56 protein-coding genes (1 of these 56 only partly in view) are annotated in these 57,671 nt (G+C 45.5%); 36 read left to right on the forward strand and 20 right to left on the reverse strand.

Annotated features, from left to right (window positions below; all coding sequences use genetic code 11):
• The first annotated feature begins 450 nt into the window (after positions 1-450).
• Positions 451-936 (forward strand): GNAT family N-acetyltransferase, encoded by a 486-nt coding sequence (locus BSZ04_RS12000; RefSeq protein ID WP_162531090.1) that lies wholly within the window; start codon positions 451-453, stop codon positions 934-936.
• Here BSZ04_RS12000 and BSZ04_RS12005 read toward each other — a convergent pair.
• The gene (locus BSZ04_RS12005) at positions 896-1,195 is read right to left on the reverse strand and encodes a DUF3301 domain-containing protein (protein ID WP_005446190.1); all 300 of its coding nucleotides are present in this window, start codon (positions 1,193-1,195) and stop codon (positions 896-898) included. The genes BSZ04_RS12000 and BSZ04_RS12005 overlap by 41 nt on opposite strands.
• 13 nt (positions 1,196-1,208) lie before the next feature.
• Positions 1,209-2,246, reverse strand: coding sequence for a DUF3549 family protein (locus BSZ04_RS12010; protein WP_045394137.1), 1,038 nt, complete (start codon positions 2,244-2,246; stop codon positions 1,209-1,211).
• Between the two features lie 76 nt (positions 2,247-2,322).
• Here BSZ04_RS12010 and BSZ04_RS12015 point away from each other — a divergent pair, with 76 nt between their 5' ends.
• Both BSZ04_RS12015 and truC read left to right on the forward strand, forming a co-directional pair.
• Positions 2,323-2,637, forward strand: a complete 315-nt coding sequence (locus BSZ04_RS12015; protein ID WP_029561026.1) for a YqcC family protein — start codon at positions 2,323-2,325, stop codon at positions 2,635-2,637.
• Positions 2,638-2,642: 5 nt separating this feature from the next.
• Complete coding sequence (gene truC, locus BSZ04_RS12020; protein ID WP_088880472.1) at positions 2,643-3,410, forward strand: tRNA pseudouridine(65) synthase TruC; 768 nt, start codon at positions 2,643-2,645, stop codon at positions 3,408-3,410.
• Positions 3,411-3,507: 97 nt separating this feature from the next.
• Here the strand turns inward: truC and BSZ04_RS12025 are convergent, their stop codons facing one another.
• The 3 genes from BSZ04_RS12025 to map all read right to left on the reverse strand — a co-directional run bounded on the left by BSZ04_RS12025 (position 3,508) and on the right by map (position 7,647).
• On the reverse strand, positions 3,508-3,891 hold the full coding sequence (locus BSZ04_RS12025) for a DUF3461 family protein (protein ID WP_010449760.1): 384 nt from the start codon (positions 3,889-3,891) through the stop codon (positions 3,508-3,510).
• A 152-nt stretch (positions 3,892-4,043) separates the two neighbouring features.
• Positions 4,044-6,668 carry a bifunctional uridylyltransferase/uridylyl-removing protein GlnD gene (gene glnD, locus BSZ04_RS12030; protein WP_088880473.1) on the reverse strand — a complete coding sequence of 875 codons (2,625 nt, stop codon included), beginning with the start codon at positions 6,666-6,668 and terminating at the stop codon, positions 4,044-4,046.
• Between the two features lie 100 nt (positions 6,669-6,768).
• Positions 6,769-7,647 (reverse strand): type I methionyl aminopeptidase, encoded by an 879-nt coding sequence (gene map / locus BSZ04_RS12035; protein WP_005436764.1) that lies wholly within the window; start codon positions 7,645-7,647, stop codon positions 6,769-6,771.
• A 397-nt stretch (positions 7,648-8,044) separates the two neighbouring features.
• Here map and rpsB point away from each other — a divergent pair, with 397 nt between their 5' ends.
• The 21 genes from rpsB (at position 8,045) to BSZ04_RS12140 (ending at position 30,903) form a co-directional block, all read left to right on the forward strand.
• A complete protein-coding gene (gene rpsB, locus BSZ04_RS12040; protein ID WP_005529366.1) occupies positions 8,045-8,773 on the forward strand; it encodes a 30S ribosomal protein S2 in 729 nt (242 codons plus the stop codon).
• Between the two features lie 131 nt (positions 8,774-8,904).
• Positions 8,905-9,750: a translation elongation factor Ts gene (tsf, locus tag BSZ04_RS12045; RefSeq protein ID WP_038882869.1), complete on the forward strand. Its 846-nt coding sequence runs from the start codon at positions 8,905-8,907 to the stop codon at positions 9,748-9,750.
• A 153-nt stretch (positions 9,751-9,903) separates the two neighbouring features.
• Positions 9,904-10,635, forward strand: a complete 732-nt coding sequence (gene pyrH, locus BSZ04_RS12050) for a UMP kinase (RefSeq protein WP_010449750.1) — start codon at positions 9,904-9,906, stop codon at positions 10,633-10,635.
• A 97-nt stretch (positions 10,636-10,732) separates the two neighbouring features.
• Positions 10,733-11,290: a ribosome recycling factor gene (gene frr / locus BSZ04_RS12055; RefSeq protein ID WP_010449748.1), complete on the forward strand. Its 558-nt coding sequence runs from the start codon at positions 10,733-10,735 to the stop codon at positions 11,288-11,290.
• Between the two features lie 96 nt (positions 11,291-11,386).
• A complete protein-coding gene (locus BSZ04_RS12060; RefSeq protein WP_088880474.1) occupies positions 11,387-12,142 on the forward strand; it encodes an isoprenyl transferase in 756 nt (251 codons plus the stop codon).
• 12 nt (positions 12,143-12,154) lie between these two features.
• On the forward strand, positions 12,155-12,997 hold the full coding sequence (locus tag BSZ04_RS12065) for a phosphatidate cytidylyltransferase (RefSeq protein ID WP_088880475.1): 843 nt from the start codon (positions 12,155-12,157) through the stop codon (positions 12,995-12,997).
• Between the two features lie 51 nt (positions 12,998-13,048).
• Positions 13,049-14,254: a 1-deoxy-D-xylulose-5-phosphate reductoisomerase gene (gene ispC / locus BSZ04_RS12070; RefSeq protein WP_071234567.1), complete on the forward strand. Its 1,206-nt coding sequence runs from the start codon at positions 13,049-13,051 to the stop codon at positions 14,252-14,254.
• On the forward strand, positions 14,254-15,612 hold the full coding sequence (gene rseP / locus BSZ04_RS12075) for a sigma E protease regulator RseP (protein ID WP_045394151.1): 1,359 nt from the start codon (positions 14,254-14,256) through the stop codon (positions 15,610-15,612). The genes ispC and rseP overlap by 1 nt, the downstream gene beginning before the upstream one ends.
• 45 nt (positions 15,613-15,657) lie before the next feature.
• Positions 15,658-18,072, forward strand: coding sequence for an outer membrane protein assembly factor BamA (gene bamA, locus BSZ04_RS12080; RefSeq protein ID WP_038882872.1), 2,415 nt, complete (start codon positions 15,658-15,660; stop codon positions 18,070-18,072).
• 16 nt (positions 18,073-18,088) lie between these two features.
• The gene (locus BSZ04_RS12085) at positions 18,089-18,598 is read left to right on the forward strand and encodes an OmpH family outer membrane protein (RefSeq protein ID WP_010449736.1); all 510 of its coding nucleotides are present in this window, start codon (positions 18,089-18,091) and stop codon (positions 18,596-18,598) included.
• 6 nt (positions 18,599-18,604) lie between these two features.
• The gene (gene lpxD, locus BSZ04_RS12090; protein WP_010449735.1) at positions 18,605-19,636 is read left to right on the forward strand and encodes a UDP-3-O-(3-hydroxymyristoyl)glucosamine N-acyltransferase; all 1,032 of its coding nucleotides are present in this window, start codon (positions 18,605-18,607) and stop codon (positions 19,634-19,636) included.
• A 151-nt stretch (positions 19,637-19,787) separates the two neighbouring features.
• On the forward strand, positions 19,788-20,240 hold the full coding sequence (gene fabZ, locus BSZ04_RS12095; RefSeq protein ID WP_005430234.1) for a 3-hydroxyacyl-ACP dehydratase FabZ: 453 nt from the start codon (positions 19,788-19,790) through the stop codon (positions 20,238-20,240).
• Between the two features lies 1 nt (position 20,241).
• On the forward strand, positions 20,242-21,030 hold the full coding sequence (lpxA, locus tag BSZ04_RS12100) for an acyl-ACP--UDP-N-acetylglucosamine O-acyltransferase (protein WP_010449732.1): 789 nt from the start codon (positions 20,242-20,244) through the stop codon (positions 21,028-21,030).
• 151 nt (positions 21,031-21,181) lie between these two features.
• Entirely contained in the window at positions 21,182-22,321 is a 1,140-nt protein-coding gene (gene lpxB, locus BSZ04_RS12105; RefSeq protein WP_088880476.1) for a lipid-A-disaccharide synthase, read from the forward strand.
• A gap of 9 nt (positions 22,322-22,330) precedes the next feature.
• A complete protein-coding gene (gene rnhB / locus BSZ04_RS12110) occupies positions 22,331-22,969 on the forward strand; it encodes a ribonuclease HII (protein WP_010449728.1) in 639 nt (212 codons plus the stop codon).
• 92 nt (positions 22,970-23,061) lie between these two features.
• A complete protein-coding gene (gene dnaE, locus BSZ04_RS12115) occupies positions 23,062-26,541 on the forward strand; it encodes a DNA polymerase III subunit alpha (RefSeq protein ID WP_088880477.1) in 3,480 nt (1,159 codons plus the stop codon).
• A 48-nt stretch (positions 26,542-26,589) separates the two neighbouring features.
• Entirely contained in the window at positions 26,590-27,549 is a 960-nt protein-coding gene (gene accA, locus BSZ04_RS12120) for an acetyl-CoA carboxylase carboxyl transferase subunit alpha (protein WP_010449724.1), read from the forward strand.
• Positions 27,550-27,652: 103 nt separating this feature from the next.
• Entirely contained in the window at positions 27,653-28,984 is a 1,332-nt protein-coding gene (gene tilS, locus BSZ04_RS12125) for a tRNA lysidine(34) synthetase TilS (protein WP_088880478.1), read from the forward strand.
• A 128-nt stretch (positions 28,985-29,112) separates the two neighbouring features.
• On the forward strand, positions 29,113-29,427 hold the full coding sequence (locus tag BSZ04_RS12130; protein WP_010449720.1) for a c-type cytochrome: 315 nt from the start codon (positions 29,113-29,115) through the stop codon (positions 29,425-29,427).
• Positions 29,428-29,633: 206 nt separating this feature from the next.
• On the forward strand, positions 29,634-29,972 hold the full coding sequence (gene glnB / locus BSZ04_RS12135) for a nitrogen regulatory protein P-II (protein WP_005380372.1): 339 nt from the start codon (positions 29,634-29,636) through the stop codon (positions 29,970-29,972).
• Between the two features lie 85 nt (positions 29,973-30,057).
• Positions 30,058-30,903, forward strand: coding sequence for an endonuclease/exonuclease/phosphatase family protein (locus BSZ04_RS12140; protein WP_088880479.1), 846 nt, complete (start codon positions 30,058-30,060; stop codon positions 30,901-30,903).
• A gap of 8 nt (positions 30,904-30,911) precedes the next feature.
• On the opposite strand, the gene BSZ04_RS12145 is transcribed toward BSZ04_RS12140, so the two are convergent.
• From BSZ04_RS12145 to gloB, 3 genes are all read right to left on the reverse strand, one after another.
• Positions 30,912-31,598: a YIP1 family protein gene (locus tag BSZ04_RS12145; protein ID WP_010449712.1), complete on the reverse strand. Its 687-nt coding sequence runs from the start codon at positions 31,596-31,598 to the stop codon at positions 30,912-30,914.
• A complete protein-coding gene (locus BSZ04_RS12150) occupies positions 31,595-33,166 on the reverse strand; it encodes a LysM peptidoglycan-binding domain-containing protein (protein ID WP_010449711.1) in 1,572 nt (523 codons plus the stop codon). Before BSZ04_RS12150 ends, BSZ04_RS12145 begins: the two co-directional genes overlap by 4 nt.
• A gap of 237 nt (positions 33,167-33,403) precedes the next feature.
• A complete protein-coding gene (gene gloB, locus BSZ04_RS12155) occupies positions 33,404-34,162 on the reverse strand; it encodes a hydroxyacylglutathione hydrolase (protein WP_010449709.1) in 759 nt (252 codons plus the stop codon).
• A gap of 39 nt (positions 34,163-34,201) precedes the next feature.
• Between gloB and BSZ04_RS12160 the strand changes: the two genes are divergently transcribed.
• Positions 34,202-34,957, forward strand: coding sequence for a class I SAM-dependent methyltransferase (locus tag BSZ04_RS12160; protein ID WP_010449707.1), 756 nt, complete (start codon positions 34,202-34,204; stop codon positions 34,955-34,957).
• On the opposite strand, the gene rnhA is transcribed toward BSZ04_RS12160, so the two are convergent.
• Positions 34,954-35,418, reverse strand: a complete 465-nt coding sequence (gene rnhA / locus BSZ04_RS12165) for a ribonuclease HI (protein ID WP_005436823.1) — start codon at positions 35,416-35,418, stop codon at positions 34,954-34,956. The two genes, BSZ04_RS12160 and rnhA, sit on opposite strands and share 4 nt — an antisense overlap.
• Before the next feature lie 58 nt (positions 35,419-35,476).
• Here rnhA and dnaQ point away from each other — a divergent pair, with 58 nt between their 5' ends.
• Positions 35,477-36,196, forward strand: a complete 720-nt coding sequence (dnaQ, locus tag BSZ04_RS12170; RefSeq protein ID WP_038882880.1) for a DNA polymerase III subunit epsilon — start codon at positions 35,477-35,479, stop codon at positions 36,194-36,196.
• A 12-nt stretch (positions 36,197-36,208) separates the two neighbouring features.
• Positions 36,209-37,456 carry a TIGR03503 family protein gene (locus BSZ04_RS12175; RefSeq protein WP_088880480.1) on the forward strand — a complete coding sequence of 416 codons (1,248 nt, stop codon included), beginning with the start codon at positions 36,209-36,211 and terminating at the stop codon, positions 37,454-37,456.
• A gap of 640 nt (positions 37,457-38,096) precedes the next feature.
• On the opposite strand, the gene BSZ04_RS12180 is transcribed toward BSZ04_RS12175, so the two are convergent.
• The gene (locus BSZ04_RS12180; RefSeq protein ID WP_088880481.1) at positions 38,097-39,134 is read right to left on the reverse strand and encodes an IS110 family RNA-guided transposase; all 1,038 of its coding nucleotides are present in this window, start codon (positions 39,132-39,134) and stop codon (positions 38,097-38,099) included.
• Positions 39,135-39,432: 298 nt separating this feature from the next.
• Between BSZ04_RS12180 and BSZ04_RS12185 the strand changes: the two genes are divergently transcribed.
• Positions 39,433-39,696, forward strand: coding sequence for a hypothetical protein (locus tag BSZ04_RS12185; RefSeq protein ID WP_045394181.1), 264 nt, complete (start codon positions 39,433-39,435; stop codon positions 39,694-39,696).
• 105 nt (positions 39,697-39,801) lie between these two features.
• Here BSZ04_RS12185 and fadE read toward each other — a convergent pair whose 3' ends face one another.
• Positions 39,802-42,246 (reverse strand): acyl-CoA dehydrogenase FadE, encoded by a 2,445-nt coding sequence (gene fadE, locus BSZ04_RS12190; RefSeq protein ID WP_088880482.1) that lies wholly within the window; start codon positions 42,244-42,246, stop codon positions 39,802-39,804.
• Between the two features lie 358 nt (positions 42,247-42,604).
• On the opposite strand from fadE, the gene lpcA reads away from it, so the two are divergent.
• Entirely contained in the window at positions 42,605-43,180 is a 576-nt protein-coding gene (gene lpcA, locus BSZ04_RS12195; protein WP_005436835.1) for a D-sedoheptulose 7-phosphate isomerase, read from the forward strand.
• Between the two features lie 61 nt (positions 43,181-43,241).
• Complete coding sequence (locus BSZ04_RS12200; protein WP_010449688.1) at positions 43,242-44,087, forward strand: class II glutamine amidotransferase; 846 nt, start codon at positions 43,242-43,244, stop codon at positions 44,085-44,087.
• Positions 44,088-44,174: 87 nt separating this feature from the next.
• On the opposite strand, the gene purN is transcribed toward BSZ04_RS12200, so the two are convergent.
• A complete protein-coding gene (purN, locus tag BSZ04_RS12205) occupies positions 44,175-44,813 on the reverse strand; it encodes a phosphoribosylglycinamide formyltransferase (protein ID WP_088880483.1) in 639 nt (212 codons plus the stop codon).
• Between the two features lie 143 nt (positions 44,814-44,956).
• Positions 44,957-45,997 carry a phosphoribosylformylglycinamidine cyclo-ligase gene (gene purM, locus BSZ04_RS12210; protein ID WP_010449685.1) on the reverse strand — a complete coding sequence of 347 codons (1,041 nt, stop codon included), beginning with the start codon at positions 45,995-45,997 and terminating at the stop codon, positions 44,957-44,959.
• Positions 45,998-46,176: 179 nt separating this feature from the next.
• Here purM and upp point away from each other — a divergent pair, with 179 nt between their 5' ends.
• A complete protein-coding gene (gene upp, locus BSZ04_RS12215; protein WP_005445324.1) occupies positions 46,177-46,803 on the forward strand; it encodes a uracil phosphoribosyltransferase in 627 nt (208 codons plus the stop codon).
• Positions 46,804-46,956: 153 nt separating this feature from the next.
• Here upp and BSZ04_RS12220 read toward each other — a convergent pair whose 3' ends face one another.
• On the reverse strand, positions 46,957-48,210 hold the full coding sequence (locus BSZ04_RS12220; protein ID WP_038886630.1) for a uracil-xanthine permease family protein: 1,254 nt from the start codon (positions 48,208-48,210) through the stop codon (positions 46,957-46,959).
• 235 nt (positions 48,211-48,445) lie between these two features.
• Between BSZ04_RS12220 and BSZ04_RS12225 the strand changes: the two genes are divergently transcribed.
• Positions 48,446-49,723, forward strand: coding sequence for a DUF2066 domain-containing protein (locus BSZ04_RS12225; RefSeq protein ID WP_088881592.1), 1,278 nt, complete (start codon positions 48,446-48,448; stop codon positions 49,721-49,723).
• Between the two features lie 113 nt (positions 49,724-49,836).
• Here BSZ04_RS12225 and BSZ04_RS12230 read toward each other — a convergent pair whose 3' ends face one another.
• From BSZ04_RS12230 to bepA, 4 genes are read right to left on the reverse strand one after another with little or no spacing between them, the layout of a single operon-like run.
• The gene (locus BSZ04_RS12230) at positions 49,837-50,277 is read right to left on the reverse strand and encodes a DUF2069 domain-containing protein (RefSeq protein ID WP_010449678.1); all 441 of its coding nucleotides are present in this window, start codon (positions 50,275-50,277) and stop codon (positions 49,837-49,839) included.
• Positions 50,278-50,297: 20 nt separating this feature from the next.
• Positions 50,298-50,870, reverse strand: coding sequence for an NAD(P)H:quinone oxidoreductase (wrbA, locus tag BSZ04_RS12235; protein ID WP_010449676.1), 573 nt, complete (start codon positions 50,868-50,870; stop codon positions 50,298-50,300).
• Positions 50,871-51,221 carry an arsenate reductase (glutaredoxin) gene (gene arsC / locus BSZ04_RS12240; protein WP_005445333.1) on the reverse strand — a complete coding sequence of 117 codons (351 nt, stop codon included), beginning with the start codon at positions 51,219-51,221 and terminating at the stop codon, positions 50,871-50,873.
• A 16-nt stretch (positions 51,222-51,237) separates the two neighbouring features.
• Positions 51,238-52,692, reverse strand: coding sequence for a beta-barrel assembly-enhancing protease (gene bepA, locus BSZ04_RS12245; protein WP_088880484.1), 1,455 nt, complete (start codon positions 52,690-52,692; stop codon positions 51,238-51,240).
• Positions 52,693-52,961: 269 nt separating this feature from the next.
• Between bepA and BSZ04_RS12250 the strand changes: the two genes are divergently transcribed.
• Both BSZ04_RS12250 and BSZ04_RS12255 read left to right on the forward strand, forming a co-directional pair.
• Positions 52,962-53,198, forward strand: coding sequence for a sulfurtransferase TusA family protein (locus BSZ04_RS12250; RefSeq protein ID WP_010449670.1), 237 nt, complete (start codon positions 52,962-52,964; stop codon positions 53,196-53,198).
• A 1-nt stretch (position 53,199) separates the two neighbouring features.
• Entirely contained in the window at positions 53,200-54,270 is a 1,071-nt protein-coding gene (locus tag BSZ04_RS12255; RefSeq protein ID WP_088880485.1) for an AI-2E family transporter, read from the forward strand.
• A gap of 64 nt (positions 54,271-54,334) precedes the next feature.
• On the opposite strand, the gene bcp is transcribed toward BSZ04_RS12255, so the two are convergent.
• A complete protein-coding gene (gene bcp / locus BSZ04_RS12260; protein ID WP_088880486.1) occupies positions 54,335-54,805 on the reverse strand; it encodes a thioredoxin-dependent thiol peroxidase in 471 nt (156 codons plus the stop codon).
• A 19-nt stretch (positions 54,806-54,824) separates the two neighbouring features.
• A complete protein-coding gene (locus BSZ04_RS12265) occupies positions 54,825-55,367 on the reverse strand; it encodes a glycine cleavage system transcriptional repressor (protein WP_010449664.1) in 543 nt (180 codons plus the stop codon).
• Between the two features lie 406 nt (positions 55,368-55,773).
• On the opposite strand from BSZ04_RS12265, the gene dapA reads away from it, so the two are divergent.
• Entirely contained in the window at positions 55,774-56,652 is an 879-nt protein-coding gene (dapA, locus tag BSZ04_RS12270; protein WP_010449663.1) for a 4-hydroxy-tetrahydrodipicolinate synthase, read from the forward strand.
• Between the two features lie 48 nt (positions 56,653-56,700).
• Positions 56,701-57,671 carry the 5' portion of an outer membrane protein assembly factor BamC gene (bamC, locus tag BSZ04_RS12275; protein WP_045389980.1) on the forward strand. 46 nt of this gene lie beyond the right edge of the window, so the window shows 971 of its 1,017 coding nt (coding positions 1-971); the start codon lies at positions 56,701-56,703; its stop codon lies off the right edge, out of view.

Here is a 57,671-nt window from a genome sequence, read left to right on the forward strand (position 1 = left end):
AAAGGACACCGCTCAAGGAACAAGTGATGCGCGCTAACGAGGAATGTTAGCTATCAGGATGATAAGGACACCGCTAGGACGGCGACGTAAGGACTAAGCTGACGGAATCAGCCACTATTATGGATGATGCATGGAGCACTAATTAGTAGCCGGACTGCTGCGAGTAAGACTATGACCCCGATACGCTAGTGTCGGGGTCTTTCTTATTTTGGCATTTACATAACTTAAAATAATTAAAAGTGTCAATATCACATTATTTATAAATTCCTTACAACACTGAATAAAAAACAATCCAGATCAATATCCTTTCCAATCAGTTGGTTTAACTTTCGGCTTCTCTAAATGGCGTTATGTACCGCATAACAAATCGATAGCTCACGAGTTATTGTTATGTGGATAAATTAAGTTTGCTGTAATCAAGGAACAGATGTGACCATAGTAACCAGAAGAATGCTTCTTCTACCCTACAATGAGTCGTTGCAACTAGAGTTCGTGATGTTGAATTGTTGCGCTAGAAATCGCGCAGAGATGAACGGCCCTCATACGGTGTCTTCTGCTAAGCAGTTGTTTGAGAAGATTCTGGATGATGAGAATGTCTACAGCATGGCGGTGCTTGAGAGTACCAGTCGTGATTACATGGGACACGTATTCATTTCGAACCTGGATCATGAACCAGAGCTGGGATTTATCTTTGATAAAGCTTATTGGGGTAAAGGATTAGCGACAGAAGCGCTAAAGGCGTTTTTCCCGAAAGCGTGCCGTGAACTTGGGCTACACAAAGTCAAAGCGAATGTGAACAGCCATCACAAAGCATCCACGGCAGTATTGGAAAAACTTGGATTTACAAAGACTAGAGAAAGTAAAGACCTTTACGGCCCTTACTTTGAAATGGAATTTACAAACGATGTGGCGGTAGGTGAAAGTTCAGCGGCCTAAATCCGATCATCGTCAACTCTCCTTGGTAGCAATCATCACCAAGGGATGAAAACTCAAATTGATACACTGTATGCCAACGCCAGATTCCGTCTGGCGTTTTCAGTTTATGTGCACCAAAAGCGATACTCACCAATTGCAGATCCAACTGCTCACATTTACGCGTAATGGCCGCTTTTGCCAACTCCGATTGACGTCGTTGCTGCCAAAACAAAAAGCAGAAGAAGCACAGTCCTAAAATGGCTAATAGGTCACCGATCATCCCTAATCCTTTATTATCCCTTTGTTGCTTGCTGCAGTTTTACCAATGCAGTCGCTAGCTCTTCTGATGGGCTAGAGTGCAGCAGAGGCAAAAGAACCAGCCTTAGTTCTGGTAGCATCACTAGGTCAGCAAACAATTGATTAAATAGAGCCTGGTTCCCAGTTTGTGCAAGTCGCAGCAAAAATTGCTCAGCGATGTCAGCATCACCTAGTAAGTGCCACGTGCGGCCAGCAATACCGATCAACACTTCTTGGTGACTCAATCGCGGGCTTTGCAAAATCGCTTTTAAGATTGGCTGTGACACCTCGATTGGTGCGCCAGCTAGGGCACGAATCAAAGCGGAAAGCAAGAATAAGTCTGGCTCGTTACTTTCGATTTCTTGTAGCGCTTTCTCAGCAATGCGCTCTGCCAAACGCTCTTGCAGGTCAACATGTTCTAATGCGCCAAGTAGAGCGTAAAGCGGTTCATTAGGTAAATGATTTAGGGCTTTACGTAAGGTGACGGCATTTTGCTCTTTGCCTAGGCGTGCAGCCATATCGGTGATGCCTTGCAGACCAACCGTTTGCCAGTTTTCCCATCCTAAACCACCGCTAAAGTAGTGCTGGGTGTGCTCGTAATACTGGCTGGTGGGTAAGTCCAAGTTAGCGCGAACTTGGCTGTGGAAGACAGCCATCTTTTCTTCCGCAGGTTTGAAAGTGTATGGGTTGTTGGAAAGCTTTTGTTGCTGCTCTTCCGACATCTCCTCGCTTAAACGAGTGCCCATGGCTTCTACGACGTATTTAATGAAGTTACCAATATCCGCTTGCTTGAGCAGGCCACGTTCATCCAACTCGAACTTCAAGAACCAAATCCAAGGCTGCTTTTGCTCATTCCAGTATGCAATAGCTAAATGTGCTTTGCGTTGCATTGGGAATGGGTAAGGGCATTGACCTTTTTCCACATCAGCAAAGACTTGTGGCTCGATGGTCTTGATACGACGACCAAGGTCGAAGATTTGATACTCACACTGACTGTTGTTTAACAGCTGAGTGAGGGTTTGAATGTTTTCCATTAAATACGACATCCTAATGTTCTTTTCACAAGAAATGGTATCATTCTCGGCTAATTCAAGGTTCGAGACGGAATTAATGGCAACAAACATCCAATTGGTCGACTTACTTCAACAACTTGAAGCGCAATTGCAGCATCATGAGCTATGGCAACAAACCATGCCCTCGGCTGAAGCGCTACAGAGCACGGAACCTTTTGCGATTGATACGCTGCATCCCCATGAGTGGCTACAGTGGATTTTTATTGCACGTATGCGTGCGTTAGTGGAAAGTAATCAACCTTTGCCACGTGGCTTTTCTATTGAGCCGTATTTTGCAGAAGTGTGGAAGCAAGAATCCCATTATGGCGAATTGCTTGAGACTATTCGAACCATCGACGAACTATGTAAGTAACCTCAATGTCAGAACAAGAAACATTACCATCCGCTGATCCTGTTGTATTAGAGATCGTCTATCAGGACGAGTACTTTGTCGCGGTGAACAAACCTGCGGGTATGCTGGTCCATCGCAGTTGGTTGGATAAGCATGAGACCCAATTTGTGATGCAAACGCTTCGCGACCAAATTGGTCAGCATGTTTTCCCATTGCATCGTTTGGATCGTCCTACTTCTGGTGTGCTTGTGTTTGCTTTATCCAGTGAAGTGGCGTCGCAAGTGATGCCAATGTTTGCTGAACATAAGATGGAGAAAACCTATCACGCTATCGTTCGCGGCTGGATCGAAGAAGAAGGTGTGCTTGACTACGCCTTAAAAGTTGAGCTGGATAAAATCGCCGATAAGTTCGCTTCACAAGAGAAAGAAGCCCAAGAGGCCGTAACGGGGTACAAACCGTTAGCAAAAGTAGAAGTACCATATTCCACAGGTAAGTTTCCGACTACGCGTTACTGTTTGATGGAGATGAAGCCGAAGACAGGCCGTAAGCACCAGCTACGTCGTCATATGGCTCACTTACGCCATCCTATTGTTGGTGATACGACACATGGTGATGGTAAGCACAACAAGTTGTATCGCACTGAATTTGATTCTCATCGTTTATTGCTGCATGCATCAGAGCTACGTTTTGTACATCCATTTACGGATGAGGAAGTCGTGATGAAAGCCAAAATCGATGAGACTTGGCAGCAGCTATTCGCTCGATTTGAGTGGGATGAATCACTGGTAAAATAAGTGATTCGATTGATAGGCTTTCAGTTCTATTGAAGTAAATGTGAAAGGGGTTGGTACACATACCAATCCCTTTTTTAATCTTGAGGAATGAAGTGGGTTACTTGAGCTTTTCCAGATCCGCTTCGATTTCAGCGATCTTGCTAGAAACCACTTTTTCCAGATGACGAAGATCAGAGAGAATTTTTTCCTTCACATCCACTTCAGTCGTTTTTGCTGGTTTGGTGATCTTATTCAGTTCATCGATAACCAGCGTTAGATTGCGGTTGATCTCGGTGACTTCTTTGTATTTGTGACTGCCGCTATCTACCAGTACGTTTTTGACTTGGCGAGGGTATTTGAACTTTACACTCTTAGCGAAAAATTCGCCTTTCTGCTTATGGAAGTAGATCTTTAGGACGTCTTTATGTGCTTCTTGGCGCAGGGAATAACGTTCAATCTGTTTTGGATCGTGGATGCCCAAACCAGTGAGGTGTGGATACATAGGCTACCTCTGAGTATTGAATTGGAGTCAATACAACTGTAGCAGCCAATTTATGAGCTAGATAGCTGATATTTAGTCAAATTGCCTAACTTGTGGGCAAGATCGCTATCGTCCTTACCCACATTAGTTGTTGATGAAGAGTACGTTTTGACTTAGACCGAGACAGGGCCAGACAGTTTCTCTATCAGCTTATCGCGCAGTTCGGCCTGTTGCTCTTCACTTAGCCTGCCACCGGTTTCACTGGTCAGAATAAACAAGTCTTCTGCACGTTCACCAATGGTAGTAATTTTTGCTGCATGGAGATTAATGCCCAAGTCAGCAAATGTACGCCCCACTTTTGCCAACAGTCCCGGCGTATCGAGAGCGACAAACTCCATTAAAGTACGCTTTTTGCTCTTAGTAGGTAGGAAGTCGACTTTGGTTTTTACATTAAAGTGCTGCAGTTTATTTGGTGTTCGACGCGTTTTGATCTTTGTCGGGCGGCCGTCTTCTAGTACGTGAGTAATGTGTTTGGTGACTGCGCTGTGACGACCTTCTTCAATCGCTTTACCGTGTTGATCTAGCACCATAAAGGTATCAAGCACATAGCCATCTTTGCTTGTCATGATCTGCGCGTCGTGTACGTTGAAGTTGCGACGGTCGAGTTCAGCAACCACGGTAGCAAACAACGCAGGTTGGTCTGGGCTATAGACGAACACTTCGGTACCACCACGCGTGGCTTTTTTGCTGATCAGAACCAGTGGTTTGCTCGTGTCTTCCATGCGCAGTAGGTTTTCGCAGTGCCAAGCGATTTGCTTATGGGTGTGACGCAAAAAGTAATCGGCTTTAAAGCGCTGCCACAGCACTTCAATTTCCCGAGCAGAGAAGCCTTCTTTACGCAGCAGAGCCGACGCCATTTGTTGGTTGTGACGAATACGTTCGCGCACGTCAACAGGGTTCTCCAAGCCACGACGAAGCGCACGTTGGGTGGAATAGAATAATTCAGCAAGCAGGGTGCGCTTCCAACTGTTCCAAAGCTCTGGGTTGGTCGCACAGATATCAGCAACGGTTAGACAGACAAGGTACTCAAGGTATTCTTCATCACGAACTTGCTTGGCGAACTCGGTAATCACGTCTGGATCGTAAATATCACGACGTTGTGCCGTCACAGACATCAACAGGTGATGTCTTACCAACCAACTCACCAACTTCGCTTCTGGTTTAGATAAACCGTGCTCGATACAGAAATCGTATGCCTCACTTTCACCGATCACCGAATGGTCACCGCCGCGGCCTTTACCTATGTCGTGGAAAATCGCCGCCAGAATCAGTAGTTCTTTTTTCTGGATTCGAGGATAAACTTCGCAGCAAATCGGATGTTTACTGTGATTCTCGGCATAGCTGAAAGTGTTGATGTGTTTGAGTAGCCTTATGCTGTGTTCATCTACGGTGTACACATGGAAGAGGTCAAACTGCATCTGTCCTACAATTTGGCTCCATTGCGGAAGGTAGGCCGCCAAAACGCCCAGCTTATGCATAAGGCTGAACGCCTTGTGTAGTGCATTCGGGTGGCGACACAGTGCCATAAATTTCTCGCGTGCTTCTGGCATGGTGTGCAAGAACTTGTTCAAGCGGCGACGAGCGGTACGTAACTGGCGCAGAGTTGGAGGGCTTACCCCTTCAATGCTCGAATCGTTAGCGATGTGCAAGAACATATCTAAGATGGTTTCAGGCCGCGCTTGGAAGAGCGCTGGTTTACGTGCCTCGATGAGTGCGCCGCGACGTTGGAAATCTTCATCTATGATTTCTGCGTCTTCAGAAGCGCCGCCATTAATGATGGCTTGATCGAAGAGCTTGAGTAGCATCTTATTCAACTCTGCCACGCGACGAAGGGTACGGTAGAACTCCTTCATCATCATCTCGACGCCGCGGTTACCCTCTCCAACGTAGCCAAGGTGTTCAGCGACTTGTGCTTGGTGAGCAAAGGTTAGGCGGTTGTCGTAACGACGCAGCTCAATATGCAACGCAAAGCGAACACGCCATAGGAAATCCTGACACTCAACCAATTCGCGGTATTCCGCATCGGTCAGAAAACCGTAACGACTCATTTCCAGCAACGAGGTTGCACCAAAGTGTCGGCGTGCTACCCAGCTTAAAGTATGGATGTCGCGCAGGCCACCTGGCGTGGATTTGATGTCTGGCTCAAGGTTGTAAGTGGTGTCATGGTAGCGAGCATGGCGTTCACGCTGCTCCTGGATCTTCGCGCGGTAGAAGGTTTCACTCGGCCAGAAAGAGTCGGATAGCACCACTTTCTTCAACGCTTGGAAGGTATCTTCGCTACCACATAGCAAGCGAGCTTCCTGTAGGTTGGTCGCAACAGTTAAATCCGCTCGGCCGATTTCTGCACATTCATCGACAGTACGCACCGCGTGACCCACTTCGAGGCGTAAGTCCCATAACAGAGTAATGAACTCACTGATTTTGGCTTCTAGCGCGTTTGGTAGTTTGTTGTTCGACAGAATCAAAATGTCGATATCAGATAGAGGATGTAATTCGCCGCGCCCGTAACCACCGACGGCAACCAATGAAATATTATGGATCTCTTTAAAGCCGAAGTGCTGCCATAAACGATTGAGGAGTAAATCCATGTACTCAGCGCGCGACAACACGAGGTTAGTCACAGGGTGGTGATTAAGAAATTCTTCTTTTTGGTATGAACTGAATTTTTCAAGTTCTTGCTTAAGTACGCCGATGTTGATCTGCTCATCGGTAAACGTAAGAGGAGACTGAAGGGTCATATTTGCTATCCGTGCAAGCTAAAACTACTAGCAATCTAACAAATTTGCTGCAGATAAAAAATATCCCCGCATGGGCGGGGATATGGAAAGTGATATGCGATTATACGTTTTTCATCATTCGTGGAATGGTATCGTCGCTGCGAAGTGTTAGTACTTCACAACCTTCTTTGGTTACCACAATAGTGTGTTCCCACTGTGCAGAGTTTTTACCGTCGCCAGTGTAAACTGTCCAATCGTCTTGAGCGTCAACAGTACAACCAAACTTACCTGCGTTGATCATTGGCTCGATAGTAAAGCACATACCTTCTTTTAGTACACGACGGTCTTTGTTCTTGTAGTGAACCACTTGTGGCTCTTCGTGGAACTCATCACCGATACCGTGACCACAGAAGTCTTTAACAATAGAGAACTTGTTACGTGGGTTGTTCTTATTGTTTTCTTTGATGTACTTCTCGATAGCGGTACCGATGTCACCCACTGTTGCACCTGGTTTTACTTGACGCATGCCGATGTACAGTGACTCTTGAGCCACCATACACAGACGTTTATTTGCAGGTGAAACATCACCCACTAGGAACATCTTAGACGTATCACCGTGGTAGCCTTGTGGACGAACACTTAGATCTGCGTTTTCATCGTTAGGAACGATAACCGTAATATCAACGTTGATGATGTCGCCATCTTTAAGTACAGCTGGCTTCATTTGGCCGTTTGCACCTTTCTCGTCTTCAGTTGCTGGGATACCGTGACAAACGATGTGGTTGATTGACGTACAGATCGATTTAGGGAATCCATGGTAATCAAGCGGTGCAGAGTAAGCGCCTCTTTCTAGAGCGTAATCGTGACAGATTTTGTTTAACTCTTCTGTCGTCACACCGGCTTTGATGTGCGGTTCGATCATTTCTAGAGTGTCTGCGGCTAGCTTGCCCGCAATACGCATGCGTTCGATTTCTTCAGCAGTTTTAATCTTGATTGACATTGGCTTTCTCTACTTATTCGTAAGCACGCTAACGTGCGAATGCGCGCATTCTATCAGACATCTTGCGGTTAACCCAAGCCAGTTAAGAATATGAGTCATTCTTACTTGTAGTTTAGTCATGGAATTTAAGAGGGAGTAGGGGGAGGTGTGATAGGTAAATTAGAATTGTAAGAAACAATTTTTACTAGCCATCTTAGGCTAAAATATGGTATAAAGCGCGCCGGAATCGAGGACTGTTCTCTTTGCTTTTCTTTAGAATAGCAGCGAAGCAGGCTTCTTCCGATTAAACTTTTATCTTTAAATCACACACATTCCGTCACATGTTCCGGGGTGCTGAGCAGAAGCTTGGTCGGAATTATGGGGGATGTGGAGGCCTAACCCCATAGAGGATTTTAAAATGGCAACTGTATCAATGCGCGATATGCTGAAAGCTGGTGTTCACTTCGGTCACCAAACTCGTTACTGGAACCCAAAAATGAAGCCATTCATCTTTGGTGCTCGTAACCGCGTTCACATCATCAACCTAGAAAAAACTGTACCAATGTTCAACGAAGCTCTAGCTGAACTAGCTAAAGTTGGCGAGAAGAAAGGTAAAGTTCTATTCGTAGGTACTAAGCGCGCTGCATCTGAAGCTGTTAAAGAAGCTGCAATCGCAAGCAACCAATACTACGTTAACAACCGTTGGTTGGGCGGCATGCTAACGAACTACAAAACAGTTCGTCAGTCAATCAAGCGTCTAAAAGATTTCGAAGCACAAGCACAAGACGGTACTTTCGAAAAACTAACTAAGAAAGAAGCTCTAATGCGTACTCGTGAAATGGAGAAGCTAGAGAAATCTCTTGGTGGTATCAAAGATATGGGCGGCCTACCAGACGCTCTATTCGTAATCGACGCTGATCACGAGCACATTGCAATTAAAGAAGCTAACAACCTAGGTATTCCAGTATACGCTGTGGTAGATACTAACTCTAACCCAGACGGCGTTGACTACATCATCCCAGGTAACGACGACGCGATCCGCGCAGTTCAACTATACCTAAACGCTGCAGCATCTGCAGTGTCTGAAGGTCGCAACAAAGACGTTGCAGCAGTTGCTGAAAAAGACGGTTTCGTAGAAGCTGAATAATAACGGCTCTGTGTCACACTTAGTCTATGTGAAACCTTGTTGTAGCATAGACTGAGTTATAGTTAGCAATGGGGGCCGACAATGTAGGCCCCTGTTTTTTACCTTATTTCGAATCAAACGAGGAATAGAGAATGGCAACTGTAACTGCTGCTCTAGTTAAAGAACTTCGCGAGCGCACTGGCGCTGGCATGATGGAATGTAAAAAAGCGCTTGTAGAAGCAAACGCTGACATCGAACTAGCAATTGAAAACATGCGTAAGTCAGGCGCAGCGAAAGCAGCTAAAAAAGCTGGTAACGTTGCTGCTGAAGGCGCAATCATCATCAAAGAAGAAAACGGCGTTGCTGTTCTTCTAGAAGTTAACTGCCAAACTGACTTCGTTGCTAAAGATGGTAACTTCACTGCATTCGCAGAAAAAGTAGCACTTGACGCTCTAGCTTCTAAAGCTTCTGTTGAAGAGCTAGTTGCTAAGTTCGAAGAAGAGCGTGTAGCTCTAGTTGCTAAAATCGGCGAAAACATCAACATCCGTCGCGTTGCTTACGTAGAAGGTACTGCAATCGCTTCTTACCGTCACGGTGAGAAAATCGGTGTTGTTGTTGCTGGTGAAGGCGACGCAGAAACTCTTAAGCACGTTGCAATGCACGTTGCTGCTTCTAAGCCTGAGTTCGTTAACCCAGAAGACGTACCAGCTGACGTAGTTGCTAAAGAGAAAGAAGTTCAAGTTGAAATCGCTATGAACGAAGGCAAGCCACAAGAGATCGCTGAGAAGATGGTTATCGGCCGCATGAAGAAATTCACTGGCGAAATCTCTCTAACTGGTCAAGCTTTCATCATGGAACCTAAGAAATCTGTTGGCGAAATGCTAAAAGAGAAAGGTGCTTCTGTTGCTACATTCGTTCGCCTAGAAGTAGGTGAAGGTATCGAGAAAGCTCAAGAAATGAGCTTCGCTGAAGAAGTAGCTGCTGCTCAAAAAGGTTAATCCTTAGAGATGCGCACAAATTTTAGACCGTGGCCTTGGCTGCGGTCTTTTTATGAAAAGAGCCGCAAAATTTAACCGTGATGAATAGCTATAAGTAATCTTGTGTCTATTCATGACTGTTAATCGACAACTCTCTTTTGGAAGGTAAACTCCATGACTACGAACCCTAAACCAGCGTATCAACGTATTCTATTAAAACTGAGCGGTGAAGCTCTTCAAGGCGAAGAAGGTTTCGGTATTGACCCTGCGGTACTTGACCGTATGGCTCAAGAAGTTAAAGAGCTGGTTGAACTGGGTGTTCAAGTTGGTGTGGTAATCGGCGGCGGTAACCTATTCCGTGGTGCTGGTCTAGCTGAAGCGGGCATGAACCGTGTTGTGGGTGACCACATGGGTATGCTAGCAACAGTAATGAACGGTCTAGCAATGCGTGATGCACTTCATCGCGCATACGTAAACGCTCGTGTAATGTCTGCAATTCCGCTAAAAGGTGTGTGTGACGATTACAATTGGGCAGATGCTATTCGTGAACTTCGTCAAGGCCGTGTAGTGATCTTCTCTGCAGGTACAGGTAACCCATTCTTTACGACGGATTCAGCAGCTTGTCTACGTGGTATCGAAATCGAAGCTGACGTAGTTCTAAAAGCGACAAAAGTTGATGGTGTATTTACTGCTGACCCAGTAGCAAACCCAGACGCAGAGCTGTATGATAAGCTATCTTACGCTGAAATTCTGGATAAAGAATTGAAAGTAATGGACTTGGCTGCGTTCACACTTGCTCGTGACCACAAAATGCCAATCCGCGTATTCAACATGAACAAGCCAGGCGCACTACGTCGCGTGGTTATGGGCGAAGCTGAAGGTACTCTGATCTGCGCTGACGCGTAAATCTCAACACCATCCAACTAGAATATTGGATGGTGTTTCACTTTGCTCAAGCCCTTTAGGCTTTCTTCAGGAAAGATGACATTTTTAAGGTGAAACCGTGATTAACGAAATCAATAAAGACGCGCAAGAGCGCATGGACAAAAGCGTTGAAGCGCTAAAGAACAACCTTTCTAAAGTTCGTACTGGCCGCGCGCACCCAAGCCTACTATCGGGTATTTCTGTAGAATACTACGGTGCTGCTACGCCTCTTAACCAAGTAGCTAACGTTGTTGCTGAAGACGCTCGTACTCTAGCAATCACAGTTTTCGACAAAGAGCTAACTCAGAAAGTTGAAAAAGCGATCATGATGTCTGACCTTGGTCTAAACCCAATGTCTGCTGGTACAATCATTCGCGTTCCACTTCCACCGCTAACGGAAGAGCGTCGTAAAGACCTAGTTAAGATCGTTCGTGGTGAAGCAGAAGGCGCACGTGTTGCAGTACGTAACATCCGTCGTGATGCAAACAGCGACCTAAAGGGTCTTCTAAAAGATAAAGAAATCTCTGAAGACGAAGATCGCAAAGCACAAGACGAGATTCAAAAACTGACTGACGTGGCAGTTAAGAAGATCGATGATGTTCTTGCCGCGAAAGAAAAAGAGTTGATGGAAGTTTAATACTCCCAACTACATCACTGTTGGAAAACGCTGTGCTCACAGTGCAGCGTTTTTTTGTGTTAGTCTATCCAACTGATGGAACTCAATTAACTCCCTATGCAAAATTCTCAAGCCTTCTCTGATTCCCTTCCAAAGCATATTGCCATCATTATGGACGGTAATGGCCGTTGGGCTAAGTCCAAAGGAAAACCTCGCGTATTTGGCCATAAAAAAGGCGTTAATGCCGTGCGTAAGACCGTGGCCGCAGCTTCTAAACTTGGCATCAAAGCCATGACATTGTTCGCTTTTAGTAGTGAAAACTGGCGTCGTCCAGAAGAAGAAGTTGGGTTACTGATGGAACTGTTCATTTCGGTACTATCGAGCGAAGTGAAAAAGCTACATAAAAACAACTTACGCTTACGTGTTATTGGCGATACCAGCCGTTTTAGTGAGCGTCTACAAAGTAAGATCATCGAGGCTGAAGCTTTAACGGCAAATAACACCGGGATGGTAATTAACATTGCGGCTAATTATGGCGGTAAGTGGGATATTACAGAGGCAGCGAAAACGTTAGCGCTTAAAGCGCGTAACGGAGAGATTCGTGTAGAGGACATAAATGAGCAGCTAATTACCCAGCATTTGACGATGGCGGATTTACCAGAAGTCGATCTCTTGATTCGTACGAGCGGTGAATGTCGTATCAGCAATTTCATGTTGTGGCAGTTAGCGTATGCAGAAATGTACTTTACTCCAGAGTTCTGGCCAGAATTCGGCGAAGACAGCTTAATAGAGGCTGTGACTTGGTTTATTAACCGCGAACGTCGCTTTGGCTGTACTGGCGAGCAAGTAAAGGCATTAATGGCTGCTCAATAAGGACTAGTTAGTTTGAAACAGAGAATAATAACAGCACTAATTTTAGCTCCCCTGGTTATTTTAGGTATTTTTAAATTACCCCTAATCGGCTTTATTATCGCATTAACTGCGGTAACGCTGTTAGGCTTTTGGGAGTGGACCCAGTTTACAGAAAGCAACTCACGCATTGCTGCGCTTATTCCGGCAGCCGTTGTAACCGGACTAAGTTTTCTATTCATTTCGCCAGATGTAACAAGCTTAAATCAACTTGCAGCACCACACTACGCCGTATTAGCGCTTGGTTTTGCATGGTGGATTATCGCAAGTGGCATGGCAATCACTTATCCTAAAACCACTAACTTATGGCAAGGCAGTAAAGCCCTTCGTCATGTGTTTGGTTTTCTAACTCTGATCCCTTTTCTTTGGAGTGTGATCATTCTTAGAGCTTCTGATATTTCAGTAGATCCATACCACGGCGCAAAACTTGTGCTGTACGTTTGCTTCTTGGTATGGGCTGCAGACAGCGGCGCTTACTTCGCTGGTAAAAGCCTGGGTAAACGCAAAATGGCACCTCATGTGAGCCCAAACAAAACAATCGAAGGTTTGATTGGCGGTATCATCGCAGCATTGATTGTTGGATGGTTATTTGCAGGTTGGTTTGATATCCAATTTACCAGCCCACTTCATATGGTGATCATTACGCTGATTACGGTTGTGATTTCTGTGCTTGGTGACCTAGTCGAAAGCATGTTCAAACGTGTTTCAGGTATCAAAGACAGCAGTAATATCATTCCAGGGCACGGCGGCATTCTTGACCGTATCGACAGCCTAACTGCTGCCTTCCCAGTATTTGCTCTTCTTTACTACGTATTCTAATTTATCGGGAGCGGCTTCGTCGCTCCTGAATTTTTCTAACGGTCTTACATCATGCAAAAGTTAACGATTCTTGGTGCAACAGGCTCAATCGGTGCAAGCACACTTAAAGTGGTTGAACAGAACCCGGAGCTGTTTTCTATCGTCGCATTAGCGGCAAGCACTAACGTTGAAAAGATGGTCGCGCTTTGCCGTAAATGGCAACCAAAATACGCTGTGATGGCGGATAAAGCGGCGGCATTGGCTCTGCAATCAGAACTGGCTTCTATCTCACCAAATACTGAGGTATTAGGTGGTGTTGATGCGCTTTGTCATGTGTCTGCCTTAGAAGAAGTGGACAGCGTAATGGCAGCTATCGTTGGTGCGGCAGGTCTGTTACCGACCATGGCAGCGGTAAAATCGGGTAAACGTGTACTGCTAGCCAATAAAGAAGCGCTAGTAATGTCTGGTCAGCTGTTTATCGATGCGGTTGCCGAGCATGGTGCTCAGCTTCTCCCTGTTGATAGTGAACACAACGCGATCTTCCAGTGCCTCCCACAACAAGTTCAAACTAACCTAGGTCGTTGTAACTTAGAAGAGCATGGTATTTCATCAATTCTTCTCACTGGTTCTGGTGGCCCATTTCGTTACACTGATATCGCAGAGCTAGAGAAAGTGACTCCAGCGCAAGCCATTGCTCACCCTAACTGGTCAATGGGACCAAAAATCTCGGTTGATTCTGCGACCATGATGAATAAGGGTCTTGAGTACATTGAAGCAAAATGGCTATTCAATGCGGCTCGCGAACAGTTGAAAGTGATCATTCACCCTCAGTCGGTGATTCACTCTATGGTGCAATATCGCGATGGTTCAGTATTGGCGCAGATGGGGGAGCCAGATATGGCAACCCCGATTGCATTGACGATGTCTTACCCATCAAGAGTGGATGCCGGAGTGAAACCGCTCGACTTTACTCAAGTTGGTGAGTTGACATTCCTTCAACCTGACTTTGCTCGCTACCCATGTCTTAAGTTAGCGATTGATGCATGCTATGAAGGTCAGCATGCTACAACAGCATTGAATGCCGCGAATGAAGTTGCTGTGGATGCGTTCTTGAATAATGGCCTTGGTTTTACTGATATCGCTCGCATCAATGAGTCAGTTTTGAACAAAATCACGGCAAGCCATACAACTGAGAATGTGAATAACTTGGAAAGCTTGATAGAGCTAGATAGAATGTCACGAACTATCGCCTTAGAATTTTTACGCGAGCGTAGCTAATGACTGGTATCTTGTGGAATTTGGTTTCTTTTATCGTTGCATTGGGCATCTTGGTTGCCGTGCACGAGTTTGGTCACTTTTGGGTTGCGCGTCGTTGCGGTGTAAAAGTTGAAAAGTTTTCTATCGGTTTTGGTAAGTCTATCTGGAGTAAGGTAGGCAAAGACGGAACAGAGTATAGCATCTCTATGATTCCTCTGGGTGGCTACGTCAAGATGGTGGACAGCCGTATTGATGATATCCCAGAACATGAAAAACACCTGGCGTTCGATCAAAAGCCTTTGTGGAAACGCACATCTATCGTTGCCGCTGGCCCTATCTTTAACTTTCTATTTGCTATTGTAGCCTATTGGTTAGTTTTCCTTATTGGTGTACCAGCAGTAAAGCCTGTAATCGGTGAAGTAACACCCAATTCAATCGTTGCTCAAGCAGGAATTGAATCTGGAATGGAACTAAAATCCATCTCAGGTATCAAAACTCCGGACTGGGAATCAGTCAATATGGGGTTAATTTCCCATATTGGTGATGATTCTGTGACGATGACGTTGTCTTCAGCAAACGAAGTTGGTTCAGAGGTCACGAGAACACTTGATATTCGTGATTGGAACTTTGATCCAGAAACGCAATCTACGATGCAATCACTTGGCTTTAAACCATATACGCCAGAGATTTTCACGGAGTTAGCGCAAGTAAGCGAAGGTGGAGCTGCTGAGAAAGCAGGTCTGCAAGCCGACGATAAAATCATCTCGATTAATGGTAATAAGATTTCTAAATGGGAAGAAGTGGTCGAAGCCATTCGTTCTCACCCAGAAACACCAATGGAACTGACAGTGTTACGTCAAGGTGAAGAGCAATCATTCACTTTGACTCCGGGTAGTCGTGAGCTAGCTAACAAACAATTAGTTGGCTTTGCGGGTATCGCACCTAAAGTCGCAGAATGGCCAGAAAGTTATCGCTTCGAATTACAGTTTGGTGTATTCGAGTCTATTGGCAAAGCGATTGACAAAACAGGTCAAGTTATTGGACTTACAATCAGTATGCTTAAGAAACTGATTGTAGGTGATGTTGGTCTGAATAATTTAAGTGGACCAATTTCGATTGCCAAAGGGGCAGGGGCGACAGCAGACTACGGTCTGGTTTACTTTTTAGGTTTTCTAGCACTGATCAGTGTTAACCTAGGTATTATTAACCTCGTTCCTTTACCAATGTTGGATGGTGGTCACCTGCTCTTTTTTGCAATTGAAGCGGTCATCCGACGCCCAGTTCCAGAGAAAGTGCAGGAAATGGGATATAAAATTGGTGGTGCGATTATCTTTTCGTTAATGGCACTGGCACTATTTAATGATTTTACTCGTCTGTGATTCTTCAGAGACATCTAGCAGTAGCAAGGAATAATTAGAACAAATATGGCGATTAAGCGAATTCTATTTGCGAGTTTACTGGCAACCAGTGTCTCGGCAAATGGGGCAGAAAACTTTGTAGTTCAAGACATCCAGATTGAAGGATTACAACGTGTGGCACTTGGTGCTGCGTTGTTGAAAATGCCTGTTCGAGTAGGAGACACGGTCGATTCACAAGATGTTGCGGACATCATTCGTGCTCTTTACGCTTCGGGTAACTTTGAGGATGTAAAAGTACTTAAGGATCAAGATGTACTTGTAGTCCAGGTTAAAGAAAGACCGACTATTGCTAGCATTGCATTTTCTGGTAACAAAGCGATCAAAGATGAGCAGTTACAGGAAAACCTGAATGCATCAGGTATCCGTGAAGGTGAAGCTCTAGACCGAACCACTTTACGTAATATCGAAAAAGGCTTAGAAGATTTTTACTACAGCGTTGGTAAGTACAACGCTACGGTAAAAGCGGTTGTTACTCCATTGCCTCGTAATCGTTCTGATTTGAAATTCGTCTTCACCGAAGGTGTATCGGCGAAGATTCAGCAAATCAACTTTATTGGTAATGAAGTCTTTACTGATGATGAACTCCGCTCTCGTTTTAACTTAAACGTTGATGTGCCGTGGTGGAACTTCCTCGCTGATGAGAAGTATCAAAAGCAAGTACTTGCTGGTGATATTGAAGCTCTGAAATCCTATTACCTAGACCGTGGCTATTTGAAGTTTGATGTAGACTCGACGCAAGTCGCAATTTCCCCAGATAAGAAGGGGGTGTATATCACTCTCGGCCTGGAGGAAGGAGAGGTTTACACCGTTAAAGATGTAAAATTCCGCGGCGATTTGATTGGTGAAGACGCTCGATTCGAGAAAATGGTGCCGTTCGAAGCCAACGAGACCTACAACGGCTCTAAAGTGACCTCACTAGAGGAAGGCATCAAACGTGTGCTCGGTGAGTCTGGCTATGCTTATCCGCAGGTAAGTACAATTCCTGAGTTCGACGACGAGAACAAAGAAGTGTCATTGGTTGTAAATGTTGAGCCAGGTAGCCGCATTTACGTTCGTGATATTCGTTTTACGGGCAACAACTCCACTAAGGACGAAGTTTTGCGCCGTGAGATGCGTCAGATGGAAGGCAGCTGGCTAAACTCGAAATCGATTGAAACGGGTAAAACGCGTCTTAACCGTCTTGGTTACTTCGAAAACGTAGAAGTTCAAACGGTACGTGTTCCTGGCAGCGATGACCAAGTAGATCTTGTTTACTCGGTTAAAGAAGCCAACTCTGGTAGCGTGAACTTTGGTGTCGGCTACGGTACAGAGTCAGGTGTAAGCTTCCAAGTTGGTCTACAGCAAGATAACTTTATTGGTAGTGGTAACCGCGTTGGTATCAATGCGATGATGAATGACTACCAAAAAAATATCAGCTTAGATTACCGAGACCCTTATTGGAACCTCGATGGTGTGAGTCTCGGCGGTAAAATTTTCTATGATGAGTTTGAAGCATCTGAAGCAGGTATCGTTGACTACACCAACGAAAGTTACGGCGCTAACCTGACTTGGGGTTTCCCATTTGATGAACTAAACCGTTTCGAATTTGGTGTTGGTTACACGCACAACAAGATCGGTAACCTTTCTCCTTACCTACAGGTTGAACAGTTCTTACAAGCTCAATCAGAAAATATTGATGCGAACGGTGCATTGAATACCAATGACTTCGATATCAATATTTCTTGGACACGAAACAATTTGAACCGTGGCTATTTCCCTACAGCGGGTAATCACCAACGCGCATTCTATAAGATGACGGTACCAGGTTCTGATGTTCAGTACTTTAAGATGCAATATGACGTGCGTCAGTATGTACCATTGACTAAAAAGCACGAGTTCACGCTCTTGTTCCGCGGCCGTCTAGGTTACGGTAACGGTTATGGTCAGACGAATGGTAACGACAACTTGTTCCCATTCTACGAGAACTATTACGCGGGTGGTTTCACGACTCTACGTGGCTTCGGCTCTAACTCGGTTGGTCCAAAAGCCGTTTACCGTGATTACTCTGGTTCTAACAACGGTGTAGATACCGCGACTGATGACGCAGTAGGTGGTAACGCAGTAGCGTTAGCAAGTTTGGAGCTTATTGTTCCGACCCCATTTGCATCTGATGAAGTTCGTAACCAGATTCGTACCAGTATCTTCTTCGATATGGCAAGTGTTTGGGATACAGAGTTCGATTATCGAGACTCTGGTGCTGAGTTTGGTGACCGTTACTATTACGATTACTCTGATCCTACTAACTACCGTTCATCATATGGTGCGGCGTTACAATGGATGTCTCCAATGGGGCCTCTGGTATTTTCACTAGCGAAACCACTTAAAAAATACGATGGCGATGACGAAGAAGTCTTCACATTCACTATCGGCAGAACCTTCTAAATTTGAGGAAAATATTTTGAATAAAATGATCAAAGCGGCTGGTTTAGGCCTTCTTGTACTGAGCTCATCTATGTTTGCAAACGCTGCAGAAGCAGCGCAAAAGATTGCCTACATCAATACAGCGCAAGTGTTTCAGGCTCTTCCTCAGCGTGAAGTGGTTCTACAAAAAATGCAGAAAGACTTCAAAAGCAAAGCTGATGAGCTTAAGTCAATCCAAGCGCAAGCTAAAACAAAGATTGAGAAGCTGCAGCGTGACGGTGAACTTTTAGGTCAAGAAGAAATTGAGAAGCTACGTATTGATATTGCTAAGCTAGACAGTGAATACAAAGTAAAAGCTCAAGCACTAGAGAAAGCTGGCGCTCGCCGTGAAGCTGAAGAGAAAGCGAAGCTATTCAAATCTATCCAAGATGCAGTAGAAAAAGTTGCTAAGGCGAAAGGTTACGATCTCGTTATTGACACTACTTCACTTCAGTACGGTAAGCCAGAATACAACATCTCTGAAGACGTAATTAAAGCTCTAAAATAAGAAGTTATGAAGACATTAACATTAGCCGAGTTGGCGACAATTACCGGGGGTGAGCTATTTGGTGACGAGTCTCTCGTTGTAAACCGTGTAGCTCCCATGGATAAAGCACAAGAAGGTGATGTTACCTTCTTGTCTAACCCTAAATACGCAAAGCACCTCTCTGAGTGTAAAGCGACAGTTGTAATGGTGAAAGCCGATCACAAGGACCAATGTATTGGAAACTCTCTTGTGGTTGCCGATCCTTACATCGCTTTTGCTCGTGTAGTTCAAGCTATGGATACAACGCCAAAGCCAGCTGATGAGATTGCGCCAAGTGCCGTAATCGCAGCAGACGTGAAGATGGGTACTAACGTAACAATCGGTGCAAACGCAGTGATTGAAACGGGTGTAGAGTTAGGCGACAACGTAAGTATTGGCGCAGGTTGCTTTATCGGTAAAAACGCAAAGCTAGGTAACAACACCAAGCTTTGGGCTAATGTTACTATCTATCATGAAGTGTCGCTGGGCGATGACTGCCTAGTGCAATCTGGCACCGTCATCGGCTCAGACGGTTTCGGTTACGCGAATGACAAAGGTGAGTGGATTAAAATTCCTCAACTTGGCTCTGTACGTATCGGCAACCGTGTTGAGATTGGTGCATGTACCACTATCGACCGTGGTGCTCTTGAAGATACGATCATCGAAGACAATGTAATTCTTGATAACCAACTTCAAATCGCTCACAACGTGCAGATCGGATATGGTACGGTGATGCCCGGTGGTACTATTGTGGCAGGCAGTACAAAAATTGGTAAGTACTGCCAAATCGGTGGCGCGTCGGTTATCAATGGCCACATCGAGATCACGGATGGGGTTGCTATTACCGGTATGGGCATGGTTATGCGCAGTATCGAAGAGAAAGGCCTGTACTCGTCAGGCATTCCATTGCAAACCAACCGAGAGTGGCGTAAGACGGCAACTCGAGTTCACCGCATTGATGAGATGAACAAACGATTGAAAGCCGTTGAAAAGCAACTTAAACCGAAAGAAGAATCTTAGTTCCACTTTCTGAACAAAGACTCGCGAAATGCGGGTCTTTTTCTTCTATAATGACGCGCTATAAGTAGATTTATCACCAAGTGGGTTTACCGTCCCCAGAGTAAGGGGGGGGGCCATCTTGGTTGTTGAGAATTGATATAGGAAGACGACTTTGACTACTGAAAAGAAAACGATGAACATCTCTGAAATTCAAGAGCTACTACCTCATCGCTACCCATTCTTATTGATCGACCGAGTGATTGACTTCCAAGAAGAGAAGTACCTTCACGCGATTAAAAACGTGTCGGTTAATGAACCTCAGTTCACAGGTCACTTTCCACAGCTGCCAGTATTCCCAGGCGTACTAATCTTAGAGGCAATGGCTCAGGCAACTGGCTTACTTGCATTTAAATCATTTGGTGCACCAACGGAAAACGAACTGTACTACTTCGCAAGTGTTGACGGCGCTAAGTTCCGTAAACCTGTAGTGCCAGGCGACCAAATGATTATTGAAGTAGAATTTCTAAAAGAGCGTCGTGGTATTGCTGCATTTAGTGGTGTAGCAAAAGTTGACGGCGAAGTGGTATGTTCAGCAGAGCTGAAGTGTGCTCGTCGAGAGTTTTAATATGATTCATGAAACCGCTAAAATCCACCCAGCAGCGGTGGTAGAAGAAGGCGCGAAAATTGGCGCTAACGTGATCGTTGGTCCTTTCACTTACATCACCTCTACGGTGGAGATTGGTGAAGGCACAGAAGTGATGTCTCACGTAGTGATCAAAGGCCACACCAAAATTGGTAAAGATAACCGCATTTTCCCACATGCTGTGATTGGTGAAGAAAACCAAGACAAGAAGTACGGCGGCGAAGATACAACAGTGGTTATCGGTGACCGTAACGTGATTCGTGAAGCGGTTCAGGTTCACCGTGGTACGGTTCAAGATAAAGCAACGACAGTGATCGGTGACGATAACCTGCTTTGTGTTAACGCGCACATCGCACACGATGTTGTCGTAGGTAACCACACTCACATTGGTAACAATGCGATTCTTGGTGGCCACGTAACCGTAGAAGACCATGCTGGTGTAATGGCGCTTTCTGCTATTCACCCATTCTGTACCGTGGGTGCGTACGCTTACATTGGTGGCTGTTCTGCGGTTGTTCAAGATGTACCAGCTTACGTATTGGCTCAAGGTAACCACGCAACACCATTTGGTTTGAACTTGGTTGGCTTGAAGCGTAACGGTTTCGAAAAACCAGAAATTCGTGCGCTGCAAAAAGCGTACAAAGAAATCTACCGTTCAGGTAAGACTCTGGAAGAAGTGAAACCAATCCTAGCTGAAATGGCACAAGAGTGGCCTGCAGTGAAACGTTTCTCAGATATTCTGGAAACAACGGAACGTGGCATTATTCGTTAATTAACGAATGAGCGGTTAAATTGAAAAGATCGCGCCCAAGTTGGGCTGCGGTCTTTTTGTGTTTTATGGATAACGGTTTGTACGCTGCGGTTTGTAAGGCTACATAGTGTAAATCGCTACCCATAGCGCACAGGAAAATAGCGAAGTAGATATGGAAAGACCATTACGTATCGGCATCATTGCCGGAGAACTGTCTGGCGACACGCTAGGTGAAGGCTTTATCAAGGCGGTAAAACAGCAATACCCAGATGCAGAGTTTGTTGGGATTGGTGGTCCTAAAATGATCGCTCAAGGCTGCGAGTCTCTGTTCGACATGGAAGAGCTGGCCGTAATGGGCTTGGTTGAAGTGCTGGGCCGCTTGCCAAGACTGCTGAAAGTCAAAGCTGAGCTCGTGAAGTACTTCACTGATAACCCGCCGGATGTCTTTGTTGGTATCGATGCGCCAGATTTTAACTTACGTGTTGAGCTAGACTTGAAAAATGCTGGCATTAAAACAGTGCATTACGTAAGCCCGTCGGTTTGGGCGTGGCGTCAAAAGCGCATCTTTAAAATTGAAGCAGCGACTAACCTAGTGTTGGCATTCCTACCGTTTGAAAAAGCGTTCTACGATAAATTCAACGTGCCTTGTGAATTCATTGGTCACACATTGGCTGATGCCATTCCGCTGCAATCAGACAAAGCGCCTGCACGTGAACTACTCGGTTTAGAGCAAGATAAGCAATGGTTAGCGGTACTTCCGGGTAGTCGTGGCAGCGAGTTGAAAATGCTCTCTCAGCCATTTATCGAAACGTGTAAGAAGTTACACCAGAAATTCCCAGATCTTGGTTTTGCCGTTGCGCTAGTAAACCAGAAACGTCGCGAACAATTCGAGCAAGCGTGGAAAGAGCATGCACCAGAGTTGGAGTTCAAGCTGGTGGATGATACGGCGCGTAACGTGATTACCGCTTCCGATGCCGTGATGTTGGCGTCTGGTACCGTAGCGTTAGAGTGCATGCTGCTCAAGCGTCCAATGGTTGTGGGTTACCGTGTAAACGCGGTGACGGCTTTCCTCGCTAAGCGTTTGCTGAAAACCAAATACGTTTCGTTGCCGAACATTCTGGCCGATACTGAGCTGGTTAAAGAATATCTGCAAGATGATTGCACGCCAGACAATTTATTCGACGAAGTATCTCGCTTACTAGAGAGCGACAACCGAGAAATGTTGGATAAGTTCACTGAAATGCACCATTGGATTCGCAAAGATGCGGATCAACAAGCCGCAAATGCGGTTCTAAAACTGATTGAAAAATAGAGATTTACCATGGCTGTAAAACCAAAAATGACCAAAGCAAAAGTTGAACTACCACCGTTTGAATACCCGCAAGGCTATCAGTTGGTTGCGGGTGTTGATGAGGTAGGGCGTGGTCCTTTGGTAGGCGATGTCGTTACCGCCGCGGTTATTTTAGACCCAAATAACCCAATTGAAGGCTTAAACGATTCGAAAAAGCTGAGTGAGAAGAAACGCCTTGCACTGCTGCCAGAAATCAAAGAGAAAGCTTTGGCATGGGCTGTAGGCCGCTGTTCTCCTGAGGAAATTGACGAGCTTAACATCCTGCAAGCGACCATGGTTGCCATGCAACGTGCGATTGCGGGTTTGAAAGTGCAGCCAGATCTTGCACTTATCGATGGTAATCGTTGCCCTGAACTACCAATGGACTCCCAAGCAGTGGTGAAAGGCGATTTGCGCGTGGCGGAAATCAGTGCGGCTTCGATTATCGCTAAAGTGGTTCGCGACCAAGAAATGGAAGAGTTGGATAAACAGCACCCACAGTTTGGCTTTGCTAAGCACAAAGGTTACCCAACCAAAGCGCACTTCGAAGCGATTGAGCAACACGGTGTGATCAGTGAGCACCGTAAAAGCTTCAAACCCGTGAAGAAAGCGCTCGGCATCGAAGAATAGAGCAAAGTATTAGAATGGGCGTATCGGTGTTATAAACCACGCCCGCTTTAGGTTAGAATCCCAAATAAGATTTAGTTTTACGGTACCTGTTAATGTCAGATCCCAAGTTCATTCACCTAAGAATCCACAGTGATTTCTCTATGGTGGATGGTATCAACAAAGTTCCACCGCTCGTTAAGAAAGTCGCCGAACTCGGCATGCCTGCAATGGCATTGACCGATTTCACTAACCTATGTGGTTTGGTGAAGTACTACGGCACTGCGCACGGCAATGGTGTGAAGCCAATCATCGGTGCTGATTTCAAAATGCAATCGGATGAGTTTGGCGAGGAGCTGACGCAATTAACGCTACTAGCAGCAAACAATGAAGGTTACAAAAACCTTACGTTGCTGATTTCAAAAGCTTACCTTCGTGGTCACGTACAGCATCAACCAGTTATCGATAAAGCTTGGTTGGCAGAGTTGTCAGAAGGCTTGATTGTGCTTTCTGGTGCAAAAAACGGTGAAATCGGTAAAGCGTTACTTAAAGGTAACCGCAAAGTGGTGGAAAGCTGTGTGGCTTTTTACCAAGAGTATTTCCCAGATCGTTTCTATCTAGAACTGGTTCGTACTGGTCGTTCAGACGAAGAAACGTACCTGCATTTTGCCGTTGAATTAGCAGAAGAAACTCAACTACCGGTTGTAGCGACCAACGAAGTCGTTTTCATCAGTGAAGACCTATTTGACGCGCACGAAATCCGTGTGGCGATTCACGATGGTTACACGCTAGAAGATCCGCGTCGTCCAAAGAACTATAGTCCAGAACAGTATTTACGTACTGAAGAGGAAATGTGTGAGCTGTTTGCCGACATTCCTGAAGCGCTGGAAAACAGTGTCGAAATTGCTAAACGCTGTAACGTGACGGTACGTCTTGGCGAATACTTCCTACCTGCCTTCCCAACCGAAGGGATGGAAGAAACCGAATTCTTGGTAATGAAATCCCGTGAAGGCTTGGAAGAGCGTCTTGAATTCTTATTCCCAGACGAAGCTGAGCGTAAAGAACGTCGACCAGAATACGATGACCGCCTGCAAATCGAACTCGATGTAATCAACCAAATGGGATTCCCTGGTTACTTCTTGATCGTAATGGAGTTTATCCAGTGGTCGAAAGACAACGCGATTCCGGTGGGGCCGGGTCGTGGTTCGGGTGCCGGTTCTTTGGTGGCATACGCACTAAAAATCACCGACCTTGACCCACTGGAATATGACCTTCTTTTCGAACGTTTCTTGAACCCAGAACGTGTCTCCATGCCCGATTTCGATGTCGACTTCTGTATGGATAAGCGTGATCAAGTAATTGACCACGTTGCGGAAATGTATGGTCGTGATGCGGTATCGCAGATCATCACTTTCGGTACCATGGCAGCAAAAGCGGTAATTCGAGATGTTGGCCGTGTACTTGGCCATCCATTTGGTTTCGTTGATCGTATTTCCAAATTGGTTCCGCCTGACCCAGGCATGACGCTAGAGAAAGCGTTTAAAGCTGAACCTGCATTGCCAGAACTTTACGACGCCGATGAAGAAGTAAAAGAGCTGATCGACAAGTGTCGTATCCTTGAAGGTTGTACACGAAATGCCGGTAAGCACGCGGGTGGTGTTGTAATCTCGCCAACCACGATCACAGACTTTGCACCGATTTATGCCGATGCTGAAGGCCACTTCCCGGTGACACAGTTCGATAAGAACGACGTAGAAACCGCGGGTCTGGTTAAGTTTGACTTCTTGGGGCTACGTACCCTAACTATTATCGATTGGGCATTGGGACTGATTAACCCGCGACTAGAGCGTGAAGGTAAAGAGCCAGTTCAGATCGAGTCTATCCCATTGGTGGACCCGGCATCTTTCCGACTGTTGCAAAACTCTGAAACCACCGCGGTATTCCAGCTTGAATCACGCGGTATGAAAGAGCTAATCAAACGTCTGCAACCAGACTGTTTCGAAGATATCATCGCATTGGTTGCCCTTTTCCGCCCTGGCCCGCTACAGTCGGGCATGGTAGATAACTTTATCGACCGTAAGCACGGCCGAGAAGCGATCTCTTATCCTGATGAAAAGTGGCAACATGAATCGCTAAAAGAAATTCTCGATCCAACTTACGGCATCATTCTGTATCAGGAACAGGTAATGCAGATCGCACAGGTACTGTCTGGCTACACCCTTGGTGGTGCGGACATGCTTCGTCGTGCGATGGGTAAGAAAAAGCCGGAAGAGATGGCGAAGCAGCGTGCTACCTTCGAAGAGGGCGCGGTTGCTAACGGCGTCGATGGCGAATTGGCGATGAAGATCTTCGACTTGGTAGAAAAGTTCGCGGGTTACGGCTTTAACAAATCACACTCGGCTGCCTATGCGTTGGTTTCTTACCAAACGTTATGGTTAAAAACGCACTATCCTGCAGAATTTATGGCAGCGGTAATGACCGCCGATATGGATAACACCGAAAAGGTCGTTGGTCTTGTGGACGAGTGTTTCCGCATGAAACTGACAGTCTTGCCACCTGATATTAACTCGGGCTTGTATCGCTTTAACGTGGATGAAAATGGCGCGATTGTTTATGGTATCGGTGCGATAAAAGGCGTGGGTGAAGGCCCCATTGATGCGATATTAGAAGCGCGTAATAAAGGCGGTCACTTCATCGACTTATTTGACTTCTGTGCACGTATCGATCTGAAAAAGGTCAACAAACGTGTTATCGAAAAACTGATTTATGCTGGAGCGCTAGATAGGCTAGGCCCACACCGAGCAGCGTTGATGGCCTCGCTCAATGACGCAGTAAAAGCGGCAAGCCAACACCACCAAGCTGAAGCATTTGGTCAAACCGACATGTTCGGTGTACTGACTGATGCGCCGGAAGAAGTAGAGCATAAATATACTCAGGTGCCAGCTTGGCCTGAGAAAGTATGGTTAGAGGGTGAACGTGAGACGCTCGGTTTATATTTGACCGGGCACCCAGTTAACGCATACATAAAGGAACTAAATAAGTACGTTAGTTGTCGACTAAAAGACGCCACTCCAACTCGCCGTGATCAATCCGTGACCGTGGCGGGCTTGGTAATTGCAGCTCGCGTAATGACAACTAAACGTGGTACGCGCATCGGTTTGATGACTTTGGATGATCGAAGTGGTCGAATGGAGGTGATGTTGTTCTCAGATGCGCTTGATAGATATGCGGAACTTCTCGAAAAAGATAAAATTTTGGTCGTTTCTGGACAGGTCAGCTTTGATGACTTCAATGGTGGCCTTAAAATGTCGGCGCGTGAAGTTATGGATCTCGGCAGTGCTCGTGAAAAGTATGCACGAGGTTTGTCAGTATCAATTGATGCTCAACAGGTAAATGACAAATTCTTTGAGCAATTTACTCGTATTCTAGAGCCACATAAAGCCGGGACCGTACCTGTCAATGTATACTATCAGCGTGCCGACGCCAGAGCGCGGTTAACTTTGGGCACCGAATGGCGAGTAACGCCAAGTGATACATTACTCGATGATTTAAAACAGTTGCTTGGCAAAGGCCAGGTAGAACTCGAATTTAACTAAAAAAATTCAGCGCAATATGTAAGACGTTGAGTAAAAAAGGATTCATAGATGAGCCTAAACTTTCTTGAATTTGAAAAGCCAATCGCAGAACTAGAAGCGAAAATTGAAGCACTACGTGACGTGTCTCGTCATGGTGGTGATTCTGCGGTTGACCTTGATAAAGAAATCGAACAGCTTGAGAAAAAGAGCCTAGAATTGAAGAAGAAAACCTTCAGCAACTTAGGTGCATGGGAAACGGCTCAACTGGCTCGTCACCCTTTACGTCCATACACATTAGATTACATCAAGCACGCATTTGATGAATTTGATGAGCTAGCGGGTGACCGTGCGTTCGCAGACGACAAAGCAATTGTTGGCGGTATTGCACGCCTTGAAGGTCGTCCAGTGATGATCATCGGTCACCAAAAAGGTCGTGAAACTAAAGAGAAAGTGAAGCGTAACTTCGGTATGCCTAAACCAGAAGGTTACCGTAAAGCACTGCGTTTGATGGAAATGGCTGAGCGTTTCAACATGCCAATCATCACTTTTATCGACACAGCAGGTGCGTACCCAGGTGTTGGCGCGGAAGAGCGTGGCCAATCTGAAGCGATCGCAACCAACCTTAAAGTGATGTCTGGTCTTAAAGTGCCAGTGATTTGTAACGTTGTTGGTGAAGGCGGTTCTGGTGGTGCACTAGCAATTGGTGTTGGCGACTACGTGAACATGCTTCAGTACTCTACGTACTCAGTAATCTCACCAGAAGGTTGTGCCTCAATCCTATGGCGTGATTCAGACAAAGCACCTCAAGCGGCAGACGCAATGGGTCTAACAGCACCACGTCTAAAAGAACTTGAGCTTATCGATGAAATCATCGAAGAGCCACTAGGTGGCGCACACCGCGATCACGTTCAAATGGCTGCAAACATGAAAGCAAATCTACTTCGTCAGCTAGAAGATCTTGAGCAACTAGACCAGGAAACGCTACTTGAGCGCCGTTACCAGCGTCTAATGAACTATGGTTACTGCTAATTACAGCTGTTGCTAGGCGCTAGCTGATCTCTCGCAAGATAACAGATAAAATAGAAAGGGTTGGGCAAACGTCCAGCCCTTTTTTGTTTCTACTGGATGGCTTATGGAATCGCTTTATTCGCAATTTACTCAAGTTCTCGACCGCTACTACCAATCAGGCTCCAAGATTGTCTTGGCGTTTAGTGGTGGAGTGGATTCGCGTCTGTTGCTGGAACTGCTTAGTCGTTATCAGCAAGTGAATTCTACAGGTAATAACCCAATCAAATGCCACGCCGTATACGTGCATCACGGTTTGAGCTCGAACGCAGACGACTGGGCAGACAAATGTTTAATGTGGGCTGAGCAGGTGGGAATCACGTGTTCTGTTGAGCAAGTGAGCTTAGACATTAACAGTGGCGATAGTATTGAGTTGTTGGCTCGTGAAGCGCGCTATCAAGTGTTGTCTAAGCATATCCAAGCGAGTGACTTATTGCTGACTGGACAACATGCTGATGACCAAGTGGAAACCTTCTTACTAGCGCTTAAACGCGGTAGTGGCCCGAAAGGTCTATCTTCGATGGCAGAGAGTATGCCTTTCGCTGGTGGTATGTTGGTTCGCCCACTATTGGCAATTAAGCGTGAGCAAATCGAAGCTGCAGCGAAGGAAGAAGGCCTAGATTGGGTGGAAGACGAGAGTAATCAAGATACGCGTTACGATCGCAATTTCCTTCGACACCGTATTGTTCCAGATCTCTCTGAACGTTGGCCGAGTATTCACCAAGCAGTGCAGCGGAGTGCTAGCTTGTGCGCTCAGCAAGAAGCCTTGTTGGATGAGCTGCTTGGCGCGGTGTTTGAACGTGCTCTGCAAAGCGATCTGAGCTTGAGCATTGATGAGCTAGTCACCCACAGTGACCTTGCACGGGCACGATTAATCCGGATGTGGTTAGCGAAGTTGAATGCAAACATGCCAACTCAAGTGCAACTCAATTTAATTTGGAATGAGGTCGGATTGGCACAGCAAGATGCCAATCCTAAGCTGCAACTTAAGCAGGGGGAAGTTCGCCGTTTTCAAAATCGCCTTTATTGGGTAACTGAAACTGCCGATGTCACGACGTGGCAGAGTGACATTCAAACCGATACGGCGTTGGTATTGCCTGAGCGACTCGGAGAGCTCACTTTGAATACCAGTTCAGAACAAGCCACCATTGCCTTACCGCCCCAGCCAGAGCTTCTGAGGGTGACGTTTAATCCCGAAGGATTATCTGCGCACCCAACCACACGCAATCACAGCCGCAAGCTCAAGAAGCTGTTTCAAGAGTACAATGTACCGAGTTGGTTACGTCGTCAAATACCAATTTTGATGTATCAAAACCAAGTAGTAGCCGTTGCTGGTTTATTTGTTGATCGAGCTTTTAGCGGTCAAGATTGTGAGCTGATATGGCGCAAGTCGTTGTAATTCATGTCACAATGCCAATGAATACTTAAAAAATACCCCGATGGAAGTTGCCTCTGCTTTGTGCAGATGTTCCGCAATCTGAAGGCAAGCGTATATTGGTGGTTAATAACAAATGATTAGGTGAAGCAATGAAGAAAATGATGGTAGGGGCAGTGGTTGCCTTGGGTATGTTAAGTGGACAAGTATTGGCTGCAGGTGACGTGGCAGCAGGACAAGCTAAAGCGGCAGTGTGTGCGGCATGTCATGGTGCAGATGGTATCGCTGTGATTCCAGGTTACCCAAACCTGAAAGGCCAAAATGAGCAGTACATCGCCACGTCCATAAAGGCTTACAAGCAAGGCCAGCGTACAGGCGGTTTAGCTCCAGTTATGCAAGCACAAGCCAACTTGCTGTCTGATGAAGATATCGCAAATTTAGCAGCGTTTTACGCAAGTTTGAAATAGTACAATAAAGAAGAATGAGAAAAAGCCAGAGCAATGCTCTGGCTTTTTACCTATTGAACAATATGATATCAGAGGCATTACCGTGTTTATTGCAAAATAAACACTGTTGGTATCAGCATTTTCAGTCGTGTGGTAACAACAAGGATTGAATGTTGTGAGGCGCTAACCGATAATATGCGCAAACGATTGAAGCTTAAGGGATGAACATGAAAAAGATTGAAGCGATTATCAAGCCATTCAAATTGGATGATGTTCGAGAAGCATTGGCTGAAGTAGGCATTACAGGGATGACCGTCTCTGAAGTGAAAGGCTTTGGTCGCCAGAAAGGTCACACAGAATTGTACCGCGGTGCGGAGTACATGGTGGATTTCCTTCCTAAAGTGAAGTTAGAAATCGTTGTGACGGAAGACGTTGCAGACAAGTGTGTAGAAACCATCATCGAAACAGCGCAAACTGGTAAGATCGGTGACGGTAAGATCTTCGTAACTGATATCGAGCGTGTCGTACGTATTCGTACTGGTGAAGAAGACGAAGACGCAATCTAAGTTCATAGTGCGATTTCTTTTCGAAATATGATTAAACTAAAAGGGAGCCTTGGGCTCCTTTTTTGTTGTCAGCTCAGGTGTTGTCATGCTTAAACGTTTTATTGCTATTCTTATCTTTCTTGGTTTATCAGTATTACTCGCTTTTCAGTGGGTGTTTACCGTTTCGGAACAGCCGCAGCTTATCTCTCAATCGGGAGAAAACGTAACTCAAACGGTAAAATGTGTCGACTTTGATACTCCTCAAGCGATTGATAATGAGGGAGTATTAAACATTTTGGTTTGGAATATCTACAAGCAGAATAAGCCGAGTTGGGAAGTTGCTCTAAATCATCTATCGCAGCAGAGTCAATTACTGTTATTGCAAGAAGCCAGTCTAACGAGCGAGCTGAAGCGTTGGCTGATTGATGGTCAGTGGATCAGTAACCAAGTGTCAGCGTTTAAGGCCCTTGGCAGCGATGCAGGTGTCATTAGTATTGCTCATAAAGCGCCAATTCGAGCTTGTGCTTATACATCTAAAGAGCCATGGCTACGTTTGCCTAAATCTGCACTTTATAGTGAATACCAGCTAAGTAATGGTCAGCAACTGGCGGTTATCAATATTCATGCTATCAACTTTACAGTGGGCACGGATGAATATTTGTCTCAGTTGGCAACGCTAGAAAAGGCGTTGAAAGCGCACCAAGGTCCAATCATTTTTGCGGGGGATTTTAATAGCTGGAGTGCAGAGAGGATTTCGGCAATGAAAGTCGCATTGGCAGATATCGACCTCAAAGAAGTTCGGTTTTCACCCGATCAGCGTACCCAGTTTATTACAGGATTACCGCTTGACCATGTGTTTTATCGAGGTCTAAAGCTAAAATACTCAAAAGCGCCGCTGAGCGACGCTTCTGATCATAATCCATTGTTGGTGTCGTTTTCACTTCTCAATTGAAAAGCGAGTTACACCACGACAATGTATAGTGCCCAAATTACGTAAAACGCGACCCATGGTAGACTTGCAATCACAAGAGCCTGACCGCGTTCAAACTCTGTCCAAGTCAGGACGGCACCGTAACCAAGTACAATGTACCAAGGCAGAAGTAACGGCAATGAGCTAGCAAAGTGAGACCATTCGCTGGTCAACGGCAACTTCAACAAACCGTTTAGGCTGTTAAGGTCGGCTGCGTACGTCATTACTTGACCATGCTTAAGGAGCAGGCTCGCATAGCTTGCAATGTCCCCTAGTACTGCTGGGAAAAGTATTGCACTTGATGCGGCAAACCACTTCCAGTAACCGTATTGCTGCTTACTCGCTTTGGTTGCAAGGAAAAACCATAGAGCTAACAACAATAATGTTGCAAAGCGATTGAATACATCATTGATGATGGCACTAGCCATAAGCGTATTTGGTTCAAGCAACTCGACTTGTGTAGGGTCAATTTGCTGGAACTGAATAGAAAGTTGCTCACTTAGCCAAGTAAAGTCAACATTCGAAAAGTAGGCTCCCCAGAATAAAAATGGGCTAATCATCAGAACAATAAAAGGTTGCCAGCCCCAACCGCCACGTTGGTAAAGAGCTAAGAAACAAGCTGTTGGTGCTCGAAAGATATCCAACAACATTACGAGAGGGTTACTGGAGGAATTCATACGCTCACCTTCGTTACATCAACGTACAACTTGAGCTTCTGTCCTGGCTTCAAGTACTTCTGTTTTTGCAGAGAGTTCCATTTCACAATGTCATTACTCTTTACTTTAAATTTGCTGGCAATGCCGCTAATGGTATCGCCGGAACGCACTTGGTAGAACACGGTACGAATCACAGCGCCTTGATCACCACTTTTCCATATCACCAGTTTCTGTCCAACACGTAAGGTATCTCTTGGGCCCATACCATTCCATTTTGCCAGAGATTGGTGCGATACCTTATTTGCTCGTGCGATAGACCATAAGCTTTCTCCTGATTGCACTACATGAGTCAGTTTATACTTACCACGAGCTTTGGCTTGTGTTTTAGACAAGCGATTTTGGGCTGAAAGAACGTAACTATTTTCGTCCTTAGTTGATGTTGGGATCATCAAGTGTTGACCAACACGAATGTTATTATTGCTCATTCCATTCGCGCGACGAATCACCTTGGTTGTTGTGCTGTACTTTTGAGCGAGTACGCTAAGGGAGTCACCTGACTTCACTTTATAGCGGACCACTTTCATCCCTTTTCCACGGTTCTTATCGACATCTTCTAAAAATGCCGTTTTCTTCTCGATAGGGATAAGAAGTTGGTGCGGACCTTCAGGAGCAGTAGACCATTGGTTGTAGGCAGGGTTGTAGCTTTGCAACTCTTTTACGCTGATATCTGCGTACTTAGCTGCGATGGCCAAATCAAGCTGCTCCTTTGGATCAACTAGCGCTAAAACAGGCTTGTTGGCGATAGGTGGAATCTCGATGCCGTACTTGTCTTGGTTCGCAATAATATCTGCAAGCGCAAGTAGTTTTGGTACGTAACTACTGGTTTCTTTCGGTAAATCTAGAGAGAAAAAGTCCGTTGGCTTGCCCAGTTTCTTATTTTTTCGAATAGCGCTGTTTACACGTCCACCGCCACTGTTGTAAGCAGCAATCGCGTGATTCCAGTTGCCGTCGAAGCGCTGGTTTAGTTTAACAAGGTAGTCCAACGCAGCATCGGTAGATGCGTCCACGTCACGACGGCCGTCATACCAAAAGTTTTGCTCTAGGCCCATCATTTTTCCTGTGCCAGGAACAAACTGCCAAAGGCCAGCAGCACTGCCGTGTGAATAGGCAAATGCATCAAATGAGCTTTCGACTACTGGTAGAAGCGCAAGCTCCAGCGGTAAATTACGAGCCTCGATTTTTTCTGTAATGAGATACAAAAACGGTTCTGCTCGTTGAGATACAGTACGTAGATGCCCTGGGTGTTTCAGGTACCAAGTTCGGTAGTAGTCGATTTTTTTACTTTGAGGAATGTCCATCTCAAGTTGCATGCCGATACGACGCCATACATCTTGTTGTTCTTGGGGAGTGATAACTTTCGGTGCAGCTTTTTCCTCAGGTTCAACCTTTTGTTGACTATTGGCAACCTGCTGGGAGTCTGTTGCTTGTGTTTTGTTGGTTTCAGGTGTCGATGTGGTAGTCGAGTCTGACTGAGTTAGTTGACAGCCAGATAGTAATACCGCCAACACCCAACTGTACTTCAAACGCATGGATTCAGCCTATTTAGGGCCTGTTTATCTTCTCCTGCCTGTCGCGCAGCTTTTGTACGTGGCAGTCACAAGATAATAGACAATTTATTACTTACAAATGGATGAGAAGGTCTCACCTATGCATTGGAGCGAATTGCAATGATATGCGCTCCCTCCAAAACAATAGAAGCGCACAAGGCGCTTCTCAAACAGCAGATGATAATACTTGCGTTTTTGGAGGTTACAAGCAGAAAAAGGTTAAAACTCGTTCTTCCACTCACGTAAAGCTGTAAAAACCGAGACTGGATCGCTATTTTCAATGCGATTGGCGACTGATTTTACCACTTCAGGATTGTTTGTACGCAAGAATGGGTTGATCCATTTTTCTCTACGTAGTGTGGTTGGAAGCGTCGGTATATTAAGTGCGCGCAGGCGGTTTACATCATCGCGGTATTGGCGCAACTGCTCGTTGTCTGGCTCGACGGCGAGAGCAAATGCCACGTTACTTGCAGTGTACTCATGAGCACAAAAAACTTCCGTCTCTTCAGGAAGAGCAGCGATTTTACTCAAAGACTCAAACATTTGTGCTGGAGAACCTTCAAATATACGCCCACAACCTGCAGAAAATAGCACGTCACCACAGAACAATTTGCTGTCACCTACATAACCAATGTGGCCCAAAGTGTGGCCAGGTAAGCCAAGCACCATGAAAATTTCACCAAACAGGTCGAGTTTGTCGCCTTCTTCCATGGCATTGGTTAAGGTTGGAATCGGTTCTGCTTTCGGGCCCACAACAGAAACGTCAGGAAAAGCACGAACTAAATCTGGAACGCCACCAATGTGATCGTTGTGGTGGTGTGTAATTAAGATCGCTTCTAAAGTTAATTCATTAGCCTGCAAATATTCTAATACTGGCTTAGCATCGCCCGGATCGACCACAGCACAACGCTTGTCGCTATTTTGTATCAGCCAGATGTAATTATCATTAAATGCGGGTATGCTTTTGATCTCTAACACGATTCGTTCTCCGTCACCCTTTTAATAGTCAGGTGGTTAATGAAACCAGCACTCAGCAACAAAACTATACAGTACCCGTCGACTTGGTCAGAGATGAACAATGGGCCGTGGGTACTTGAGTCAATCCAAACCCGACTTGATGAATGGTGTCCGAAGTTGTTCGGTTACCACATGCTGAAATTGGGTGGCTTGAGCTGTGAGCTAACCAGCTGTAGTTGTAACATTCAACACCAAGTCAACGTAGATATCCAGAACCCGTTGCATAATGTCATCGCAGATGGTTACGAATTGCCCTTTTTAGAAAAAAGCTTTGATGTTGTCGTGCTTGCTCATCAGCTTGACTATGCAAGTGATCCCCATCGACTGCTACGCGAAGTTGATCGCGTCATGATGGATGATGGTTATCTTATTATTACGGGTTTTAATCCGATCAGTCTCACTGGCTTAGCAAGTTTACTGCCTTGGCGAAGAAATAATTTGCCGTGGAGTGGGCGTATGTTCACTACAAACCGCATCAAAGACTGGCTGGGCGTACTGAACTATCAAGTGATTCATTGTGATCGTTACGCACTGTTTCCAATGACGCGTTACAAAACCATGTGGACTTGGCTAGAGAACAGTTTAGGTGATTGGGCATCACCGGCGGGGAGCTTGTATTATATCGTGGCTCGCAAACGAACTTACCCTCTCAAGCCTATCAAGCCGCATTGGCGCTTGAAGAGAAAGCTAACACCACTTGGCGTGATGAACAGAGAGGGCAGTGCAGTGAAAAAGGTCTCAAGCAGCAAAAACTAAGACGCTTGGTAACCCGTATCTTCTTCAGTTGGGTTCTCAGCAGCCGTACGTGCTAACTCATCACAGATTTCATTCTCTCGATGACCTGCGTGGCCTTTAACCCAATGCCAATCAACTTGATGGCGAGCAGTTTCTTTGTCCAGAGCTTGCCATAAGTCGGCATTCTTCACTGGTTTTTTATCTGCCGTTTTCCAACCACGTTTTTTCCAGTTGTGAATCCATTGCGTAATACCTTGACGCACGTACTGGCTGTCCGTTGTTAACGTTACTTGGCATGGCTCTTTTAGCGTTTGAAGCGCTACCACCGCAGCCAACATTTCCATGCGGTTATTGGTTGTCAGAGTGTAGCCTTTCGCTAGGGTCTTTTCCGTTTGCTTGTAACGCAGAACAATGCCGTAACCACCTGGCCCCGGATTGCCTAAACAAGATCCGTCAGTGAAAATCTCAACGTGTTTGGTCATATTTTTGGTACTATTAGCCGAAACATTTAATAAAGCATAGTCTGACACACATAACCTTATGAATACCAGCAGCAATTCTGAACATAATCGTATTGTCGTACTCGATACTGAAACCACGGGTATGAACCTCGAGGGCGGCCCACACTACATGGGTCACCGTATTATCGAGATCGGTGCCGTAGAAATCATCAACCGTAAGCTGACTGGTCGTCACTTCCATGTTTACTTAAAACCGGACCGTGAAATTCAGCCTGACGCGATTGAGGTTCACGGTATTACGGATGAGTTCCTCGTCGACAAGCCTGACTATGCGAATGTCCACCAAGAGTTTTTAGATTTCATCAAAGGTGCCGAGCTGGTTGCCCACAACGCGCCCTTCGATACCGGCTTTATGGATTACGAGTTTGAAATGCTCGATCCAACCATCGGTAAAACGGATGACTTCTGTAAGGTGACCGATACCCTTGCCATGGCGAAGAAAATCTTCCCGGGCAAGCGAAATAACCTTGACGTATTGTGTGAACGTTACGGCATTGATAACTCACACCGTACGCTCCACGGGGCATTGCTCGATGCGGAGATTCTAGCCGACGTTTACCTACTGATGACCGGTGGACAAACAAGTCTAGAATTCAATGCCAACAAGAGCGATGGTGGCACAGAAGGCATTCGTCGTGTTGAAGGAAGAAAAGCGCTAAAGGTTTTGCGTGCAACTGCCGATGAAGTAGAAGCGCACCAGAAAAGACTAGAACTGGTGAACGATAGTATTTGGCAGTAATAGGGAGAGACTATGTTGAGGGCTTTGTCCGTCGCTATTTTAGCGTTCTGGAGTTGTTTCGCTTTTGCAAATGAGTCCGTCATGTCTTTGTTAGATAACCGCTTTCGTGTCGATCCAAGTATCGAGCAGATTACCTTTTTGGTTTATCGTGAACAAAGTTCTCAACCAGTTGTGTTAGTTCGCCCTGATGGTAAAAAATACTATTCATGGGGTGAGTATGACAATGTTCGTTGGTATCAAGAACCCTCTCTCGACATCATTTCTATTGATAAACCGATGTCCGGTCCTTGGCAGGCCGTCGGTAAAGTCACGCCTAAAAACAACATTCGCTTAATCTCACACCTAAAGCTCACTACAGACACTTTTCCAAATCGTTTATATCAAAGTGAAGCGCTTAAGTTTACGGCTCGCCTGACTTCCGATGATAAGTTATTGGCTTTGCGTGATTTCTTAGACCGCGTCAATTTGCGCGTGACACTGACCAAATATGTGGAAAATGAAGATGAGTTGATTAAAGAAGCTCGTCCTGTTCCGATTGTCATTGGTGAGTTTGCCGATGATGGACGTAACCTTGATGAAAAAGCCGCAGATGGTGTGTTTACCGTGCAGTTACCCATTGATGTTGCTCCCGGAAAATATCGAGCGCGCATTACCTCTGGCAACGGCGTTTTTTTGCGTGCACAAGAACAAATCGTTCTTGTCTATCCAACACCCGTCTCCAAGACTTTTATTCAATCCCGTGATGCGAACAAAGCCCATCAGCTCGTAGTGCGAGGGGAGCAAGGCATGGTTCTGCCGGGGTCACTCGCGGTAAGTGTTGAGCAAATTGCACCTGATGGCTTTACTACTTTTAGTCAGGGTGTGGTTAGTGCGGATGGCTTGACCACGACCCTAACGATGGATAACGACCCTGAGATAGGAAAGTACTCATGGAAAGGTGGGATCTTCGCGACGGATTTTGCTACTGAGAGAGCGTTAGTATTTCCTATTAACGAGCAGTCGTTTAGCGTGGTAGAAGAAGTTGATATAGAAGCCGCACGTTTGGCGAAAGAGGCTGAGCTAGAGCAACAACGTAAGATTACGCTCGAAAAGCAATTGATTGCCCAGCGGGAAGCCGATCGTAAGCGCAGCATGATAATTATTGCCGTAGGCAACGTGATTGCCATAATTTTGGGGCTAATTGTTTGGTTTGTGTGGCGTAAACTGAAAGCGAAACGAGATGCAATGCCAGAAATGCAGCTGGAAGTACCTAAGAAGTAGGGCGAAAGAAATATTAGAAAACGGAGCTGATTAGCTCCGTTTTTTGTTTAAATACTTTGTTCAATCTAGCGAGACTAAGAATCTGCTATCAGCGTGCTAGGGCTTTGGGGAGTCATTATCCAAGGAGCACGTGAAAAGTAGATTCTGAATCACGTTCGTTCCTCACTGTTCAGAATGACGGTGTTCTGGTAGCTCTGCGCGTGTAGTAATCTGATAACTCAAAATAAATCGTCATTCTAGCGAGCTTCAGTGAGACTAAGAATCTGCTATTAGTGTGCTGAGAGGTTTGTACCTTCATTCTCTGCGGAGCATTTGGATAGTAGATTCTGAATCACGTTCGTTCCTCACTGTTCAGAATGACGGTGGTCTGGTAGCTCTGCGTGTGTAGTAGTCTGATAACTCAAAATAAATCGTCATTCTAGTATATGGACTCCCGAGTTATTACAACTTGTTTAGCGAGAATAGATTAGATGCATGCGTATATTCGGGTTTTAATGAGTAGCTAACTCGACCCTAGATGTATTCGCACCTTGATGCCATTTCGCGAGCGCGGAAATAATCCAAAAGAATGATCTGGCTCTTCAAGGTCGGTCTTACCTGTTCTTCGCTATATCAAGATGTAAATAACGTCTTTGACTTACTACTCGTAAGTTAGAGGCACTTGATACTCACTGCCATAATGAAGCAATGCCCAAGCTGTTCTTGTGGTCTTATTTGCTAAAGCAACCGCGGCTTTCATTAACCCTGCACGCTGAATCAGTGACTTGAGCCAAGTCTCTTTAACATTCCTTGGCTCTCGTTTATCTACAACCTTCGCAACAGCAAGCGCTCCCTGTATCAAGCTTGAACGTAACTTCTTCTGTCCAACTTTTTTGCTGATACCCAAAAGGGTAACTCTTCCTCCAGTACTATGCTGTTTTGGAGTAAGTCCAATACAAGCCGAAGCCTCTCGACCATTTTTGAAGTTACCGCCATTGGCTCCTAACGAAAGATAAAGCCCTAAAGCATTGACTGGACCAACGCCCTCTAGAGCTTCAAGTTTTCTACATGCATCATGGTGCTTGAGGTGTTGGGTTAAGCTCGTTTCTAAATCTGCCCTCTTTTTTGCTAAGGTCTCATGCAAATGAAATGCGTTTGCTATGTGCTCTCTTAAGATATCAGGAAGTGAGTTCTGACCATCTTCCAGAATTTCAATAATGTGCCTTTTAAAGGCGCTATGTCCTTTGGGGATATTGAAGCCAAACTCTGAAAGCAAGGAGCGAACCATGTTACTTGTCGCTGTCATCGAATCGGTTAAGTGCTGTCTTATTCTATCGATCGATTGTAGTGCCTGTTCATCAATAGATTTTAAAGCGACAAAACGGGCGTTAGCTTGCTGAGATGCAACAGCAATCGCTGTTGCATCATTCTTATCTGTTTTTTGTCCCGTTCGATATGCCGTGACATATTTTGGGGCAATGAGGCAAACCGAATGCCCATGGTTGCAGCAGAACCGTCCCCAATAATGGGCAGTAGAGCATGCCTCCATAACCACGGTCGTTGGAGGTTGTTGTATTAACCAAGCTTTTAATTTTTCGCGAGTAAATGCTATATTAAACTCATCAGAGCTTCCTTGAAGCTTACAAACTTGGAAAGAGTGCTTTGCTAAATCAATGGCGATAGTAGTAGACTTTTTCATGTATGGACTCCTTAGATTTAGGCTTTGACACCATAAATTCTAGCTCCCTCCAGAGGGAGGGAGTCCATACATCGCGAGCTCCGGCGAGACTAAGAATCTATTGTCAGCGTGCTAGGGCGTTTGTTTCTTCATCCTTTAGAGAGTGCTTGGCAAGCAGGCTTTGGTCCGTGTTCTCAATCGCTTAGCTGTTCCTTTCAGTATCTATGCTACACTCACGCCATCAGCTATATGAATGACTTCTCATTTGTTTACCTGAGGGCAGCAATCGGGCTGTCATATTCTTATTAAAGGCATAAAAATGAGCAAATTAAGTTCAGCTGAACGTAAAGCACGCGACAATGAACGTTTTTCGCAACGCGTGAGTGAACGCCGTGAAAAAGGTGAAGATGTCGTCGCGTATGCATTGGCGAATAAAAAAGCGGTTAAGTTCTTAACTAAGTCAGAAAAGAAAGCATTGAACGAACGTAAAGCGATGCTTCAAGAAGAACTTAAGCTGAAAGAGCAGGAAGAACTACGCAGAATTGAGCAGTCGTTTATTGTTGAAGAAGATAACGAAGAATAAACGCTTCTTTGCTAACAGCGTGTTGTGCGTAGCAGAGATTCAATAAAAAACGGGAGCCTCGGCTCCCGTTTTGTTTTCTTATTTATCGTTTAAGCCATCATTCGCTCAAGCGACGTTTTCCATCTGAGGGTACAGTGGCTTTGCGGCCAATAGCTCCGGTTCAAAGTCATCCACGTTAATAGTATCTAGACGATGCTGCTCAGCCTCTCTTAACAGCTCCGCTTCTTCTTGCGTGATCACGCCTTGCTCTAGACCTTCTTGAGCAATCATATCTAAATTCATAAATGGACGGCGTTTACCTTGTGCTTTACATACTTTGTCGAACACAGGCTCAGCTTGAAGAATCACAGACAGTGCAAGCTCAATCTTACCGGCAGCATTGTGTTCCGTTGGTTCTAGGTATTGACCACGACCAATGCGTGAACGTGTTGCACTTGGTGTTTGTAGAATACGAGCGACTTTGCTGTCTAGCTTATCGCTTGGCGCTTTGCGTACACGACCGAATGGCATGATTAATACGCGCAGTGCACGACCAATCACTTTGTTCGGGAAGTTCGCTAGGAACTCATCAATCGCGGCTTCAGTCTGCTTCAAGCTGTCTTGCAAGCCCCAATGCACTAATGGTAAATCTTCTACAGGGCGGCCATCCTGTTCGAAGCGTTTCAGTGTTGCAGAACTTAGATATAGCTGACTTAGAATGTCACCGAGGCGCGCTGACAGGCGCTCTTTACGTTTCAACGAACCACCCAATACCGCCATTGAGATATCTGATAGCAGAGCAAGGTTCGCGCTGTAACGGTTCAATTGTTGGTAGTAGCGCTTGGTTGCGTCTTTAGTTGGTGATGTTGAACCCAGACCATCACTTAGACCAAACCAGATGCTGCGAACTAGGTTACTCATGGTGAAGCTCACGTGACCCGCTAGTGCCTTGTCGAACTTCTCAACTGCATCGCCAGCGTCAGAATATGCTGCGTTCATCTCTTCAAGAACGTAAGGGTGGCAACGAATCGCGCCCTGACCGAAGATGATCATTGAACGAGTTAGGATGTTGGCACCTTCTACCGTTACCGCGATTGGTGCACCTTGATAACCACGCGCTAGGAAGTTAGAAGGACCCATACAGATACCTTTACCGCCTACGATATCCATCGCGTCGATGATGCTTTGTTGACCACGGTGCGTACAGTGGTACTTCACGATAGCCGAGATAACCGAAGGTTTTTCACCTAGGTCGATACCTGCCACGGTCAAGTTGCTCGCGGCATCCATTACGTAGGCGTTACCACCTAGACGTGCTAATGGCTCTTCCACGCCTTCCATGTGACCGATAGGCTGTTTGAACTGACGACGAATGCGTGAGTAAGCGCCCGTTGCCATAGCCGCTGTCTTGATGCCACCTGTTGAGTTTGAAGGTAGCGTGATACCACGACCAACTGACAGACACTCAACCAGCATACGCCAGCCTTGGCCTGCCATTTTTTCACCACCGATGATGAAGTCCATCGGTACGAAGATGTCTTTACCGCGAGTTGGACCATTTTGGAATGGTACGTTTAGCGGGAAGTGACGGTTACCAATCTCAACGCCTTTAAGATCAGTTGGGATTAGAGCACAAGTGATACCAAGATCTTCTTGATCACCCAGCAGGCCTTCTGGGTCGCGCAGTTTGAATGCAAGACCAAGTACCGTTGCGACAGGTGCTAGAGTGATGTAACGCTTGTTCCAAGTGAGGCGCATGCCAAGGACTTCTTCACCTTGCCATTCGCCCTTACATACCACGCCGTAATCTGGGATAGACCCCGCATCGGAACCTGCTTCTGGGCTAGTCAGTGCGAAACATGGGATTTCTTTACCTTCTGCTAGGCGAGGTAGGTAGTAATCTTTTTGTTCTTCAGTACCGTAGTGTTGCAGTAGCTCACCAGGGCCTAATGAGTTAGGTACACCAACGGTTGACGACAGCACGCCAGAAACGCCTGTCAGTTTTTGCAGTACCAAAGATTGCGCGTACGCTGAGAATTCTAGGCCACCGTATTTCTTCTTGATGATCATGGCGAAGAACTTATTGTCTTTCAGGTATTGCCACACTTCCGGCGGTAAATCTGCAAGTTCGTGTGTTACTTGGAAATCACTCACCATGGCACACACTTCGTTTACTGGGCCATCTAGGAAGGCTTGCTCTTCTTTGCTTAGCTTAGGCGCTTTAATTGCGTGAAGTTTTTGCCATTCAGGTTTGCCTTTGAATAGCTCGGCTTCCCACCACACTGTACCTGCGTCCAATGCTTCTTTCTCAGTTTGAGACATAGCAGGCAGGACTTTCTTAAACATCACCAGTGCTTTGCGGCTAATGAGGGATTGGCGAATGCCAGAAACCGCAAACACTGCAACGGCAAGAACGTAAAGTGCCCAGCCAATAAAACCAACTGAGCCTGCGATTGTCAGTGCTAGCATGGCAGCAGTTAGCAGGCTGACGGATTTCACGAGAGACATTCTGTGGTAGAGCGTAACGCCTAACACAACTGTCATCGCTAAGATTGAGAGCAAGATGTCCATATGTTTTTTCCTTTTCAGACTTTAATTATGTTGTACGTCTGCATTTTGGTAAGAGGTCTAACCAGTTCTATAAGTGTAATCAAAATATTAAATAAATGTAAAACACAAGATTGAGTAAAAAGTGATCTATGTAGAGTTAAAATTCTAAAGTTGGGAGGTGAGTGATGATTTCGTAAGCAAGTTAACAAGTTTATTACTGTGATGAATCCAAATCTGTTGGTTCGCTATCGACACTAATTCTCGTTTGTGGGTAAACTCAGAGTAATGAACTGTCCGGTGTGAATTTCACATCGGAACAATTTGCCTGGCGAGAGGTTCAACCTCAAGGCTGTGGCCGAGATAATAAAGAGAACGTCTTATGTACCAAGATCTGATTAGAAGTGAATTAAACGAAGCTGCTGAAGTTCTGAATAAGTTTTTAAGTGATGACCACAACATCGCACAAATCGAAGCGGCAGCGAAAATGATTGCTGACTCATTCAAGCAAGATGGTAAAGTGTTGTCGTGCGGTAACGGTGGTTCTCACTGTGACTCTATGCACTTTGCAGAAGAGCTAACAGGTCGTTACCGTGAAAACCGCCCAGGTTACGCTGGTATCGCTATTTCAGATCCAAGCCACCTTTCTTGTGTAAGTAACGACTTTGGCTATGATTTCGTATTCTCTCGTTACGTAGAAGCCGTTGGTCGCAAGGGTGACGTTCTGTTTGGTTTGTCGACTTCTGGCAACTCAGGCAACATCCTAAAAGCGATTGAAGCGGCACAAGCGAAAGGCATGAAGACGATTGCGCTAACGGGTAAAGATGGCGGTAAGATGGCAGGTCTTGCTGATATCGAGATCCGCGTGCCTCACTTTGGCTACGCAGACCGCATTCAAGAAGTGCACATTAAGATCATTCACATCATCATTCAGTTGATTGAAAAAGAGATGGAATAAGATTTACGACTAAACCGAATGCTGGCTTAGTTGTGTTTTAAGGTAAGGAGTTCGTTAAACCATGTGTGAATTGCTCGGCATGAGCGCAAATGTTCCAACAGATATTTGTTTCAGTTTTACAGGGTTGATGCAGCGCGGTGGTCGAACGGGCCCGCATCGTGATGGTTGGGGAATTACTTTCTATGAAGGAAAGGGGTTTCGTAACTTCAAAGATCCAAACCCAAGTTGTGACTCTAAGATTGCTGAATTAGTGCAAAACTACCCGATTAAAAGTCGTGCGGTAATTAGTCATATTCGTCAAGCCAACCGCGGTGGTGTGAATCTCGAGAATACCCATCCGTTTACGCGCGAGCTTTGGGGACGTTACTGGACGTTTGCACACAATGGTCAACTGACTGATTATCAGGATTTGCACACAGGACGTCATCGTCCGGTTGGGCAAACGGACAGTGAAATGGCATTTTGCTGGCTGCTAAAGCAGATGGAAGATAAGTACCCTGAACCTCCTCAAGATATGGAAGCGGTCTTTATCTACGTAGCTGAATGTTGCGATAAGCTGAAAGAGAAGGGCGTGTTTAACATGCTACTCAGCGACGGTGAGTTTGTGATGACTTACTGTACCAACCATTTGTACTGGATCACGCGTCGTGCACCATTTGGCAAGGCGGCTCTGTTGGATGAAGATGTTGAGATTAACTTCCAAGAAGAGACGACGCCAAACGATGTGGTTTCTGTGATTGCGACTCAGCCATTAACGGGTAATGAGACATGGCATCGCATGAAGCCGGGCGAGTACGGTTTGTTCCATGTCGGTGAATTAGTATTGAACAATGCTAAAGCTCTGGAAGATGTTCCATTTGCCGCGCCGAAGCCGGGTAACCAAGCACCGACTGAACCATTGGAGTGATGGTTTTCTCGCAGTAGAGCATTCGAATAAAACAAAAGGCAGCCTGTGATGGCTGCCTTTTTTGTCTTTGTCGTTTGGAATTGAGAATTACTCGTCGGCGTAGCCGTGCTCACCAAGCTCAAAACCATCAAGATACGCTTTACCATCTCTCATTGTTAGCCTTTCATCTGCTAGCCATTTAGTGACCATTGGGTAGATCTTGTGTTCTTGAGTCTGAACGCGTGCAGCGAGTGCATCGGCATCGTCGTCTTCAAATACTGGTACTTTGGCTTGCAGTACCACAGGACCGCCGTCTAACTCTTCTGTGACAAAGTGTACGCTGGTGCCGTGTTCTTTGTCGCCCGCATCAATCGCGCGCTGGTGGGTGTGTAGCCCCGGGTATTTAGGCAGAAGAGAAGGGTGGATGTTGATCATCTTACCCAGATAGTGGGAAACAAACGCGCCACTGAGAATACGCATGTAACCGGCAAGAACAATCACATCCGGTTGGTATTCATCGATTTGCTTCATCAGTTCAGCATCAAAGTCTTCACGTGATTCGAATGCTTTTGGATCGACAAAATGACCCTTCACATCAAACTGTTTTGCACGCTCCAAACCGTAGGCATCTGCTTTGTTAGAAAAAACCGCTGCCACTTCTGCGTTTGGCATTTTGGCTTCACAGGCTTCAAGTATTGCTTGTAGGTTACTGCCGTTACCCGAAATGAGGACCACTATGTTTTTCATGATATTGAGACTGCCTTGATACTGTAGGTTTGACGTGCGTAATCACTAAATTACCTACTATTAGAATGGTTTTCGATGTTCCAGATAGCAGAATGAGGACATCGCGTCCTCATTCTTTTTATTTTTTGAGCTTGATTCGCAAGTTATTGGATTTCAACTTGCTCTTCATTGGCTTCTGCTTGAGCGATTTCACCAATCACCCATGCGTTTTCGCCTTCTTCTTTAAGAAGTGCAACCGCCGCGTCTGCTTGGTCTTTAGGTAGTGCTACGATTAGACCAACACCACAGTTGAAGGTACGGTACATTTCGTGCGTTTCAACGTTGCCTTTTTCTTGTAGCCATTTGAAGATGATTGGCCATTCCCAGCTGTTACCGTCGATCACGGCTTTAGTGCCTTCTGGCAGTACACGTGGGATGTTTTCCCAGAAACCACCACCTGTAATGTGAGAAATAGCGTGAATATCGTGTTTCTCAATCATCTTAAGTGCTGATTTGATGTAAATCTTAGTCGGTTCTAGTAGGTGCTCACCGATAGTGCGACCTGCTAGCTCTTCGTTCTTATCTGCGCCAGAAACTTCTAGGATCTTACGGATAAGAGAGTAACCGTTTGAGTGTGGACCGCTTGAGCCAACCGCGATAAGTGCATCGCCTGCTGCTACTTTGGTGCCGTCAATCACGTCTTCTTTTTCTACTACGCCAACACAGAAGCCAGCAACGTCGTAGTCTTCGCCTTCGTACATGCCCGGCATTTCAGCGGTTTCGCCACCGATAAGTGCGCAGCCAGCTTGAACACAGCCATCAGCAATACCAGAAACTACGTCTGCCGCTGTGTCTACGTCTAGTTTGCCTGTTGCGTAGTAGTCTAGGAAGAATAGAGGCTCAGCACCTTGAACGATTAGGTCGTTTACACACATTGCCACTAGGTCAACGCCGATAGTGTCGTGCTTGTTCATATCCAGCGCTAGGCGAAGTTTTGTACCTACACCGTCCGTACCAGAAACCAGTACAGGTTGTTTGTATTTCGTCGGTAATTCACACAATGCGCCAAAACCGCCGATACCACCCATCACTTCAGGGCGACGAGTACGCTTAACCGCACCTTTAATACGATCTACAAGCGCGTTGCCTGCATCAATATCTACACCAGCGTCTTTATAGCTAAGAGAAGAGTTGTTACCACTCACAGGGAAGTCCTCGGTTTTTAAGTTGGATATGAAAACGGCGCTATTCTACCAGTGGTTAAATACAGATAGCAAACGTTTGCGTCGGTTTTTTTCTTTAGTGATCTATCCTGATATCCCTGCAAAAATCATGTATAATCTGAAGGTTTGTTTAAATATTGCCAAAAAAGCCGGAGATGGAAATGAAAGTTGTTGAAGTTAAACACCCTCTAGTAAAACACAAAATTGGTCTAATGCGAGAAGGTGACATCAGCACAAAGCGTTTTCGTGAGTTAGCGACAGAAGTCGGTAGCCTACTTACTTACGAAGCGACTGCAGACTTTGAAACAGAGAAAGTAACCATTGAAGGTTGGAATGGTCCTGTAGAAGTTGATCAAATCAAGGGTAAAAAAGTAACTGTAGTGCCAATCCTGCGTGCAGGTCTAGGTATGATGGATGGCGTTCTTGAGCACATGCCAAGCGCACGTATCAGTGTTGTAGGTATCTACCGTGATGAAGAAACACTTGAGCCAGTACCATACTTTAATAAGCTTGCTTCTAACATCGATGAGCGTATCGCTCTAGTTGTTGACCCAATGCTTGCTACAGGTGGTTCTATGATCGCAACAATCGATCTTCTAAAAGAGAAAGGTTGTCAGGCAATCAAAGTTCTTGTTCTTGTAGCGGCTCCTGAAGGTATCGAAGCACTAGAGAAAGCGCACCCAGACGTAGAGCTATACACAGCAGCAATCGATGAGAAGCTAAACGACAAAGGCTACATCGTTCCTGGTCTTGGTGATGCTGGTGATAAGATCTTCGGTACTAAATAATCTGAGCTTAATGCTTAATTATTACTGAACTGACAAAATAAAGGCTTGGTGCAAACCAAGCCTTTTTTGTATCTACTTATTTCGAAACTAGTGACGAGATGTGAGAAGCGAGAGTAAGTCGTGCGACTTATATCGATAGAGCCACACAGAGGACTACTTCGCGCTTTCTTCTTCCATCTGTGCGTTATCTACCACGTGATTTTCACCAAGGTCGTGTGGCAGCACTAGATTAAGAATGATTGCCACGATACCACACAGGCTCACACCTTGTAGGCTGAACTCGCCAATACCGAAAGCCATGCCACCGATACCAAATACTAGCGTTACCGCAACGATCACTAGGTTACGAGACTTGTGCAGATCAACGTTGTTCTTGATAAGCGTGTTTAGACCTACAGTCGCGATAGAACCGAAAAGTAGAATCATGATACCGCCCATGACCGGAACAGGGATCGTTTGTAGAATGGCTCCGAGCTTACCAACTAAGGCAAGTACGATTGCCGTGATTGCCGCCCATGTCATGATCACTGGGTTGAATGCTTTCGTTAGCATTACCGCACCCGTAACTTCACTGTAAGTGGTGTTTGGTGGTGCGCCAACCATAGATGCGGCAATTGTTGCCACCCCGTCACCTGCGATGGTGCGGTGCAGACCCGGTTTCTTCAGGTAGTTTTTACCGGTTACGTTTGAAATCGCTAGCATGTCACCCACGTGCTCTACTGCTGGAGCGATAGCCACTGGGATCATGAATAAGATAGCGTTGATGTTGAACTCTGGTGCTGTGAAGTTTGGCATTGCTAGCCACGCTGCTTGAGCGACAGGAGTGAAATCCACTACGCCATAGAAGAGTGATACGGTGTAACCCGCTAAGATACCGCCAACGATAGGAACCAGCTTTAGGAAACCTTTCGCAAATACACTCAGTGCTATCGTTGTTAGCAGCGATACTGCTGAGATAATCACGGCGGCATCACCGTTGATCAGCTGAATTGCACCATCACCTGTTTTGCCTACTGCCATGTTTACTGCCGTTGGTGCTAGACCTAGGCCGATCACCATGATTACAGGGCCAACAACCACTGGCGGAAGAATTTTATGAATAAAGCCAACACCGCGGACTTTGATCATTGCACCAAGGCCGACGTAAACCAAACCTGCTGCCATTAAGCCACCCATCGTTGCACCGATACCCCAAGTTTGGATACCAAACATGATAGGTGCAATAAACGCAAAAGAAGAGGCAAGGAAGATTGGGACAGAACGTTTAGTAATTAGTTGGAAAAGAAGAGTACCGACACCAGCACCAAACAGAGCGACGTTTGGATCTAGGCCAGTAAGAAGTGGTACCAGTACGAGAGCACCAAAAGCGACAAAGAGCATCTGAGCGCCTTGTAACGCATTTTTCATAATAATTCCCTATTCAAAGATACGCAGACAAATCCGGCGAATCTTATCATCTAGCAATCGATTGCAATGTTGTCTAGATCAAACTTTTGTATGGATTTATAAGGTCAGCGAATAGTTTATATCGGTTTTACGTAATAAGTTGGTCAGAATATCGACAACATACTCAGTACCCTTCTTGCTCAAGAAATGATAGTTGCTTATCATGCGGGTTCTTGTTTAGAGGATTATGAAAACTATGCGCTATTTAGCTCTCCTACTGATAGGTTGGTTGTCCCTGCCTGTGCATGCTCTTACTCAGGTAGATGTCTACCGTGCAGAAGTTGCTATAGACAGTAATCAGAAAGATGGTGAGTCTCTTGCTCGTCAACAAGGAATGAAAGATGTCATCGTCAGAGCGACGGGCAGTCAATCTTCTATTAACAATCCAGTTATCCAAAAAGCGGTAGGCTCGAGCGCTCGCTATATCTCTCAGCTAAGTTATGGCCAACTTGATGGGCAAACAAGCCTTAAGATGTTGTTTAATAGTAGCCAAGTTCGCTCACTACTTACTCAAGCCCAACTTCCTTTATGGTCCCCAAACCGAGCAAATATCTTAGTGTGGATGGTGGAAGAGCAGGGCTACGATCGTACGATTACGTGGGAACATTCAGACTCAGTGAACGCGGTAGCTCTTCGTAAAGCAGCGGAGGTTCGTGGTCTACCTATTACTATGCCTGTGGGTGATTTTGATGACGTGACTGGTGTGAACGTCTCAGATCTTTGGGGTGACTTTGTCGGACCAATCAGCCAAGCAAGTCAACGCTATCCTGTAGATGCGGTACTGGTTATGCGTGTTCAAGGCGATAAGATTCGTTGGACGCTGTACGATCAATCACCAGCTCAGCTATCTGAATCAAAACAATCGCCACGTAGTGGATCTGCATCTGGTGCAAATGGGATTCCTGCGATGATCGGTGGAATTGCTGATTACTATGCGAAGAAGAGTGCGGTTGTGGTTTCAAGCAAGTCCTCTAAAGCAATTGATGTGAAGGTGTTGAATGTAGAGTCAGCGATGGACTTCTTCGATCTAGAGAATGCCTTAACCAAACTGAATTCGGTAGCAGGTACGGAAATCAAGCGTGTGCAAGGAAACCAAGTAACGTTAACGATTCACCTGTTAGCCTCTCAAGAAGCGTTTGAGCAAGAGGCGTCTTCAATTCGCCCGTTAGTGATAACAGAAGAACCAATGGTGAGTATGGAAGAAGCTACACCAGTACAACTGCCTGAAGAACCTGCTCAACCAGCACAATTGCCAGTGGAGACGCAAGAAGGTCAAGCTGCAGATGTGGTGGAACTGGATACGGCTACTGAGGTAACTCAACCAGAGCAACCAGTCATTGTTCAGCCAGCACCAGTGCAGTATGATTTGATTTATAAATGGAACGCGCCTGTTCGTACGCAAGCAGAGCCCGAAGAGCAAGAGTCAGAAATTGCACCAGTACTAGAAACTGATGTGGTGGAAGACTTAAGCTAAGCTCTACGTTCACCCAAAGCTGAATACAAAAAGAGTCGCCCAGTGCGACTCTTTTTTATTGTTTATTTTTCATTGCTGAGGATGCAACGAGAGAGCTTGAGCTTCAAAGCGAGCTACTTATGGAATTTAGCTTTCTCTTCCTTCTCAACTTGAGATAGGCGTTTTAGTTTCAAGCCTAATTCTTTGCCACGTGCTCGTGCAAATAAGATGTTACCAGCGAAACCTAACGAAGTGAGCATTAACTCTACGGCAGCTAGCCATCGTTCGCCATCATCCACATATAAAATAGTGAGTGCATGGAGAAAGTAGAGCATTAATACAAAGTTAGCCCACGCGTGCGTATAAGGCTTACCTGCAAGAATACCTGGAAGCGGCAGGAGCAGAGGAATACACCACGCAACTGCCAGTGTTGTGCTGCTCAGATGAGGGTGAGGGGAAAGTGCTAATTGCCAAATCGCGACCCAACCTAACAACGCCAAATTGCCGAATAGCGCCATGTAGCGATAGGTTTGGGTTCGTGTGCTGAGAGGTGGTTGGTCAATAATATCAGACATCGATTTACTTATCCTTGAGCTTACTGACTTCCTTTGAGCTTTTGTGCTGCGGTAGCCAGTCGTTTTCCTAATTGTTGTGCGAGACGAATCTCTTCTGCTGTAAGACTTGGTTCGTGTCCTACACTGCTTGCCCCGTAAGGCGTTCCACCGGATTGCGTGGTGTGCAGTTCAGGCTCTGAGTAAGGGATACCTAACACCATCATGCCGTGATGCAAAAGAGGGGTCATCATGCTTTGTAGAGTCGTCTCTTGACCACCGTGCATTGAAGATGATGAGGTAAACACACAGGCTGGCTTATCGATAAGGTCACCATTCACCCACAAAGGTGTCGTTTGATCCCAAAAGTGCTTAAGCGGCGCTGCCATATTACCAAACCAGACTGGGCTGCCAAACGCGAGGCCATCGCAATGCTTCAGTTCATCTAGAGTAACAATTGGATCAGAAGGGGTATGTGAGTGAGGTGACAATTCTTCAACTGTACGCAAAATCGCTTCGCAATGAGGAGTCGATTCGACCCCTCTTGCTATCTGTCTTGCCAGCTGTTTTGTTGAGCCATGACGGCTGAAATACAAAATGAGGATCTGGCAATCCATTTATAGAATTTCCAACACTTGCTCTGGTGGACGACCGATCTTCGCTTTACCGTTGGCAACCACTACAGGACGCTCAAACAGTTTAGGATTTTGCGCCATCGCTTCGAAAAGCTGCTCATCTGAGACTGATGCCTCACCTAACGCAAGCTCTTTGTAAATGTCTTCTTTTGTGCGCATCATCTCGCGTACAGAAGAGAAACCAAGTTGAGCGTAAAGTGCTTTCAGTTGTTCAACATTAAGCGGTGTATCAAGGTATTTGACCACTTCCGGTGTCACACCATTTTGCTCTAGCAGTTCTAGAGTTTGACGGCTCTTTGAGCAACGAGGGTTGTGATAAATCACGACTGACATGGTTTTCTCCATTTCGTTATTGTAATGCCATGAATCGATCTCTTTGGATCATCAGTTGGTCGATACGTGCGTCGTATCGAGCTTGTTTCAAACTTCCCAGTTCGGCAATTTTACTTGCTTCACTATAATATTGAATTGCTTTGTTCCAATTCGCGCGCAATGCAAAAATTTCTGCACGCGAAGCTAAATCTTCATCGCTGTTCCCCAAGGCAATGTTACCTTTGGAGAGCAGGTGCCAACCATTGGTATCTTCTGGGTTATCATGTGTATAGCGCTGCAGTATTTTAATTGCTTCTTTGTCTTTACCTGCTTCAAGCAAAGCGTTTGCATAGTTGATGGTGAGAACTTTATTGTGCGGCGATCGTTTTAGCGCTTTTGATAACATATCAATCGCTTTTTCTGGGTGCTTCTGAGCAATATATAAATCGGTCATCGCATCAAGATAAAAAGGGTTAGATGGGTCTTGCTTGAGTAATTTGTTAAGCAATACTTCGGCTTTGTCTAAGCGCTTATTATCTAGGTGGACAAGCGCTTTTCCATATTCAAATGTAGGAATCAAATCTGCCGTTGCTTTCTTCTGTGTACGTTCAAACCATCCCATAGCAGCTTCGCCGTCTATACCCGCGTGGCGAGCCACAATGCGTGCTCTAGTAAGATGATAATCGAGCGATGGCATAACTCGCATTGGAGGGTAGGCTTGTGCTCGAGCCCTAGAGTCGGTGATTCGGTCTTCAGGTAATGGGTGAGTTAGTAACATCGGTGGTGGTTTACTTGCATAACGATACTCATCTGCAAGTCGACCAAAAAAACGTGGCATTGCTTGGACGTCAAACCCAGCTTTCGCCAGCGTTGAGATTCCGAAACGATCCGCTTCTTTCTCGTTAGAACGCGTGTAGTTTATCTGGCTCTGCATATTCCCTGCGGTAGCTGCGGTAATCGCTGCCATACCTGCTTCTGGCGCTGCAATCGCAATGAGCAGTGCACCTGCCAAAGCAGCTAGCGTTGCCGGAGAGCGTCGAGCTTGTTCTTCCATGCTTCGTGCAAGGTGACGTTGTGTTACGTGCGCAATCTCGTGAGCAACCACCGATGCGAGCTCACTCTCCGTTCGAGCGTGTAAAAATAGCCCTGAGTGCAGGGCAACGTAACCACCAAAGAAGGCAAAAGCGTTGATATTGCGATCACGGATCATGAAAAAGTGGAACGGTGTTTTTACATCATTCGCATTAGCGACCAGTCGGTGTCCTAGCGTATCAATATACTCGTTGATCACAGGATCACTAACGATCGGACTGCTGGCTCTGAGCATACGCATGTAAGCGTCACCATAAATCAACTCTTGATCTATCGTCAGAGTGCCACCGGCTGCGGTACCAATATCAGGGAGGTCGAAACTATTGGCGTAAATAGGCGTTGGTGTACTTAATGCAGCAGCAAGGCATAAACAAACTAGCGAGCGAGTGCGTTTTAACATACGGTTTAAAGATTCTCCAAAATACCGAAACATGGGTTGGGAGCTGAGTTCCTCTCTGCAACGCCACCATGTTTTATGGTCATCCGTGTCGGATGAATATGCTAGCAATAAGACCGAAGATAAACGAATTGGTTTCGTAAATTGTCACACACATAACTTTTAATTGTTAATTAGAAGTCATTGTCGTTTAGGCTTAAATCACTAGCACCAGCTCAAAAAGCCGTTACAATACAACCCTATCATAAGTGCAGAGCAATACAATGGAATCCATGTTACTTGATTTGCGTGAGCAACGCTGCCCTATGGCGCTGTTACTTGCTAAACGTCACGCTGCTGAAGTATTTCAGGGAGAATCTTCCCAGTATCAACAGCTTGTGATTCAAGTTGTGGATAATAGCTCTAAACGAGACATAGTGACGTATTTACGCAATCAAGGGTATGAAGTGCAGTGTCACGCATTACCAGAGTACTTCACTTTGACCGTATTTAATAAGGAATCATCATAAGATGCTTGAGATGATAAGTCGTTGGTATAAGCGACGTTTTTCAGACCCACATGCCGTGAGCCTAGTCGCGATTTTATTGTTCGGCTTTATCACTATTTATTTTTTCGGGCACTTAATTGCACCATTCCTGGTTGCGATCGTTCTTGCATATCTCCTTGAATGGCCTGTCACACAAATGTGCCGTTTTGGTATTCCGCGAACCTTTTCAGTTGTCACGGTGATACTTGTCTTTATCGGTTTGATGCTCATTGCGGTTTTCGGATTGGTACCGACTATTTGGACTCAGGTTGGTAACCTAATCAATGATATTCCGAACATGTATACAGGGTTGCAGAAGTTCATCTCCACATTACCGGAGCGTTACCCAGAGCTAGCAAACTTGCAAATTGTTGAGACGGTTGTAACCAACGCTAAAAACCAAGCAATCGGCTTAGGTGAAAGTGTTGTGAAGGGCTCACTTGCGTCACTTGTGAGCATTGCAACCTTAGCGGTTTACTTGATCCTTGTACCTCTATTAGTTTTCTTCTTGTTAAAGGACAAAGAAGAGATGATGAGAATGGCCAGTGGCATCCTGCCAAAGAATCGTAAGTTGGCGAATAAAGTCTGGCACGAGATGAATGAACAGATCTCGAATTACATTCGCGGTAAAGTGCTAGAAATTCTTATTGTCGGTGGAGTGAGCTACGTTACGTTTGCGGTTTTAGACCTGCGTTATTCTGCATTGTTAGCGGTAGCGGTTGGGCTATCGGTTCTGATCCCATACATCGGTGCGGCAGCGGTCACTGTGCCCGTTGCGATTGTTGGTTTGTTCCAGTGGGGATTATCTCCACAGTTTTACTGGTTGCTGGTGGCGTACGGTATTATTCAGGCGCTTGATGGCAACGTTTTAGTTCCGGTACTATTTTCCGAAGCGGTGAACCTTCACCCAGTAGCAATTATTGTTGCGGTATTGGTGTTTGGTGGTTTATGGGGCTTCTGGGGCGTATTCTTTGCAATTCCTTTGGCGACACTTGTCAAAGCCGTGTGGAACGCACTGCCAAGTACAGAAGAAAGCGAACCAATACAAGAATAGAAATCGAATCCAATAAAAAGCCCAGCGATTGCTGGGCTTTTTGATGTTTGATCGAAAGCTAGGCTTACGCGTTTTCTTTCAAGTAGTTCACAACCACTTCGTGATGGTCTTTGGTTTTGAACTTGTTGAACACGTGTTCGATCACACCTTCCTCGTTGATTAGGAAGCTAATGCGGTGAAGACCATCGTAAACTTTACCCATGAACTTTTTCTCGCCCCACACACCGAACTGGTCAGCAGCTGTATGGTCTTCGTCAGACAGTAGTGTGAAGTTTAGTTCGTCACGCTCGATGAATTTACCAAGTCGTTTCACTGGGTCGATACTTACGCCCAATACTACAACGTTGTGTGCGTCTAGCTCTGCTTTTACATCACGCAGACCTTTTGCCTGAGTGGTACAGCCCGGTGTCATCGCTTTCGGGTAGAAGTAAAACAGAACTTTCTTACCTTTAAAATCATCGAGAGTAACAGTGTTACCGTCTTGGTCGAGCAAAGAGAAGGCTGGCGCTGGCGTGCCTGCTGTCAGCGTATTCATTGTTATGTCCTTTACTTATTTATAGATTGTTTTTTATGAAATTCAGAGAACCTTGTACGTTGAGCGTGTTACAAAGTTCATCGAAATCTTCTTGAAGCTGCATAAGGTTACAGTCGGCTTGGACAGACGCTGTAATTGCAATATGGAATTGGTCAGCATCTAGTTGAACTTTAGACTTACTAATAGTTTGAGCGCTTAGTGAGTTAAGACCAATGTTTTGATCGGCAAAAAACTGGGTGAACTTTTCCGTCAAACCCATTCGGTCTTCTGATTCGATGAAGACCTCAAGATCATATGAGTTGTCTAATAACTCATGTGCGGATGTTCGCTTCATGATAGTGATAAGGTCATGCTCTTGCCCGAGTAGAGGTAATTGCGTTTCGACTCGAGTGATATTGTTGGTGTTGCCTGTCAACAGCATGATCAATGTAAATTCATTACCAAAGATAGCGATTCGGCTATCAGCGATGTTACAGCCAGCTTGTGTGACCAGTTTGACTACTTGATTACAAATGCCTGGGCGATCCGTTCCAACTGCTGTAAGTACCAGATGTTGCGTCATATATGAGCTTCTTGTCCTTTCTTCAATAGAGTGATGTTAGCACAGATAAGCATTAGAAATGTCGAGTTGGTTCCTTTTTTAGGCGCGACTGTTTGCTTTGTAAGCGAAATATTATCGTCTACTTTCTGGACGAGATAATTTCACTTAACTCTGACGTGACGAAGAAAACTGCGAGTATATTCCGCGGGCTAAATAGGTGCCGATCCCATAGGGGATAAAGGCTGCAACGGTTATCGTTGAAGCTCGAGAATTGAGCGAACCCCCAGAGTTAAGCAAAAGAATCTTGCTAAACCTCTAACAACTGATAATTATTCATTCATTTGTACTTTGTAAGCGTCTATACACACTTGTGTTTGTTAATCGCATTACAGTACCATGCAGAAAGAGTTAAATGAGGGAGATAGACATGTTTTCAGGAAGTATCGTAGCGTTGATCACGCCATTTAAGCCAGATGGTGAAGTAGATTTCGATGGTCTGCAAAAGCTGGTTGAGTATCACGTTGAGGCGGGTACTGACGGTATTGTTGCGGTAGGCACAACGGGAGAGTCTTCGACTCTAACGATTGAAGAGCATGTGAAGGTCGTAAATAAAACGGTAGAGTTTGCCGACGGTCGCATCCCAGTGATTGCAGGCACAGGTGCAAATGCAACTCATGAGGCAGTCACATTCAGTAAGTTACTTGCAGATTCAGGTATTACAGGCTTCTTAAGTGTTACGCCTTATTACAATAAGCCAACTCAAGAAGGTTTGTTCCAACATTACAAAGCGATCTCTGAAGCAAGTGATGTACCTCTAATTTTATACAATGTACCTGGGCGTACAGCGGTAGATTTGTTGCCTGAGACAGTGGCACGCTTGTCAAAGCTTGATAATATCGTCGCATTGAAAGACGCGACGGGTGATTTGAACCGAATTGCACTTCACCGTGAACTTTGTGGCGAAGATTTTATCTTACTAAGTGGTGATGATGCGACTGGCTTAGAGTTTGTGAAGCTGGGCGGTCATGGTGTTATCTCTGTAACGAATAATATCGCTGCGAAAGACATGGCAGATATGTTCCACTTAGCAAGAGACGGTAAGTTTGAAGAGGCTGAAGTAATCAACCAGCGTTTGATGACTTTGCACAAGAACTTATTTATCGAATCAAGCCCTATCCCGGTAAAATGGGCAGCCACTAAGCTAGGCTTGATCGGTGACGGCAGTTTGCGTCTTCCTTTGACACCACTTTCTGAAAAGTCGCAGCCGATTTTGGAACAGGCGCTAACAGACGCCGGTATTTACTAGGATTGAAGTATAACTGAGGGCGAGAGCTCTCAGTTTTTAGGAGTATAGATGAAGCTTTCTAGCCAGTTAGTGATGAGTTCACTGGCTGTTTTTGTATTGACTGCCTGTTCAGGTGGTGCCAACCAGCGTCGTCAAGCAAAAGATGACTTCGAATATTTGAATACTGAGTCGTTATCAGAATGGAATATGCCTGCCGATGCTCAGCCTCAGTTTTATCCAAACTATGACATTCCTCAGGGCAATTTTGAGGGTGGCATTGGTAAGGCTGTTGATATTCGTCCCCCACAAGAAGTGCTAGAGCTGATCCCAGGTGCGCGCTTGGAACGTAGCAATGGTGAGGTTACCCTATGGTTACTTCGCAAAGACGAGCTCGATCTTGTTTGGCAAACCGTCCAAAATATGATTTCGACAAATCAGATTCCAGTAGAGAAACAGAGCGAAAACCTAATTGAAACGGGTTGGGTGACTTGGAATTCAGCCGATGAAGATATGGAAATCGGCAGTCGCTACGATATTTCTCGTTTTGAAGCTAACAACCGCTTTGGATTTAAAGTTAACTTGGTTGATTGGCGAGAAGGCGAGCAGGTTAAGGAAGTCTCACGCACTAATCGTGAACGTTACAATGTGTTGATGACCAACTTGGTTACAGCTCGTTACGATCAACAAGTTCGTGAAGACGCACAGAAAAAAGCACAGGAATTAGTAAAACAAATTCCAATTACGATGGGAACCGATCGTAGTGGTCTGCCTGTTATTATCGCTCGTGCACAGTACAACGTATTATGGCAACGATTGCCTGAGTTACTTCCAAAAATTGGCTTCACGATTGAAAGTCGTAGTCAATCACAAGGTACAGTTGAAGCAAGATATGCATCACCTGATGACGCATTTTGGAATGATATTGGTGTGAAACCAATCGATTTAGACGCAGGTAAATATACTTTCCTATTTGGTGACCTAGGAAACCGAACGTCGATTAATGTTACCAATTCGTCGGGCAAGCCTGTCGAAGCAGAGTT

The sequence above is a fragment of the Vibrio rotiferianus genome (assembly GCF_002214395.1).
GTDB lineage: Bacteria > Pseudomonadota > Gammaproteobacteria > Enterobacterales > Vibrionaceae > Vibrio > Vibrio rotiferianus.

Bases quoted from the DNA above. Each gene is read 5' to 3' on its own strand.
- lpxB (WP_088880476.1), top strand. From the start codon at position 21,182: ATGGAAAGACCATTACGTATCGGCATCATTGCCGGAGAACTGTCTGGC.
- tilS (WP_088880478.1), top strand. From the start codon at position 27,653: ATGGAATCGCTTTATTCGCAATTTACTCAAGTTCTCGACCGCTACTAC.
- map (WP_005436764.1), bottom strand. From the start codon at position 7,647: ATGTCAATCAAGATTAAAACTGCTGAAGAAATCGAACGCATGCGTATT.
- bamA (WP_038882872.1), top strand. From the start codon at position 15,658: ATGGCGATTAAGCGAATTCTATTTGCGAGTTTACTGGCAACCAGTGTC.
- ispC (WP_071234567.1), top strand. From the start codon at position 13,049: ATGCAAAAGTTAACGATTCTTGGTGCAACAGGCTCAATCGGTGCAAGC.
- BSZ04_RS12150 (WP_010449711.1), bottom strand. From the start codon at position 33,166: ATGCGTTTGAAGTACAGTTGGGTGTTGGCGGTATTACTATCTGGCTGT.
- wrbA (WP_010449676.1), bottom strand. From the start codon at position 50,870: ATGGATTGCCAGATCCTCATTTTGTATTTCAGCCGTCATGGCTCAACA.
- BSZ04_RS12230 (WP_010449678.1), bottom strand. From the start codon at position 50,277: ATGTCTGATATTATTGACCAACCACCTCTCAGCACACGAACCCAAACC.
- BSZ04_RS12180 (WP_088880481.1), bottom strand. From the start codon at position 39,134: ATGAAAAAGTCTACTACTATCGCCATTGATTTAGCAAAGCACTCTTTC.
- rnhB (WP_010449728.1), top strand. From the start codon at position 22,331: ATGGCTGTAAAACCAAAAATGACCAAAGCAAAAGTTGAACTACCACCG.
- lpxD (WP_010449735.1), top strand. From the start codon at position 18,605: ATGAAGACATTAACATTAGCCGAGTTGGCGACAATTACCGGGGGTGAG.
- BSZ04_RS12250 (WP_010449670.1), top strand. From the start codon at position 52,962: ATGTTACTTGATTTGCGTGAGCAACGCTGCCCTATGGCGCTGTTACTT.
- bcp (WP_088880486.1), bottom strand. From the start codon at position 54,805: ATGAATACGCTGACAGCAGGCACGCCAGCGCCAGCCTTCTCTTTGCTC.
- BSZ04_RS12000 (WP_162531090.1), top strand. From the start codon at position 451: ATGCTTCTTCTACCCTACAATGAGTCGTTGCAACTAGAGTTCGTGATG.
- BSZ04_RS12265 (WP_010449664.1), bottom strand. From the start codon at position 55,367: ATGACGCAACATCTGGTACTTACAGCAGTTGGAACGGATCGCCCAGGC.
- lpxA (WP_010449732.1), top strand. From the start codon at position 20,242: ATGATTCATGAAACCGCTAAAATCCACCCAGCAGCGGTGGTAGAAGAA.
- BSZ04_RS12005 (WP_005446190.1), bottom strand. From the start codon at position 1,195: ATGATCGGTGACCTATTAGCCATTTTAGGACTGTGCTTCTTCTGCTTT.
- truC (WP_088880472.1), top strand. From the start codon at position 2,643: ATGTCAGAACAAGAAACATTACCATCCGCTGATCCTGTTGTATTAGAG.
- BSZ04_RS12160 (WP_010449707.1), top strand. From the start codon at position 34,202: ATGAAACCAGCACTCAGCAACAAAACTATACAGTACCCGTCGACTTGG.
- dapA (WP_010449663.1), top strand. From the start codon at position 55,774: ATGTTTTCAGGAAGTATCGTAGCGTTGATCACGCCATTTAAGCCAGAT.
- BSZ04_RS12025 (WP_010449760.1), bottom strand. From the start codon at position 3,891: ATGTATCCACACCTCACTGGTTTGGGCATCCACGATCCAAAACAGATT.
- pyrH (WP_010449750.1), top strand. From the start codon at position 9,904: ATGACTACGAACCCTAAACCAGCGTATCAACGTATTCTATTAAAACTG.
- BSZ04_RS12015 (WP_029561026.1), top strand. From the start codon at position 2,323: ATGGCAACAAACATCCAATTGGTCGACTTACTTCAACAACTTGAAGCG.
- BSZ04_RS12175 (WP_088880480.1), top strand. From the start codon at position 36,209: ATGTTGAGGGCTTTGTCCGTCGCTATTTTAGCGTTCTGGAGTTGTTTC.
- dnaQ (WP_038882880.1), top strand. From the start codon at position 35,477: ATGAATACCAGCAGCAATTCTGAACATAATCGTATTGTCGTACTCGAT.
- BSZ04_RS12225 (WP_088881592.1), top strand. From the start codon at position 48,446: ATGCGCTATTTAGCTCTCCTACTGATAGGTTGGTTGTCCCTGCCTGTG.
- BSZ04_RS12145 (WP_010449712.1), bottom strand. From the start codon at position 31,598: ATGAATTCCTCCAGTAACCCTCTCGTAATGTTGTTGGATATCTTTCGA.
- BSZ04_RS12185 (WP_045394181.1), top strand. From the start codon at position 39,433: ATGAGCAAATTAAGTTCAGCTGAACGTAAAGCACGCGACAATGAACGT.
- rnhA (WP_005436823.1), bottom strand. From the start codon at position 35,418: ATGACCAAACACGTTGAGATTTTCACTGACGGATCTTGTTTAGGCAAT.
- BSZ04_RS12220 (WP_038886630.1), bottom strand. From the start codon at position 48,210: ATGAAAAATGCGTTACAAGGCGCTCAGATGCTCTTTGTCGCTTTTGGT.
- BSZ04_RS12010 (WP_045394137.1), bottom strand. From the start codon at position 2,246: ATGGAAAACATTCAAACCCTCACTCAGCTGTTAAACAACAGTCAGTGT.
- rseP (WP_045394151.1), top strand. From the start codon at position 14,254: ATGACTGGTATCTTGTGGAATTTGGTTTCTTTTATCGTTGCATTGGGC.
- fadE (WP_088880482.1), bottom strand. From the start codon at position 42,246: ATGGACATCTTGCTCTCAATCTTAGCGATGACAGTTGTGTTAGGCGTT.
- accA (WP_010449724.1), top strand. From the start codon at position 26,590: ATGAGCCTAAACTTTCTTGAATTTGAAAAGCCAATCGCAGAACTAGAA.
- BSZ04_RS12140 (WP_088880479.1), top strand. From the start codon at position 30,058: ATGCTTAAACGTTTTATTGCTATTCTTATCTTTCTTGGTTTATCAGTA.
- BSZ04_RS12200 (WP_010449688.1), top strand. From the start codon at position 43,242: ATGTGTGAATTGCTCGGCATGAGCGCAAATGTTCCAACAGATATTTGT.
- BSZ04_RS12255 (WP_088880485.1), top strand. From the start codon at position 53,200: ATGCTTGAGATGATAAGTCGTTGGTATAAGCGACGTTTTTCAGACCCA.
- upp (WP_005445324.1), top strand. From the start codon at position 46,177: ATGAAAGTTGTTGAAGTTAAACACCCTCTAGTAAAACACAAAATTGGT.
- bepA (WP_088880484.1), bottom strand. From the start codon at position 52,692: ATGTTAAAACGCACTCGCTCGCTAGTTTGTTTATGCCTTGCTGCTGCA.
- tsf (WP_038882869.1), top strand. From the start codon at position 8,905: ATGGCAACTGTAACTGCTGCTCTAGTTAAAGAACTTCGCGAGCGCACT.
- purN (WP_088880483.1), bottom strand. From the start codon at position 44,813: ATGAAAAACATAGTGGTCCTCATTTCGGGTAACGGCAGTAACCTACAA.
- rpsB (WP_005529366.1), top strand. From the start codon at position 8,045: ATGGCAACTGTATCAATGCGCGATATGCTGAAAGCTGGTGTTCACTTC.
- arsC (WP_005445333.1), bottom strand. From the start codon at position 51,221: ATGTCAGTCGTGATTTATCACAACCCTCGTTGCTCAAAGAGCCGTCAA.
- lpcA (WP_005436835.1), top strand. From the start codon at position 42,605: ATGTACCAAGATCTGATTAGAAGTGAATTAAACGAAGCTGCTGAAGTT.
- BSZ04_RS12060 (WP_088880474.1), top strand. From the start codon at position 11,387: ATGCAAAATTCTCAAGCCTTCTCTGATTCCCTTCCAAAGCATATTGCC.
- dnaE (WP_088880477.1), top strand. From the start codon at position 23,062: ATGTCAGATCCCAAGTTCATTCACCTAAGAATCCACAGTGATTTCTCT.
- BSZ04_RS12130 (WP_010449720.1), top strand. From the start codon at position 29,113: ATGAAGAAAATGATGGTAGGGGCAGTGGTTGCCTTGGGTATGTTAAGT.
- glnB (WP_005380372.1), top strand. From the start codon at position 29,634: ATGAAAAAGATTGAAGCGATTATCAAGCCATTCAAATTGGATGATGTT.
- glnD (WP_088880473.1), bottom strand. From the start codon at position 6,668: ATGACCCTTCAGTCTCCTCTTACGTTTACCGATGAGCAGATCAACATC.